The sequence below is a fragment of the Lysinibacillus sp. FJAT-14745 genome (genome assembly GCF_001275675.1).
GTDB lineage: Bacteria > Bacillota > Bacilli > Bacillales_A > Planococcaceae > Lysinibacillus.
In genome coordinates, this window is the sequence record NZ_LITM01000008.1 from 96393 (window position 1) to 154063 (window position 57671).

52 protein-coding genes (1 of these 52 only partly in view) are annotated in these 57671 nt (G+C 36.4%); 4 read left to right on the plus strand and 48 right to left on the minus strand.

Annotation, left to right across the window (positions count from 1 at the left end; translation table 11 throughout):
* Positions 1-191: 191 nt before the first annotated feature.
* The 21 genes from AMS59_RS14210 to AMS59_RS14315 all read right to left on the minus strand — a co-directional run bounded on the left by AMS59_RS14210 (position 192) and on the right by AMS59_RS14315 (position 29721).
* On the minus strand, positions 192-1889 hold the full coding sequence (locus AMS59_RS14210; protein WP_053484402.1) for a phospho-sugar mutase: 1698 nt from the start codon (positions 1887-1889) through the stop codon (positions 192-194).
* Positions 1889-3175, minus strand: a complete 1287-nt coding sequence (locus AMS59_RS14215; protein ID WP_053484403.1) for a glucose-6-phosphate isomerase — start codon at positions 3173-3175, stop codon at positions 1889-1891. The genes AMS59_RS14210 and AMS59_RS14215 overlap by 1 nt, the downstream gene beginning before the upstream one ends.
* Before the next feature lie 412 nt (positions 3176-3587).
* On the minus strand, positions 3588-4472 hold the full coding sequence (galU, locus tag AMS59_RS14220) for a UTP--glucose-1-phosphate uridylyltransferase GalU (protein ID WP_053484404.1): 885 nt from the start codon (positions 4470-4472) through the stop codon (positions 3588-3590).
* Between the two features lie 23 nt (positions 4473-4495).
* Positions 4496-5059 (minus strand): sugar transferase, encoded by a 564-nt coding sequence (locus AMS59_RS14225; RefSeq protein ID WP_053484405.1) that lies wholly within the window; start codon positions 5057-5059, stop codon positions 4496-4498.
* Complete coding sequence (locus tag AMS59_RS14230; protein WP_053484406.1) at positions 5059-5910, minus strand: NAD-dependent epimerase/dehydratase family protein; 852 nt, start codon at positions 5908-5910, stop codon at positions 5059-5061. Before AMS59_RS14230 ends, AMS59_RS14225 begins: the two co-directional genes overlap by 1 nt.
* A gap of 11 nt (positions 5911-5921) precedes the next feature.
* Entirely contained in the window at positions 5922-6674 is a 753-nt protein-coding gene (locus AMS59_RS14235; RefSeq protein WP_053484407.1) for a glycosyltransferase family 2 protein, read from the minus strand.
* Positions 6671-7819, minus strand: coding sequence for a hypothetical protein (locus AMS59_RS14240; RefSeq protein ID WP_053484408.1), 1149 nt, complete (start codon positions 7817-7819; stop codon positions 6671-6673). The genes AMS59_RS14235 and AMS59_RS14240 overlap by 4 nt, the downstream gene beginning before the upstream one ends.
* Before the next feature lie 324 nt (positions 7820-8143).
* The gene (locus AMS59_RS14245; protein WP_053484409.1) at positions 8144-9358 is read right to left on the minus strand and encodes a glycosyltransferase; all 1215 of its coding nucleotides are present in this window, start codon (positions 9356-9358) and stop codon (positions 8144-8146) included.
* 314 nt (positions 9359-9672) lie between these two features.
* A complete protein-coding gene (locus AMS59_RS14250) occupies positions 9673-14034 on the minus strand; it encodes a glycosyltransferase (protein ID WP_053484410.1) in 4362 nt (1453 codons plus the stop codon).
* Positions 14035-14083: 49 nt separating this feature from the next.
* Entirely contained in the window at positions 14084-15367 is a 1284-nt protein-coding gene (locus tag AMS59_RS14255) for an ABC transporter ATP-binding protein (protein WP_053484411.1), read from the minus strand.
* Entirely contained in the window at positions 15357-16151 is a 795-nt protein-coding gene (locus AMS59_RS14260; RefSeq protein ID WP_234007796.1) for an ABC transporter permease, read from the minus strand. Before AMS59_RS14260 ends, AMS59_RS14255 begins: the two co-directional genes overlap by 11 nt.
* Before the next feature lie 62 nt (positions 16152-16213).
* On the minus strand, positions 16214-18040 hold the full coding sequence (locus AMS59_RS14265; protein WP_082337519.1) for a nucleoside-diphosphate sugar epimerase/dehydratase: 1827 nt from the start codon (positions 18038-18040) through the stop codon (positions 16214-16216).
* 82 nt (positions 18041-18122) lie between these two features.
* Positions 18123-19676 (minus strand): O-antigen ligase, encoded by a 1554-nt coding sequence (locus tag AMS59_RS14270; RefSeq protein WP_053484414.1) that lies wholly within the window; start codon positions 19674-19676, stop codon positions 18123-18125.
* A 16-nt stretch (positions 19677-19692) separates the two neighbouring features.
* Complete coding sequence (locus tag AMS59_RS14275; protein ID WP_053484415.1) at positions 19693-20190, minus strand: M48 family metallopeptidase; 498 nt, start codon at positions 20188-20190, stop codon at positions 19693-19695.
* A 434-nt stretch (positions 20191-20624) separates the two neighbouring features.
* The gene (locus tag AMS59_RS14280; protein ID WP_053484416.1) at positions 20625-23948 is read right to left on the minus strand and encodes an S-layer homology domain-containing protein; all 3324 of its coding nucleotides are present in this window, start codon (positions 23946-23948) and stop codon (positions 20625-20627) included.
* A gap of 605 nt (positions 23949-24553) precedes the next feature.
* A complete protein-coding gene (locus AMS59_RS14285) occupies positions 24554-25270 on the minus strand; it encodes a WecB/TagA/CpsF family glycosyltransferase (RefSeq protein ID WP_053484417.1) in 717 nt (238 codons plus the stop codon).
* The gene (locus tag AMS59_RS14290; RefSeq protein ID WP_053484418.1) at positions 25267-26538 is read right to left on the minus strand and encodes a nucleotide sugar dehydrogenase; all 1272 of its coding nucleotides are present in this window, start codon (positions 26536-26538) and stop codon (positions 25267-25269) included. Before AMS59_RS14290 ends, AMS59_RS14285 begins: the two co-directional genes overlap by 4 nt.
* A 348-nt stretch (positions 26539-26886) precedes the next feature.
* Positions 26887-27855: a nuclease-related domain-containing protein gene (locus AMS59_RS14300; protein WP_053484420.1), complete on the minus strand. Its 969-nt coding sequence runs from the start codon at positions 27853-27855 to the stop codon at positions 26887-26889.
* Between the two features lie 115 nt (positions 27856-27970).
* A complete protein-coding gene (locus tag AMS59_RS14305; RefSeq protein WP_053484421.1) occupies positions 27971-28150 on the minus strand; it encodes a hypothetical protein in 180 nt (59 codons plus the stop codon).
* Between the two features lie 43 nt (positions 28151-28193).
* Positions 28194-29042, minus strand: coding sequence for a flagellin (locus AMS59_RS14310; protein WP_053484598.1), 849 nt, complete (start codon positions 29040-29042; stop codon positions 28194-28196).
* A 205-nt stretch (positions 29043-29247) separates the two neighbouring features.
* Positions 29248-29721 (minus strand): hypothetical protein, encoded by a 474-nt coding sequence (locus AMS59_RS14315; protein WP_053484422.1) that lies wholly within the window; start codon positions 29719-29721, stop codon positions 29248-29250.
* A 197-nt stretch (positions 29722-29918) separates the two neighbouring features.
* Here AMS59_RS14315 and AMS59_RS14320 point away from each other — a divergent pair, with 197 nt between their 5' ends.
* Together AMS59_RS14320 and AMS59_RS14325 are read left to right on the plus strand one after the other, a co-directional pair.
* Positions 29919-31493: a hypothetical protein gene (locus AMS59_RS14320; RefSeq protein WP_053484423.1), complete on the plus strand. Its 1575-nt coding sequence runs from the start codon at positions 29919-29921 to the stop codon at positions 31491-31493.
* Positions 31490-34252, plus strand: coding sequence for a DEAD/DEAH box helicase (locus tag AMS59_RS14325; protein WP_082337521.1), 2763 nt, complete (start codon positions 31490-31492; stop codon positions 34250-34252). Before AMS59_RS14320 ends, AMS59_RS14325 begins: the two co-directional genes overlap by 4 nt.
* Before the next feature lie 265 nt (positions 34253-34517).
* On the opposite strand, the gene AMS59_RS14330 is transcribed toward AMS59_RS14325, so the two are convergent.
* Positions 34518-34940: a single-stranded DNA-binding protein gene (locus AMS59_RS14330; RefSeq protein ID WP_053484424.1), complete on the minus strand. Its 423-nt coding sequence runs from the start codon at positions 34938-34940 to the stop codon at positions 34518-34520.
* Between the two features lie 461 nt (positions 34941-35401).
* Between AMS59_RS14330 and AMS59_RS14335 the strand changes: the two genes are divergently transcribed.
* Both AMS59_RS14335 and AMS59_RS24345 read left to right on the plus strand, forming a co-directional pair.
* Positions 35402-35827 carry a YwpF family protein gene (locus AMS59_RS14335; RefSeq protein WP_053484425.1) on the plus strand — a complete coding sequence of 142 codons (426 nt, stop codon included), beginning with the start codon at positions 35402-35404 and terminating at the stop codon, positions 35825-35827.
* A gap of 89 nt (positions 35828-35916) precedes the next feature.
* Complete coding sequence (locus AMS59_RS24345; protein ID WP_082337522.1) at positions 35917-36897, plus strand: nuclease-related domain-containing protein; 981 nt, start codon at positions 35917-35919, stop codon at positions 36895-36897.
* Here the strand turns inward: AMS59_RS24345 and AMS59_RS25280 are convergent.
* The 26 genes from AMS59_RS25280 to AMS59_RS14465 all read right to left on the minus strand — a co-directional run.
* Positions 36867-37124 (minus strand): hypothetical protein, encoded by a 258-nt coding sequence (locus tag AMS59_RS25280; RefSeq protein WP_199777762.1) that lies wholly within the window; start codon positions 37122-37124, stop codon positions 36867-36869. The two genes, AMS59_RS24345 and AMS59_RS25280, sit on opposite strands and share 31 nt — an antisense overlap.
* Positions 37081-37716: a hypothetical protein gene (locus AMS59_RS25285; RefSeq protein WP_156304670.1), complete on the minus strand. Its 636-nt coding sequence runs from the start codon at positions 37714-37716 to the stop codon at positions 37081-37083. The genes AMS59_RS25280 and AMS59_RS25285 overlap by 44 nt, the downstream gene beginning before the upstream one ends.
* Before the next feature lie 11 nt (positions 37717-37727).
* On the minus strand, positions 37728-38132 hold the full coding sequence (locus tag AMS59_RS25905; protein ID WP_053484427.1) for a hypothetical protein: 405 nt from the start codon (positions 38130-38132) through the stop codon (positions 37728-37730).
* A gap of 108 nt (positions 38133-38240) precedes the next feature.
* Complete coding sequence (locus AMS59_RS14355; protein WP_053484428.1) at positions 38241-38624, minus strand: hypothetical protein; 384 nt, start codon at positions 38622-38624, stop codon at positions 38241-38243.
* A gap of 226 nt (positions 38625-38850) precedes the next feature.
* Positions 38851-39294, minus strand: coding sequence for a 3-hydroxyacyl-ACP dehydratase FabZ (fabZ, locus tag AMS59_RS14360; RefSeq protein WP_053484429.1), 444 nt, complete (start codon positions 39292-39294; stop codon positions 38851-38853).
* Positions 39295-39507: 213 nt separating this feature from the next.
* Positions 39508-39792, minus strand: a complete 285-nt coding sequence (locus AMS59_RS14365; RefSeq protein ID WP_053484430.1) for a DNA-directed RNA polymerase subunit beta — start codon at positions 39790-39792, stop codon at positions 39508-39510.
* A gap of 47 nt (positions 39793-39839) precedes the next feature.
* Positions 39840-40679: a flagellar hook-basal body protein gene (locus AMS59_RS14370; protein WP_053484431.1), complete on the minus strand. Its 840-nt coding sequence runs from the start codon at positions 40677-40679 to the stop codon at positions 39840-39842.
* Positions 40680-40703: 24 nt separating this feature from the next.
* Positions 40704-41537 carry a flagellar hook-basal body protein gene (locus AMS59_RS14375; protein ID WP_053484432.1) on the minus strand — a complete coding sequence of 278 codons (834 nt, stop codon included), beginning with the start codon at positions 41535-41537 and terminating at the stop codon, positions 40704-40706.
* Between the two features lie 21 nt (positions 41538-41558).
* On the minus strand, positions 41559-42554 hold the full coding sequence (locus tag AMS59_RS14380) for a rod shape-determining protein (protein ID WP_053484433.1): 996 nt from the start codon (positions 42552-42554) through the stop codon (positions 41559-41561).
* Positions 42555-42797: 243 nt separating this feature from the next.
* A complete protein-coding gene (locus AMS59_RS14385) occupies positions 42798-43058 on the minus strand; it encodes a sporulation transcriptional regulator SpoIIID (protein WP_053484600.1) in 261 nt (86 codons plus the stop codon).
* A 299-nt stretch (positions 43059-43357) separates the two neighbouring features.
* A complete protein-coding gene (locus tag AMS59_RS14390; protein WP_053484434.1) occupies positions 43358-44026 on the minus strand; it encodes a M23 family metallopeptidase in 669 nt (222 codons plus the stop codon).
* A 37-nt stretch (positions 44027-44063) separates the two neighbouring features.
* Positions 44064-44945: a stage II sporulation protein D gene (gene spoIID / locus AMS59_RS14395; RefSeq protein ID WP_234007798.1), complete on the minus strand. Its 882-nt coding sequence runs from the start codon at positions 44943-44945 to the stop codon at positions 44064-44066.
* A gap of 358 nt (positions 44946-45303) precedes the next feature.
* Complete coding sequence (gene murA, locus AMS59_RS14400; RefSeq protein WP_053484436.1) at positions 45304-46617, minus strand: UDP-N-acetylglucosamine 1-carboxyvinyltransferase; 1314 nt, start codon at positions 46615-46617, stop codon at positions 45304-45306.
* 385 nt (positions 46618-47002) lie between these two features.
* Entirely contained in the window at positions 47003-47242 is a 240-nt protein-coding gene (locus AMS59_RS14405; RefSeq protein WP_053484437.1) for a DUF1146 family protein, read from the minus strand.
* A gap of 97 nt (positions 47243-47339) precedes the next feature.
* Entirely contained in the window at positions 47340-47747 is a 408-nt protein-coding gene (locus AMS59_RS14410; RefSeq protein WP_053484438.1) for a F0F1 ATP synthase subunit epsilon, read from the minus strand.
* Positions 47748-47771: 24 nt separating this feature from the next.
* Positions 47772-49187 (minus strand): F0F1 ATP synthase subunit beta, encoded by a 1416-nt coding sequence (gene atpD, locus AMS59_RS14415; protein ID WP_053484439.1) that lies wholly within the window; start codon positions 49185-49187, stop codon positions 47772-47774.
* 49 nt (positions 49188-49236) lie between these two features.
* A complete protein-coding gene (gene atpG / locus AMS59_RS14420; RefSeq protein ID WP_053484440.1) occupies positions 49237-50094 on the minus strand; it encodes an ATP synthase F1 subunit gamma in 858 nt (285 codons plus the stop codon).
* 47 nt (positions 50095-50141) lie between these two features.
* Positions 50142-51650, minus strand: a complete 1509-nt coding sequence (gene atpA / locus AMS59_RS14425) for a F0F1 ATP synthase subunit alpha (protein ID WP_053484441.1) — start codon at positions 51648-51650, stop codon at positions 50142-50144.
* A gap of 28 nt (positions 51651-51678) precedes the next feature.
* The gene (locus tag AMS59_RS14430; RefSeq protein ID WP_053484442.1) at positions 51679-52215 is read right to left on the minus strand and encodes a F0F1 ATP synthase subunit delta; all 537 of its coding nucleotides are present in this window, start codon (positions 52213-52215) and stop codon (positions 51679-51681) included.
* Positions 52212-52733 (minus strand): F0F1 ATP synthase subunit B, encoded by a 522-nt coding sequence (atpF, locus tag AMS59_RS14435; RefSeq protein ID WP_053484443.1) that lies wholly within the window; start codon positions 52731-52733, stop codon positions 52212-52214. Before atpF ends, AMS59_RS14430 begins: the two co-directional genes overlap by 4 nt.
* 173 nt (positions 52734-52906) lie before the next feature.
* Positions 52907-53119, minus strand: coding sequence for a F0F1 ATP synthase subunit C (gene atpE, locus AMS59_RS14440; protein WP_049668022.1), 213 nt, complete (start codon positions 53117-53119; stop codon positions 52907-52909).
* A gap of 65 nt (positions 53120-53184) precedes the next feature.
* Positions 53185-53907, minus strand: coding sequence for a F0F1 ATP synthase subunit A (gene atpB / locus AMS59_RS14445; protein ID WP_053484444.1), 723 nt, complete (start codon positions 53905-53907; stop codon positions 53185-53187).
* A 36-nt stretch (positions 53908-53943) separates the two neighbouring features.
* The gene (locus AMS59_RS14450) at positions 53944-54315 is read right to left on the minus strand and encodes an ATP synthase subunit I (RefSeq protein WP_053484445.1); all 372 of its coding nucleotides are present in this window, start codon (positions 54313-54315) and stop codon (positions 53944-53946) included.
* Between the two features lie 518 nt (positions 54316-54833).
* The gene (gene wecB / locus AMS59_RS14455; protein ID WP_053484601.1) at positions 54834-55955 is read right to left on the minus strand and encodes a non-hydrolyzing UDP-N-acetylglucosamine 2-epimerase; all 1122 of its coding nucleotides are present in this window, start codon (positions 55953-55955) and stop codon (positions 54834-54836) included.
* Between the two features lie 204 nt (positions 55956-56159).
* Positions 56160-56789: a uracil phosphoribosyltransferase gene (gene upp / locus AMS59_RS14460; protein ID WP_053484446.1), complete on the minus strand. Its 630-nt coding sequence runs from the start codon at positions 56787-56789 to the stop codon at positions 56160-56162.
* 126 nt (positions 56790-56915) lie between these two features.
* Positions 56916-57671, minus strand: the end of a protein-coding gene (locus AMS59_RS14465; RefSeq protein ID WP_053484447.1) for an EAL domain-containing protein. The gene runs 1395 nt beyond the window's last position; the window shows 756 of its 2151 coding nt (coding positions 1396-2151); its start codon lies beyond the right edge, outside the window; the stop codon is at positions 56916-56918.

The following is a 57671-nucleotide window of genomic DNA, read 5'->3' on the forward strand; positions in this document are numbered from 1 at the left end:
TCGCTTTTCTTCTATAGTAAAATGTAAAATTATTGAATTGATAGAAAATCAACCACAAGTTATGGTGATGAGCCAAATGAATTGTAATACTGGAATGTACATCTACTATAGAGAAATTAATATAACAAAACGCCCTTTTCCGATTTTATAAGGATAAGGGCGTTTATTAATTGAATTATTAAACTGCTAATCTATAAGAATACAGCTTGGAGTTGCTTTAATTTCTCTTTAGCTTCCTCCATTGTCTCTCCAACCACTCCAAAATAGAACTTACATTTTGGTTCTGTACCTGATGGGCGAATGGCTACCCAAGATGTATCCTCTAGAACGAATTTTAATACATTTTCCTTTGGCAATAAAATGGATTCTGTTGTACCATTATCTAAAATTGTAGATCCAGTTAAATAATCCTCAAAACGTTTTACTTTAAGACCAGCTATAGAGTCAGGTACATTCTGTCGAATTTTACCTAATATCGACTTCATTTCATCTTGACCATTCTTTCCTTCAAACACCTGTGATACTAAAGCCTCTTGGTAATAACCATACTGAAGATATAAATTTTGCAGTCCATCTAATAATGTCTGTCCATTCTTTGCATAGAAAGCAGCCATCTCCGCTACTTTTAACGCAACTTGTACAGCATCCTTATCACGGACAAAAGTTTCAATTAAGTAGCCATAGCTTTCTTCATAGCCAAATAAATAAGAAAAGGCACCCGTTTTTTCGTACTCAGCAATTTTTTCAGCGATATATTTGAAGCCTGTCAACGTATTCTCTGTTGTTACACCAAACTGTTTGGCAATCATTGCTCCTAGTTCAGACGTGACAATAGTTTTTAACATTACTCCATTGTCTGGTAATGTACCTTTTGATTTTCTTGTTGACAGTAAATAATGTAATAATAGTGCTCCCAGCTGATTTCCCGTTAATAGCTCATAGCCCTCACCATTCTTCACGGCCACACCTAAACGGTCAGCATCAGGATCTGTTGCCAATAATAAATCTGCGCCTACTTTCTTCCCTAGTTCCATTGCTAATGCAAAAGCAGCAGGCTCCTCTGGATTCGGATAGGAAACCGTTGGGAAATTTCCATCTTGTACAGCTTGTTCGTTCACAATATGTATGTGCTGAAAACCAAAAGCCTGTAGTCCATCACTAACTGGTACTAAGCCAGCACCATGTAATGGCGTATAAACAAGCTTCATATCTAGAGCAATATCATCATTGTCCTTTAATGTTAAAAGATGATCTAAATATGCAGCATCCATATCACTTCCAAGCCAAGCTAAAATCTCATTCTGCTCAAGTTGCTCAAGTTCAGATACCTTAATAGCAAATAGATCCTCGATATTTTCCATATGTTCTACGATGTCATTCGCAAATTGAGGTGTTAGTTGTGCACCGTCCTCACCATACACCTTAAAACCATTATACTGTTTAGGATTATGACTTGCCGTTATGACAACACCCGCATAGGCGTGTAACTCACGCACCGTAAACGATAACTGCGGTGTTGGTCTTGCTTCCTTATAAACATATGAACGAATACCATGAGTCCCTAATACACTTGCAGTCTCACAGGCAAATTCATAAGAGAAATGACGTGTATCATAAGCAATGACAACCCCTCGCTCTTTAGCGGCCTCGCCATTCGATTCAATATAGCGAGCAAGCCCTTCTACGACACGACGAATGGTATAAACGTTCATACGGTTAGTTCCAGCACCTAAAACACCACGCATTCCACCAGTACCAAAGGATACGTATTGATAAAAGCGATCTTCTATTAAACTATTATCCTTAGCAATAGATGCTAGTTCCTCTGCTAAATAATTTTGTAGATTCATCTCTATCCACTGATTATATAATTCACGAACATTAACCATTACTTTAACACCTTCTCTTCTTTCAACAACTCTAGCATTTTACGTTTATACGCTTCAACTCCAGGCTGATCAAATGGATTAACCTCTAGCAAACAGGCACTCATCGCACAAGCCTTCATAAAGAAATAAATTAAATAACCTAAGTGATACGCATCAAGCTTCGGTAATTCAAGCTGAATAACAGGTACCTTTCCCTCAGCATGCGCAAGTGCTGTTCCCTGTTTAGAAATAGCATTAATCTCATTAAAGGTGCGAGCCGATAAATAATTTAATCCATCCTCATTTCGAACATCAAACGGTACAGCTAAATCTCCCTCAATTTCATGGAAGTGTAACAATGTCTCAAACATTACACGACTTCCCTCTTGAATAAACTGCCCAATCGCATGTAAATCTGTTGAGAAATTCACCGTTGAAGGATAGAGTCCCTTATGCTCCTTCCCTTCACTTTCACCAAATAACTGCTTCCACCATTCATGGAATTTATTTAAACCTGGCTCAAAGGAAGCGAGCAATTCAATTGTAAAACCTTTCTCATAAAGCATATGGCGCATGACCGCATATTTATATGCATCGTTATGCTCTAAATCTGAATCTGCTAACTCCGTAGCTGCATGTCGCGCACCGTCCATTAAAGCACGAATATTAACTCCCGCTACAGCTACCGGTAGTAAACCTACAGGCGTTAACACGGAATAACGCCCACCAATATCATTTGGAATCACAAATTGGCGATAGCCAGCTTTATCAGCAATACCCTTCAATGTCCCTTTTTCAGCATCTGTAGTCACAATAATGCGCTCAATTGCCTTATCACCATAACGCTCTTCCATATATAAACGCATAACCCGAAATGCCAACGCAGGCTCCATCGTACCACCTGACTTTGAAATCACATTGACATACACTTGTTTTGTATCTAAATACTCGAGTAGTTCCTTAATATATGCACCGCTCATATTAAGACCAACGTAAACAACCTCAATACCACCATTTGCGAGACTAAAATAAGGCATTAAAGCCTCTTGAATCGCACGTGCTCCTAAAAATGATCCACCAACTCCGACAACGACAAGTACATCCGCACAAGCACGTACCTCACTCGCTACTCGTTCAATAGTATTAAGTAACGCCTCTTGATTTTGTAACGGAGAGTCCACCCACCCTGTTAATGGATAATATGGTAAAGCGTTATGAATCCTCTTTACGCGATCTTTATATCGTAATATATCACTATCGTCTAATGAACAATTCAGCAATGTCGTTTTAACAACTTCTGTCAGCACTATAGCATCCTCACTTCTTTAGGTAAAATTTGATATGTATATTATGACATATAGTATTTAGAATGAACAATTTCAATGTATGTTTCAATATTTAATGAATCTAAATAGATCCGTCTTGCACCTTAGAATATGTTTTTTTCGGTATTTGAATGACTTCTAAGGACTTCTACCGACATTAAATTAGAAGGTATGTCCCTATTTGAGACATACCTTCTAATTTAAATTTATGTAATACGCCAAGCACTTTGAAGTATCCTGCATATGAGTAACAACTGCATTGTATTAATCGCTTTGTACAAAAAAGTTTGTGCATCTACAGTCTAACGATACAAGGTGGTACAACAATTTCCTGAGTTATTTATTTCACCAATTCTTTGACAAACGATATCAATAAAGCCAACAACTAAAATAATTATTCAGTTTCTCCACTCAATTGTTTAGCTTTTTGTAAAATTAACGATTTAACACCTTCGCTTAAATCGTCACGCTCTAACGCAAAATCAATTGTGGTTTCGATGAAGCCTAATTGTTCCCCTACATCATATCGACGACCTTCAAATACATATGCAAAAACCTGTTGAATACCATTTAAAGATTCAATTGCATCAGTTAATTGAATTTCGCCACCCTTCCCTTTCTTCTTCTCTTCTAAGAAACGGAAAATTTCAGGTGTTAATACATAACGTCCAATAATCGCGTAATTCGAAGGTGCGTCCTCTAAAGTAGGTTTTTCAATAAATTGTGTAACTTGTAATAAACGACCGTCAGTATTGACAGGATCAATAATACCATAACGATGGACATCCTTATCTGGCACTTCTTGAACACCAATCACACTTGAAGAGGTTTTTTCATATTGATCCATTAATTGTTTTAAGCAAGGTTCTTTACTTTTAACAACATCATCGCCAAGTAACACTGCAAACGGCTCATCACCAATAAATTTACGAGCACACCAAATTGCATGTCCTAGTCCAAGTGGCTCCTTTTGACGGATGTAATGGATTTCCACCTCAGCAGATTCCTGAATCTTTTCAAGCATATCAAATTTACCTGTTTCTATTAAGTTCGTCTCCAGTTCAAATGAATTATCAAAATGATCCTCAATTGCACGTTTCCCTTTACCTGTAACAATAATAATATCTTCTATACCAGAGGCAATGGCTTCTTCTACTATATATTGAATTGTTGGCTTATCCACAATTGGTAGCATTTCTTTGGGCATTGCTTTTGTTGCAGGAAGGAAACGAGTGCCTAGCCCTGCTGCTGGAATAATAGCTTTTCGGATTTTTTTCATAATTTAAGTTTGACCTCTTATCTCTATTTCATCTTAATTCCTTCAGTTTTTAACACACTGAAGAATGTCATCCAGATTATTTTTATGTCTAGCATTACACTCTTATTATCAACATAGTATTGATCGTAATCAACTTTTTCCTTATCGGAAATAAAATCACGTCCCATCACCTGTGCATAGCCAGTTAAACCTGGCCTAACAGAGTTAACATTCACATTATTGCGCATTTCGATTAACTCGTATTGATTATATAAAGCAGGTCGTGGTCCAACTATAGACATATCGCCTTTAATAATATTTAAAAGTTGTGGAAGCTCATCTATGCTAGTTTTTCTAATAAATTTTCCGACAGGTGTAATATAACTAGTCGGGTCACCTAGATCTTCTGTTGAAACATCTGGAGTTTCTATGAACATTGATCGAAACTTATAAATTTCAAAATGTGTGCCATTTTTACCAACACGCTTTTGTGTAAATAATATTGGTCCTTTTGAAGTAATTTTAATGGCAATGCTAACAAAAACCATAGGAACAGCAAGAATAATTATTGCTATTAAGCTTAAAATAATATCTAATAATCGTTTCATTATTCCCTCTCAGTTATGGCAATTGCTTGCTCAAGATTAAACTTTTGATAAGAATTATCTTTATATAATGATAACTCTCTCTCATAATATAAATCTCCATATACTTTCTTATAGATCTTCTTATTCCCTATCAGCAACTTTAATATTTTTCCTACTAGTTTATTAAAATGAATAGACTTACCATACACTTTCGAAATTTCTCGTACCATTGAACTTGTATTTATATATTGTGGATCTTGTGGATGAAAAGTACCCGACTCTTTATTTTGAATTAACTGGAATATAAATTCATTTAAATTATTTATAAAAAGCATACTCCGTTTATTTTCTACTTTAGGGAAAATAAACGTTTTTCGACTTAATTTACTTAATAGTGAATAATTACCTGGACACTTAGGACCATATATCATTGGCGGTCGTACAATGCAAACTTTAAAATGTTCATCTTGTAATTCTAGTAATTTCTTTTCTGCAACTAACTTACTTTTTCCATAAAACGTTACAGGATTCGTCTTCGTTTGATAATTTATCTCTCCTTGTACATCACCATACACAGCCATTGTACTAAAAAAAATAAATTGCTTAACTCCTGTAGACTTTGCTTTCATTGCCAATTGATGAGTTAATTCAGTGTTTACTTGATAGTAAAGCTCCTCACTATTCGGTGTTTCTTTTTTATGGACAAGTGCGGCTAAGTGAATTAGAACATCAATCTCTTCTAAATTCAAATTATTTATCGCTCTATTTTGAACCGACTTTTGAAAAAGAGAACTGTCTATCAATTTTGAAGTTAAGTATGCTGACAAACTTTTAGCAATATAACCCGTTTCTCCTGTGACTAAAATATTCATCCTTTCACCTTCTAAAGATAGTGCTTCTTAACAGCATTCAACGCATAATTAACAAAATACCAAGAAGCTTTCAATCTATTAATATTTTCAGACTTTCTATATACAATCCACATCTTCTTCGCTACCTTGAGCTTATTACTTGAAGCAGAGTTTCCTACAATCCGATAGCTTGCCAAGACTTCTTGAAAGCAATACGCTTTATTATTATTTCTTAATATTTTTAACCATAAAGCAGTATCCTCAGGTTGCAAATTGGGCATTGTTGGCTTACCAAGTTGCTCAATATTTAGCATAACAGTTAAACAACCAATCGTTGTGTTTTTTAACAAACTTTTATAATCGATGACACTAGGACACGTTACAGTTTTATTAAGAGAATTACCCTTCTCATCAATCATTTTATAATTAGTGAAGGAAAAGACATAATTATTACTTTCCATAAACTTCACTTGTGCTTCAAGCTTATGTTGATCCCATAAATCATCACTATCTAGAAAGGCTAAGTACTTCCCATTTGAAGCTTGAATTCCAAAATTCCTAGCAGTAGCAGCTCCACTATTTTTCTCTAACTGATATATTTTGATTCGCTCATCTTTTTTACTAAAGGCAGTAATCATTTCCCAACTATTATCCTTTGAGCAATCGTCCACAATTATCAACTCAAAATGAGGATAGGTTTGATTTAAAACCGAATTAATCGTATCCTCAATAAAGCGTGAACTATTAAAAGAAGGCGTAATAATAGAAACTAAAGGATGATTCATATTGTGTCACCTTTTTTCGTAATAGATTTATAAATTTCTATTAATTTTCTTTTAGAGGTATCCCAGCTAAACGCTGGATAAATAGATTTTGCATTATTTCCTTTTAATATTAACTCTTCTTTACTAATAGATTTAATCACTTTGTTTAAGTTATACTCATCAAATCTCGTAATATATCCTATATCATACTTTTCAACGAATAAATCAATAGAAGTATTTTCAGCTACAATACAAGATTTTCCTAAGTATAATGCTTCATATAATTTATTAGGAGAAGCGATTTGATTATGCTGATAGCTTGGGTCATACACCATATAAATAACATCCATTTGGCTGGCTACAGATAAAATTTGTTCTAATTGTAGATAACCTAAGTAATGAATATTATCATAAGTATCTGCATACTCTACTATTTCTCCCTGTAATTCACCTTTACCAGCAAACCATAAAGAAACATTTTTTTGCTTTAATAATAATTCAATGCCTCTATCTTTACTAAGTGCACCATAATAAAAAATATTTAACTTGTCATCATTTACTTTCACTTCATAGTCCACTGTTTGTTGAGGTGGATCAATACTATTGTTAATAATTACTGTTTTATTTTGAAACTCTATTGGAATATTGAGAAGACGGTTTTCGTCAGGGATTATTACTACATTTGCATGCTTCATTATTCGTTCACTTAAATTTTTAATCATTGATCGAATAAACTTAGGAATAGGACTATGAAATGTCTCAACAAAATCAGCAATATCATAAATGACTTCAAACTTTAATTTTGGATTTAATACCTTAGCTATATAAACCGGCAACGCTAAATCGAAATCAATAGCATGCACAACCTTATATTGATGACCATTTTTAAAAAGAAATAGTATCACTTTTATAATAAATAGAATTTTGTTGAAAACTGTAATGATACCTTTTCCATACGGTGTATTTCCACAATAAATTGAGTGAACAGTAATTCCTTCTAAACGAAAGCTCTCCGTTGCATTTTGAATAATCTCAGCATTTTCTCCACGGTTCCAGTTTAATATATCTACATCATAGCCTGCTTCCTTTAAAGCCCTAGCAGCACGGGGCAAGCGATTTGCTATAAATGCACTGTTTTGTGCAAGTAGAATTTTGTTTTGTGTCATTGTTATATCTCCAACATTAGATTAAAACACATGAGATTTATACATGCTTAATCACAATTTATTTCTTTAATGCAAAAAATTTAACCATTAAAAATGTAACAGGCACTCCGAGTGCATCCGATATTGCGTAAACTTTATTTCTTTCAGATGGAAATAATGAATACTAGTATCCTTACAAACTGGATTAAAAATCAATATATTCCCTTTAATACTTTTATGTAATATAACCCATAAAAAAGCAAGTACTAAATTTTTTTCTGAAAAACTAACACTAAATTAAATTACCGACATTTCTTGTCCCATTCTCCAGTTATTTTCCTTCTTTCACCTTTTCAACGTATGAATAATCTCTTGTGCTTTTTCGTTCCACGTATTCATTATCGCTTCTTCCCTAAGTAATTTTAAGTACTTCTGATCATCTTCTAATAGTAACGCTTGATCAATTTGTCCAATAAATTCTTCATGTTCTTTAGCGATTAATACTGAACTATATTTCCTACATTCTTTCATATTTGTCGTAACAATTGGTTTTCCCATGGCCATATATTCAAATAATTTTACAGGTGACGTAGATTCTGTTACCTCATTGATTTTGAATGGTATTGTTGATACATCAAACCACTTAGAATAATCAGGTAAAATAGAGTAATCTATAGGACCTATAACAGTAATATTAGGTACTTTATCCAAATTATATTTAACTATACTTTTGTCATAATCCCAACCGATTAATAAGATTTCGTAATCTGGACGCTCAACTGCTAATTTTAATACTAGCTCATAATCAAACCACGATGCAAAAGCACCGAAATATCCAATAATCGGCCTCTTTTTCTCTACTAATTTTCTGATTTCTTTAGGAATATCATTATTTTTATTTTTATTAAAATGATTAAAATCTACACCATTTGTTACTAGTTTATAATTTTTGCTTCTATTAGATTCAACATCTGATAATAATTTATCTGCTGAAGCTATTACTACACAATTAGTGTCATCTTTTAATAATTTTTGATGATTTTTAAAAACATATTCAGGTATTTCTCCAGTAATGTCTTTATGTAGTTCATCTATATATTCATATAAAATCACATCATTATTTTTTATTGCTTTCTCATATATTTCACCAATATCTCTCATATCAGTTGAGTATAAATGAATAATTTTTTTATTCGGCAAACCCAATAAAATATCCTGTTGGTTTGTCAAATAGCAAGAATTTGCTATTTTTCTAAAACCATTCAAGTTGTCTTTAACAGGATTATTTGTACAGTAGAAATAAAGATAATTCGAATTAGCTAAATTTAAGGCTACATGATGCGGTCTTTGATATAGGGGTAAATTCCATGGAACTGGAGCTAAATACACTATAATTTCTTTATCTGAGTGTTCATTCAAAATAGTTTCTAATTGTTTTTGATTTTCTTTTTTACTTAATTGTCTTTTTACTTTATAAATCGCTGTTCCAATAACCTTATTTATTAATCCTTTAAATCCATGGTACTTAATATACCTAGCAATTTTATGAGTTAATTTCATAAGCTAGTTACCTCCAAATATTCCATGATGATACTTATATAAATTAAATATCCTCCTAATTTCTATAGAACTATTAGAAATCAGGAGGAGTTCTTTTGCTGGTTTGTTCTTAAGTAACATGAAAGCAATTATCAATTATGCTTCGGCGTAATTGCATCCAGATTTTCGAGCTGCTCGAAAACTCCTCTTTAAATCTTTGACATCCGCCAAAGGCTTTATCTTGATTCAGCGGAATTTTACACACCCGCTGAATAAAATGCAAAACAAACATTTATCTCTCTAGAGGAGTGAGCTTTCTGCTATACAAGATAAAATCAAATGAATTCATCCATTTGGTATTTATAATTTTTCATGCTATCGGATATTTTATTAGAAGCTATTAAATAGTCCCCAGCATCAAAAATATCTTCACTAAAATGTAAAAATTGCAGTCGACCGAAACTATTTTTCTCTCTGTTATTAATCATTTTCTTCATAAACACCATAATATTATGACCTTCAAGTAAGTATGCTTTAATTCGATCAAGAACACGTTCTAAATCTTTCTCATCATAAATATACAAATGGATAGTTTTATTTGATTTTAATTCAATCTCTGGGCTTGCTTCCTCGATAAAGTCCTTAACAATAGCAGACCATTTCTCACTCCATTGTTTTTTTGAGAATGTTTTAGAAACCTGAATAGCGTTTTCTTTAATAAATTGCAGCTTTTCTGGATTACTTAATAACTCTTCTATTGCCTTTTTCAGCGCACTACTATTAGGCTCAATTAAAATACCATTAAAATCATTGATTACCAAGTCTGTTAATCCGCCAATTCTCGTTAATATTACGGCATTTCCAGAAGACATTGCCTCTAGACATGATAAACTAGTTCCCTCACTATGCAAAGTAGGTACTAATGATATGTCAGCAATTTCGTATGCTTTATGCATCTCAGAAGGATCTAGAGAATACCATTTAATTCTATCTTTCCATTTTTCTATCTTTTGTTCAACATGCTTTGTATCTTCTTCAAACCCTTTTCCAACAAAATGGAAGTCTACATAAGGGAATTTTGTAAGAACCTCATCAATAATATCTAATACCATATATAATCCACGAGCTCCGTATAATCTTCTTGGATAGGAGATTACTATTCTATCACTCTCTTTTTTCACTGGTTTAAATATATTGGTATCAACATAGTTAGGTACATACTCCATAGTATTTCCTAGGTTAAAATCAATAGTTTGGAACCAGTTAGCGGTATTAGTATCTACAGATACCATTTTGTCAACTAAGGATGCCGATTCAATGATTCTTCTATCTTGTTCCCAGAAAGTCAAAGCTGATAGCCCGCTATTTTGCGGAGAATCCCATGCGATACCATGACTAATTCCTATACTAGGACTTGCTACATTTGGCCATGATTCAAAGAAAGCAGAATATACGTTTAATAACGATACAGCATTTTCTTCATCATAAAATACCTTATTATAATTTCTTACATTTTCAACTGATAGCTCTGTTATTTTTTCTGTTCCACGCGCCAAGGATCTAACTTCTATATTTTTGAATTTTCGTGTCCATGGGAATGTTCCATATTGATAAATAATTAATCTTCTATTTAATGAATTTACTACTTCGTTTAAATCAATTAAATATCTCTCTGCTCCACCTGAATAGAAGTTTTCTCCATCTAATCCTAAGAAAGTACCTGTCATAACTGATACATGATCTTCTATATTAAAGTTGGCATAAGCTTTTAAATTGCTTATATTCTCTAATACTTTTTGCTCTACAAGTTCAATACGGTTTTTCCATTGATGCTGAATAGCAAACTCTTCTGATGTCTGTTTTAATTTCTCCTTGTCAAGTAATAAAGCATCCTTAATGCTGTTTTCAAATTCCTCTAAATTATTTGCAATATATACACCATAATCGCTGGAGAATTTCTTCATTTCATGTATACCTGTAGTAACTACTGGTAAACTTAATGCCCTATATTCAAAGTATTTTACTGGAGATACACAATCCGTTAAGTCATTAATTTTAAAAGGAACAATACCAACATCAAAAGCAGACGCATAGTTCACTAATTTATTGTAATCAACTTTGCCTATTAATCGAATATTATCAAGTTTTTTAAAATCAATATTCGCGCCAATATGTCCAATTATTACAAATAGCCAATCTTTATTTCTTTCTGCTAATTGATTAATTAAATCTACTTCAAACCACTCTTCTATTGCCCCAAAATAACCGATTATTTTTCTATTTTTTATTCCTTGCAAAGTCGTACCTTTTTTACCTATTTCTTTTCCTTGAATAAAGTCCGCCAAATTACTAGCATTCGGTAAAATCACTGCATCTGCTCTTCGATTAACATATTTATATAATTTGTCAGCTGAATAAGTCACAATATCTGCCTGGTCAAGTGTCTGATAGTGTGCCTCTATTGTTTTTTCATCAGTATCCGCGAAGAATTCTAATTGATCTAATAAATCATACCAAAGCAATTTTTGTGGTAAAAAATCAATGAATGCTTTTTGGCCTTGCCAAGTACATAAAACAATACAGTACTTATTTCTAACAACAGATAATAATGCAGCATCATTATTTACAATAAATAAATTTTTCTCATATTCCTTTATAGTCAATTCACCATCGAATGGTGCACAGAAAAAACAAAGGTATCCTTTTTTCGCAAATTCTCTTAAAAATTGCTGAGGTCGTTGCATCGGTTCCCAATGAACTGCCTTTGGATATATAACTATCCCTTTAAATTTTCTGTTTTTTAATATTCCTTTAATTTGTTTCGCGTACTCATCATTCTGTTGATTTAAATAGTCTTTATAGTATGTATACTGCTGATTATACATAGACACAAAGCCGGAAACTCCTTCCTCAGTAGGGGTTGCCGGTGATACTATTAGATTATTATTCTTTTGTTCAATCATCGTTATTAATTGATCTAAGGGATGCTCGATTTTGTTTGTTGTAACATAATTTGCTCTAGATAGTTTCTTATAAAACCATTTTATAAACTCTTTTTTCTCTTTGGTACTACCTTTTACAAAATGGAAATTTGTACGCTTTAGTAAATTTACTAATTTAAAATATTTTGATCCATGTAACTCATATATTTTCTGTGATAAATTATTAAATAGTTGTTCATTTAACTGTAGCTGTTCATTCAGTTGCGATACTTGATGATCTTTTAAATTTAAATTTTCATAAATTCGTTGAAGTTCTTCTTCACTCGGATAATTGAATAATTTCTTTATTTCCTCAATATAACCATTTTCTACCTTTTCTAATAATTTATTATTTGTATCCATTAATAAATTTAATTTATTTTCTAATTCATTCTTGTTCGAAGCAGATTCATGTAGACTTTGTCTAGTCATTGCTAATTCAATAGACTGCGTTTGTTTTTCTTCTCTAACTCTGCTTAACTCAGCAAGTAAAGACATTACTACTTTATCTTCTTTATTTACATCAAATAAATCTAAGAAGTATACAATATTTTGCGGTAATAAAATATTTTGATCTAATAAATTGTTACATATGTTTATGAAGTAATTAGACCATTTATTTTCTGATACTTCATCTTTAATATTTACCTTATCTAAATAAGCATATTCCCTTTTTAATAATTGTGTACTTCTATTTTCTAAGGCCCACTGCTGTAAAAAATACTTGTCTGCACTTTTATCTAAAGCAAAGATCTCTTGTAGAATGTTTTCATATGTAGCTGTATTACTGTTTCTGCCAGAGAAATTTGAATTAGCAAGATGCTCTACATTATCTTGAGAAACGAAGCCTTTAATGCCATCATATCCTAGTAACAGAATAGGTCTATTTTGTGCCATTGTTTCTATTACAACACGCCCCATACCACAAACAAAGTATGAGTTTTCAATATAATCATTTACTTTCTCGCTATATCCAGCCATGCTTATATTAGTATCATTTTTGATAAACTCTTGTATATCTTCGTAAGATTCTCCATCCCCAACAATAATTAAAGATTTATTCATACCTTTTCCACTATTTTCACATTCTCTATAAAACTTTATAAATTCATAAATCCCTTGAACTTTATCTCTATCCAATCTAGAAATCAAACATATATTATTACTTTCATTATGGTGAACATTTAGTGTGTCACTTACTTCGATTACATTAGGTAATATAGTTATCTTTAAGTCTTTATTAGAATGTTTTATTAATTGCTTAGTCTCTTCTGAAACAGAATAAATCTTGTTTGCAAATGGTAGTACAACATCAAACATTAAATTTCTATAAACTTCTCCGTACCCCAAACTAAAATTTAATGGTCCATGTGCAGTATAGGAATAAGGTATATTTAAATCATTAGCAATTGCTGCTGTTACAATAGCTGTTACATACGGATGTATTTGAATATAGTTAATCTCATTTTTAATTATAAAATCTTTCAAGATATCATAATGATTTAATAAATCATTACCAATCGTACTAGAGAAGTTTTCTATAAGGAGACTTTTAGTTATATATTCATCAATTAAATTTGTATTTGAACTACTTGAAGTTGCTAAAAATATTTCACTCCCAATTTCCTTTAAAACTTTACAATGTGATAATATATGAGTTTCAAGCCCCCCCAAGGAAAAATTCTCTGTCACAATTAATATATTTTTCTTGGTCATTTTGCATACACACTTTCTATAATTTGTTTAATGTTAAACTTAATTACAGCTATACTTCGTTTATTGTTATGCTACTATTTAAATTCGCAATACCCGTCCCATTGATCGGTATTTCTTCCACTTTAAACAATAGATAATCAGATAATTTATCGAAGTAGATCATATCATTTTTTCCATCCTCTTTAGCTATTGCTACAGATATATGATATGTTCCAGATGTTAAACGTACCTTTTGATCAAATGAAATTGTATATTGTTTGTTTTTCTTAAAATCTATTTTCAAATTATGATATGACGTACTAGTACCATAAACCTCTATACCTTGTGTTGTTTTAATTCTGAGACCAATTAATACATCTTGCACATCTATGGAAGTATGAACAGTTAAAACAATTTTACTTGGTTCACCTGTATTAAACACATATACCTCTTCATCAACTTCATTTAACATCTTTACATCTTCAATAAATACATCTCTTTCAGGTTTTCTATAAGATTTCTGTAATGTATCTCCACCATCACTAATTACATTTTTTTCTGCACTTTCTTTTTCAGTATTTAAAGCCTGATAATGTGCATTTTCTTGAGAATATAAAAGCATATGGTATTGATCGATAATTTCCTTAGGCTCTCCCTCAGCTATCAAATTAGAGTTATCTAATAGATATGCATAATCACATAATTGTTCAACAACCCTCATGGAATGAGAAACAAAGAGAATAGTACAACCTTTTTCCTTTAAATCTTCTAAATAGTTATAGCATTTTCTTTGGAACTTCTCATCTCCAACGGACAATGCCTCATCAATTATCATGATATCTGGATCAACAAAGGCAGCTACTGAAAATGCTAGCCTTACAAACATACCACTTGAATATGTTTTTACAGGGCGATCTATAAATTCCCCGATTTCTGAAAACTCAAGTATAGAATCAAATTTCTCATCAATCTCTTTTCTGCCTAATCCTAAAATAGCACCATTTAAATATACATTCTCACGCCCTGTAAATTCTGGGTTAAATCCCGCTCCAAGCTCTAAAAGTGCAGAAATTCTTCCATTTATATTTACGTTTCCTAATGTCGGGTTTAGAGTACCAGTGATTATTTGTAATAGTGTACTTTTTCCAGATCCATTTCTTCCTACTATACCAACTGTCGCACCTTTTGGAATTTCTAAACTAACATTGTTTAGTGCTCTAAATTTACTTACTTTATTTTCATAAGACTTCGGTGCTAAGTTAAATAAAATTTTATGAATAGGCTTTTGATATATCTTGTATTCCTTGGTAACATTTTCAACTTTTATTACGATATCTTTATTGTTAAATGACATCTGCAAACCCTCGCTTTAGCTTACGGAATAACCAAATACTTAATAGCATAAAAATGTATCCGGATAATGTGAATATTAAAAATGAACCCCAGTTAGGAAATTCGCCAGCAAATATAGCTTTCCTATACCCTTCTACCACATAAGTTAGTGGGTTTAAATTCATTATCGGATGCATAAACTCAGGTACAAGCGAAATAGGGTAAAAAATAGGTGTCACATAAAACAGAATATTTAATAGTACTCCCACTGTATAAGCCAAATCACGAATATATACACCAATAGATGCAACAATATAAGCAAAACCTAAAGAGAATAAGCTTATTGGAAGTAAATAAATTAACGATATAAATACCCACATGAAATTCCAGTCTGAAACAAATATCGCAATCCCTACTACTAATACCACTATATTAAAGAATGCATTAATTAACGAAGATAATAATGTAGTTAGTGGAAGAATATCTAATGGGAAAATCACTTTTTTTACATAATTCACATTGGAAAGAATAATTGTAGTTGATCTACTAACTGTTTCATTGAAAATATTATAAATTATTAGCCCTGAGAAAATAATCATCGCAAATTCAAATTTGTTATCACTTTGCTCAATTCCCCACCTAGCCTTAAAGACTACAGAAAATATAAAAGTATATACCGCTAACATTACTAGCGGCGTAATAAAAGACCAAATTCCCCCAAGGAAGGATCCCTTATATTTAAGTTCAAATTCTCTCTTTGTTAACTGCTTAATTAAGTTTCGATGTTCTCTAATTAAGTTCAACAATATATACTCTCCCTTTCATTACAATCAAAAATAATAGCATTCGAATGTTTGTAGGGAGATTCCTAATTACTTACCATTCTAGCTGTATTTTTAGATTCTACATTATTTAAAATTGTTTGAAGAAGCCGTTCAAGTTCTTCTTCACAATATATCAAGTTATTCTGTAATTTATTTCTAATCTCACTAATATACTGTTCATTAGTAAAAGCATTAATTTTTGGATGTACTTTACTATACTTTTCTTCAAATTCATAAAATAATTCTTCGTGTAGTTTTTCCCCCTCACGAATGCCTGTATAAGTTATTTCAATTTCATCCTCGGAAAACCCTGATAAATTTATTAGTTGCTTTGCTAAATCAACAATTTTTACGGGTTCCCCCATATCTAGTACGAAAGTTTCTCCACCTTTTGAAGAACTTGCAGCTTGAATTACCAATTGGGCAGCTTCAGGGATTGTCATAAAGTAGCGCGACATTTCAGGGTGTGTTACCGTAACAGGACCACCATTTCTGATTTGCTCTTTAAACAATGGAACAACGCTACCACTACTACCAAGTACATTTCCAAAACGTACAGATGAATAATTCGTAAAGCTATTATTGTTTTTTTCATTCACAATTAACTCAGCAATTCTTTTCGACATCCCCATAATATTTGAAGGACTAACAGCTTTATCAGTTGAAATTAATACAAAACTGCTTACACTTACTTTATCTGCAGCATCTATTACATTTTTTGTACCAAGAATATTTGTTGATACAGCTGAATGAATATTTTCTTCCATTAAAGGTACGTGTTTATATGCTGCAGCATGGAAAATAATATTTGGCTGATGTTTTTCCATCATCAACTGCACTCGTTCGCGATTTTCCACACTAAAAATTTCTGCTTTAAGTTGAGTACATCCTTTTATTTTTTCCATTTCACGCAAAATTTGATAAATATTATACTCGCTATGATCTAACAGGATGAGTATACTTGGTTCGTATTTTATAATTTGTCTACAAAGTTCAGAACCTATTGATCCACCAGCACCTGTAACTAGGATTTTTTTCCCTTTTATTTTTTTAGAAATAGAGTCATTATCTAATACAACTGAATCTCTTCCAAGTAAGTCTTCAATAGATACATTTCTAAACTTACTATAACTTAATTTTCCAGTTGCGAACTCACTATATTTCGGTATAATTTGGACATCTTCACACACTCTTTTAGATTTTTGAATGATTTTCTGTAGTTGCTCTCCCTTAAGGCTGGGTATTGCGATGATAATATGTTTAATATTATAATGCTCAACAACTGATTCTAACTCCCTTAAATCCCCAACTACCGGTATACCATTTATCTCTAAATTTTTTAATTTAGGATTATCGTCTAAAAAAACAACTGGATTTAAGATGCTGTCTATTTTCTGTAATTCTATTGAAATACTTCTACCTGAAACTCCGGCTCCTAATATAAGAGTAGCCTTCCTCTTTAAAGGACTTTTAAGAATTGCATCATCTTTCCTTAATTGCAGATATCTCCAAAGCATTCTAATTCCACACAAGAATACAAGATGTAAAATTAACGTTAAAAAAAGTCCTCTTTCATATAAATCTCTAAAGATAATGAGCTGTGATGCAGCAGTTATTAATATTGATAATATTATCACTTTACATAGACTAATTAATTCATCTATATTTGCATACTTCCAAATTCTTTGATATAAGTGGAAATAGAAGCATAGCGCATGGTGGCTTATTAATAATATAATAGAACTCAATCCTAGCATCCAATCGATAACAGGATTAAATGGATTTAAGAAAAAATGAGCTAAAAAAATAGAAACTAAAACAATAAAAGAGTCAATGGTTAATAATGAAACCATCCTAAACCTGTAATTCAATTATGTTCACCTCATTAGATGACAAAATATAGTTAAAATAATTACAGCTCTAGTTTTAAAGAGCTGCAACCAAATTGTTTAATCAATTGTCCACCTTTTTTTCATTGTTAAAGGTCATAGCAATCAATATACCTCCTAAAGTCCACATGACTGAGGAAACTCCAGGTAAACTGTCATTAAATAATGCTTGGAATAAATATGCGGCCCATGCTACCCCTATTACCCAAATAGTAGAATTATTATTTTGGAGTGCAACCTTTAAAGAACTAGATAAGGACATGATTAATAAAATTACAAAAATTAACAATCCGATAATTCCCGTTCCATATCCCCATCCCACATACATGCTATGAGTTTTATCAGTAAGGGTCTTTTCATCCCATATACCAGCACGTGCGTCAATGTTAAAATGTGGAAAGTTATACATAAAGGTATCTAAGCCATAGCCAATGAAAGGTCTTTCTTTAACTAACTCAAATGCTTTTCCCCAAATATACACACGTCCAGTACCTGCGCTTACACCTCTCTCAGGTAATACAGGGAGCTCAAACTTATCTTTAGCATAAGCTTTCGTCATAAGATTAAATTCAACATTGCTCTTTATACCTGTAGTTGGTATTGATTCTTCATCTTCGTAAGGATTTGATTTAACAACAAAACCAATTGACTCTGTCCAAACTCGAGCATCTTTACTTGCTAACACATGAAAAACAGGTGCAGACAATACTAAAAATGCTGCTATCATTGCAAAGCTTTGCTTTTTCTTTTCAGCTCTAAACGCGATAAACAGTATAACAAGTGACATTACACAAACTGTTAAAAAACCACTTGTTGAAATAGACATCAGCATTACAGCTATAGACATCACAGCAACAACTAAATGTCCAATAGCACGTCCAATATGTTTCTCTAAAATGGCAGCTGTTAAGAACATCACTGTCATTATTGCAAACATTCCACTCATATAGTTCCATTGGTTCAATGTACCTACCAAAGTCGAGCCTTCACCAATGTTTGCGCCTTCAGGTAAAAACGACATTACTATTTTCTTTACCGCTGCCTTTTGCAATAGATCATTTCCATAAAAGTTCATTGCAATAATTATTAAGTTAATAATTACAAAAGGGTATAAAGAATATAAAATGTAGTTTAATACTTTCTTAGGATAATCAATATTCATTGCAATAAAAAATAATGCTAAATAACAAATCCAGCTAATTGCACCATCCGCAAGATTATACAGACCATGTAATGCAATAGAAATGTTCGGAGAAAAGATAGTTGATAGAACAATCGCTACTGCGCATGCACCTACAGCATAGTTCAATTTAGTTTTGCGAATTTCACCATTCATAAATAATATTTTCGCCAAAAACAATAGACTAGCTAGGAAAGTAATTACTAATAAAACTAACGCCTTATACTGTGTAAATAAATCACCTTTTACACCACTTGATAAGTTTTCTATATTAGAAATAAGAGGAGATTGTACCTCTGTTACGCTTGCCATAACGATTAATGGTATAAAGCCAATAGCAATAAGAAGTAACCTGAAAATCCATTTGTCTGCGGATTTTTGTGATTTTAAATCTTCTTCTAAATCACGATAAGTTACTTTTTCGTAGAACTTACTCATTTCTTTAGTCCTTCCTTTATTGTGAATTTTCAATTTGTGTTAGTAGTGTGGCAACATGCTCTTGATAATTTGGTATCTCCTCTGGTGCCCAGCCTGATTCCTGGCAGCGTTGAAGTACAATTTTTGCATCTTCATATCTTTCAGAAACTACAAATATCTCACCTAACTGAATCATAAATACTGGATCCTCTACCTTATAAGGATTTAAATCCAATGTTTTTTGCATATAGTTTGCTCCCTGTTTTACATCACCTTTATTAACAGCAATAATACCGGCTAAATAATTTGCAATTTCAGAGTTAGGCTCTGCCTTTAACACTTTAGAAATGGCTTCCCTTGCATCTTCATAATTACCATCCTTTTGTAATTGAAGTGCCTGGTTATATAGATTCTCATTCGTTTCAAAAGTTTTGTCCTGTTTACTAGCCATAACATTTGCCACGATTAGACCAATAACGACAAACGCTACAACTCCAGACAAAATATATTTCCTAACTGGTTCAGTAAATGTCATACCATTCTACCTTTCTAAGCTTTCGTCATTTTTTCACATATGGTTATTATACTATAAATTAGCATCTTCATGTTATATTTCCAAGGGAAACATGACCAAACTTAGATTTCTATTTTTCTTAGAGTGACTTGGAGCTAGCTAAAAAACTATGTCGGTAATATTAAGTCTGTAAATTGTTAAATAATATGTGTATAAACCTCTAAAGTTATGTACATTTTTACTAAAATATAAAGATACTATTCTTAATATGTAAAAAACTTTGTAATTATATAATTCATTATTTATTCTTTTATGTCCCTAAAAATAAAAATCCTATAACTCCACTATGATTCAAGAAATTCTAATCATGACCATAGTAGCTTTTAATCTTTTAGTAAAAAAAGAGCTTTGTGGTTTCCCACAAAGCTCTTTTTATTTTAACTAAAAATTAGTTATTATTTTTTAGCTTCAACTTTAATGCTAGAAGTAGGATTTACTTCTTTGTCAGAAAGTTTAGATTTTATAGAAGAACCATTATTTAACTTGATACCAGTAATTGTAGTACCTGCAGCAATTGCATTTTCAAGTTCTACTACAACTGTTGTATTAGATACGCTTACTACTTTAACTGTAGCAGTCGAACCTGTAGTCACTTGTAAAAGATCACCAGCTTTTACGCTAACTGCCGCTGAGAATGTAAACGTAATTTGTTGATTTACTGCAGCAGCATCTTTTTTACCATAAACAGTTCTTTCAGGTGCGTTACCTACTTTATAAGTAAAGCTATCAGTATCTTTACCTGTTAATTTAATATCTTTTGTATTAATAGCAGTAGCTTTTACACCTTTAACAGCAGCATCTTTATTGATTTTAGTTACTAAATCATCTACATCTTTATATAAATCTGTATCTGTTTCGTAAGCATTAGCACTAAAGTTGTAAGTTTTGCCATTGATTGTAACAGCTTCGCGTTCAACGACAATTGTAGCTGTTGCAGCTGTTGTAGCAACTGTACCTTCTGCATTTTTAGTAATTTGAGCATCCGTTAATCTTAAAGCATCTAAAGTGTTTACTTGTTTAGAATCACTTGATTCTTTATAGATTCGGATAGATTTCTTACCATCTTTATCTTCAGTGTATGTTACTTGTACACCTTTATCATAAGCTTTAATAATATTTACAAATGTTTCAACACCATGAATTTCAGTACCGTATAAATTGAAGAATTTAACATCCTTTAATTCAATTGGATCTTTACCTTTAACTACGATATATTTATCGTTAATTTCAACTACATCACCTGTACTTTGATTACCAACATCTGATAATGAAGTGAATGTTGCAGTTGCTTCTTTTGAAGTGAATGCATAGTCTTTGTTATCAGTGTTAAGTGCAATACCATTTGCAGTAACTTTTACTGATGTAGATTTCCCATCAACTGCTACTACTTTTAATTCAGGATTTGAACCTTCATAAGTTACAGTAAGGTTACGGTTTGGTGAAACAATTTCGTTTCCAACTTTTACATCATTAGCACCTGTGTTGAAGATTGTGTAAGTAACTTTTTTGATGCTAGTATTAGGCATTTTCTTGTTACTTTGGTTCACTAATTCAGCACGGAATGTAGCGATTTCGTTACCTTTGAACTCTTTTACAGCTTTATTACTAGCATTGTATGCTTTAATTGATGCACCATCAAGGAATTCATTTTGGAAGTAAGAGATTGGAGCAGTAGCTTTTGGCTCACCTTCATCTAGTCTACCTTGTTTAGCATTTGAAGTATTAATATCAATCCAAGCTACTGGAGTTGCATAATCGTTTTCTTTGTCAGAACCAATAACAAATGTTGCTTCACCTTTATCATTTGTTTTAACAGAGATTTGCTTCGCATTATTTTTACCATCAGCAGCATTGTTTGGATAGTAAGATTGTTTATCATCTTCATCAACTTCGATGAATTTAGCATCAGTGTTTGTGCTAATTACACGGTCTAAATCTTCGTTGAACGCTACGTTCACGATTTCATTTTTAGCTATTTTACCGTCTTTATCTTTAACAATGACTTTGTATTCACGGCCATTTTCTTTATAACGAGCTGCTACTTCGCCACCTTCACGAGTCATTTCGATCGTGTATTTAGCTTGTAGTGCACCGAACGTTACTTTAGAAGCTGTTGTTTGTAAAGCAGATGCTTTATAAACTTCAGCTTTTTCACCAGTTGTAGTATTAGGAGCAAATACTACTGGAGTTACAGCTGTGTTTGCACCTGAAACCGTGAATGTAGCTTCACCTTTAGAGTCAGTTGTGATTTTAGCAGCAGCTAAACCTGTATTGTTGCTTAATTGTAGTGCAGCAACACCGTTAACAGTTGCGTTCTTTACTTTATCAGAAGTAACGTTCATGTTTTCCATGAAGCCTACTTGGAATGTTTTGTTTGATTCTGGTAGCCCAGTTTTAGGATTCTTGTAAGTAACTTTGTAAGTTTTATCAGCGCCATTGTTCACTGTATCACCAGTAGTTACTTCTTGAACTGATAGGATTGTGTCTACTCCCCAGAACACATAACCAAGAGAGAATTTAGAACGATCACCAGTTGCATAAGCAGTTACTTCATCAGTACCGTCTTTGTAACGAGTGTAAGAATAAGAAGCTACACCGTTTTCATCAGTTACTGCTTCACCAGTTAATGTTGGTGTTACACCATCATTGCTGTTACCTGGTACGTAGAAAGTTACAGGGATACCAGCTTTAGATTGACCTTCAGCTACAGTAACTTGTGCTTTTACAGTTACTTGTTGACCAAGTTTACCTTGGAATGCAGGAGCTACTAACTCAACTTTAGTTGGATTTACAGCTGATACACCTTTGAATTTACCGATTTCTTCAGCGTTAAGAGATACAGTGTACTCTTTGTCAGCTGTTTGAGCAGCAGTAGTTAAAACAACAACTTTTTTGTTTGTTTGTTTTACAGCCGCGTTTTTAACTTCTAGACCTTTGATTTCGAAGTTAAGAGCTTGTACGTTTTCAACTTCTTTGTCAAATGTTACTTCAACAGTTGTGTTGTTGATAGCTTTTACAGAAGCTTTTGCAGGTGTTGTTACTTCCATGTTGATTGTACGGTCTAAGAATGAAGCGAATTGACCACGAGTAATAGTGTTAGTTGGGTTGAATGCTTTACCTGGTAGGTTAGCTGCATTTGTTAACTCAGCATACTCTAAAGCAGTGATTGCTTCGCGTTCTTGAGCACTGAAAGCTTTGTCTAAGTCAGAGATTTCGCTCTTGAATTTAGCTGCTTTGTACTCTTTTACTAAATCTACTTCATAGATTTCGTTGATAGCACGAACTAAAACAGATGCCATTTGTTGACGTTGCATATTTTGTGTGAAGTTTAAGTTGCCGTTTGAACCATTGAATACGCCTGCATCTTTAACAAGTGCTGCATATTGTACTAATTCTTTTTCAGCTGTTAATGGAAGATCGCTGAAACGTTGTTTTGTATTCCAGTCAGTTGGAATATCAAATCCTTCAGTTTCTAACCAGCGACCTAATAATTTAACTACTTGACCACGGTTAACGTCTTGGTTTGGTTTGAATGTGCCGTCAGCGTATCCATTGATGATACCTTTATCAGCTAAAGAGTTAATCGCTGCCTCATGTGTGTTGCCTTTTACGTCTGTGAATCCTGCTGCAGAAGCCACTGGTACGATAGCAGATGCTACTAATGTAGCTGTAGCAGCTGTTGCTACGAATTTTTTGTATTTCTTTGGTTGGTTAGCCATAGAAAAATTTCCTCCTCTAAGTTCATAAAATATGTCTCTACTACAAATACATAGAAATGCAGTAAATAAACAACTACACATAAAAGTATAGTTGTATCCCTAAAAGTTGTCAATCATATTTTGGGAAAGTTTCTAATTCATTTCCGGAAAAACATGGGCATACAACTCTCTTTTACCATTGTCATCTATTTTAGATGATTTTTCAAGTGATATTACACATCTTTTCCAACAATAATTTGGAACTCAAACCTTAAATGTTCAATGTTCTTACAAAAAATAAACAATTATATATTTCTATCCCATTTTAGTTAGTGTGAAAATTGGTAATTCTTTTTGGTTCTATGGAAATTGGAAGAGGTGTAATATTTGAAGATATTCCGGTGAATATACTGTGGGATCTTTGGATAATGCATCTCTGTTTTAAGGTGGCAGAATTATATTTTTATATACGAAAAAAGCTCAAGCATATAAATGCTTGAGCTTTTTTCGCTTGGGCTACCAACCGTTGTTTCCTTGCAGGGAATTCTATTTATTTCATAGAGGAAATTCCTATACATGTACAGTCTAACACTTTCAATATAAAACGACAATACCAATTTTTAAAATTATTGACGTTTCTGCCTTGCCACTTCCAATAAAAATAATGGAAGTGCGATTTGACGCTTGATACGCTTAGGTTCTTTCATTAATCGATAAAACCATTCAAGACCAAATTTTTGGAAAATTTCTGGTGCACGTTTAACTGTACCTGCAAGCACATCGAATGATCCGCCTACTCCTTGATAAATGGTTGGATGCAATTGATCGCGATTTGCATTAATCCAGTTTTCTTGTTTTGGACTGCCCATCGCTACAAAAAGTAGATCGGGCCGGGCTTCATTAATGCGGTCAAATACCTTCTGTTCATCCTTTTCATAGCCGTCCTGTGTGCCGACTATTTTAATAGAAGGAAATAATGATTCTAGCTTTGCTTTTGCTGCATCTGCAACACCTGGTTTCCCTCCGTAAAGGAAAATAGGCTTGCCACGTTTTGCAGCTTCCTCGCAAAGCTTCATCATCATATCGACGCCTGTAACACGTTCACGAATTTGCCCTTTTTGAATTTTGGAAGCAAGAATAACACCAATGCCATCTGGAATTTGAAATTCCGCTTCGTTAAGCAGCTTCTTTAGAGCAGGGTCTTCTTTTGCCTTGATAATCTTTTCTGGATTGATGGCAACAACGAGCGCTTTTTGTTTTTTCTCAATACGCTCGAATGCCATCTCCATTAATTCATCGTAGCCTTCCGTATTGACATTGATGCCAAGTACTGTTTCTTTCATCGGTTTTTCGCATCTCCTAAAAGGTGGAACTGGAAGCCTGCTTCTTCCCATTTATCACGATTTAAGCAGTTTTTCGTATCGAAGACGATTTTTGATTTCGCTGTAATTTCTGCAGCTTCTAATGCCTTGAATTCATTATGATCTGTTAGAACTAAAATGATATCTGCATCTTTTGTAGCTTCTTCTAAGCTTTGTGTTTGTGTAGCGTGTTTGTTCTCTTTAATGTGTGGATCGTATGAAATAACTTCTAATCCAAGATTTTGTAACTCATCAATAACGATTGTAGATGGACTTTCGCGCATGTCATCTACATTTCCTTTGAAGGCTAGTCCAAGAACAGCTACTTTGCCACCAGCAATTTTGTTTTGATTTAAGATGGCTTGTGTTTTTTGTGCTGTGAAGCTCGGCATACTATCATTTGTATTACGAGATAAATGAATAAGTTGTGCTGTCTCGCCACCTAGCTCAACTAGGAACCAAGGGTCAACCGCGATACAGTGACCACCTACACCAGGACCTGGGAAGTGAACATTTACACGTGGGTGATAGTTCGCAAATTTAATCGCTTCCCAAATGTTTACTTCTAGTTTCTCTGCTAATTTTGCAAGCTCATTGGCAAACGCAATGTTTACATCACGGTAAGTGTTTTCCATTACTTTTACTAACTCAGCTGTAGTTGCATCAGTAAGGTGAATTGTACCATTCACAAATGTTTGATAAAGCTCTTTTGTCATTTGTGCAGACTTGTCATCGATCCCACCAACGATACGGTCGTTGTTCACTAATTCTTCAAAAATACGACCAGGAATAACACGCTCTGGTGAATGTGCTACAAATAAATCTACACCAAATTCAAGATTTGCTTTGATTAACTCTGGTAGCATAATGTGCTCTACAGTTTTCGGTGGTACTGTCGATTCAAGAATGACAAGGTCACCTTTTTTTACGTATGGCACGATAGAAGCCGTAGCTTGACGTACATATTCTAAATTCGCTGTATTATCAGGATTGATTGGCGATGGTACAGCAACGATGAACACGTCCGCTTCCACTGGTGTCGTTGACGCCGTTAAGAAACCTTCATCTACTGCTTTGTTCAGGCGCTCTTGCAATCCATTTTCTTCAATATGAAGCTTTTTCTCTTGAATACTTTTTACTGCCGCTGGGTTTACGTCCACCCCATGTACTTTTATGCCGTGGTTGGCAAACATTACAGCCGTTGGTAAACCGATATAGCCAAGTCCAACGACACAAATTGATTTTGTCATTCTCTATTCTTCCTTTCGTTTCAAAAACGAGTAGTTATGTTATATGTTCTATAAATGCATGATGCATTTTTGTTCTGCATTATAGTATACATCTTTCAAGTGAAAGTGTGAATCAATTTGTTATTTTGAAGCTGTTTTCTGTGTCCGATTAGCAAAAGTTTTGTTGGTTAGCGGCGGTATTTCGGGTTTTAGCGGCGTTCTTTGCTTGGTTAGCGGCGCAATTCACACTTTTTGCGGCGTTCTTCCTTTGGTTAGCGGCGCAATTCGCACTTTTTGCGGCGTTCTTCCTTTCGTTGGCGGCGCAATTCACACTTTTTGCGGCGTTCTTCCTTTCGTTAGCGGCGCAATTCACACTTTTTGCTGCGAACTCCAATATAAGCTGGACAAATGGTACTTCCTAATTCGATCAGGCCCGGTACTTGATAAATTTAATTTTTGTAAAAGCCGTTTTGCTACATACTGACTCTCTATATTCAAAAATTCACGACAATCACTGTTCGATATTGTATCTCCTACTAGCATGTGATAATCCAGTAGTGCCCGTATATGTGCGTTTTTACTTTGAAATTTACAACTTTGACAATACCAAGTCATGCGCAATTTCTCCATCCCAAACTGACCACAGTTCTCACAATGAACACCTCGCCGCAAAGCAGAGGCATCAATTTGATAGTACTGGCAAAGCGGAAATGGCGTTCTGTGCCGCAATTGTGACAAAATAATGTTTTTGATTTCTGTCATTGTTGCCATCTCTTTACTTTTCTCTAAATGTTGATGCAGAAATATCGGCAGCTCTTTTGCCATTAAAATCGGCAATCTCCCGTCCTCTCGATGAATATTTACATTATTGAAAGGAAAAACAACCGCTCCATAAATGGGTATAGAAAGATGTTGGGTGCCTAAGAAATGTTTCATACCTTGAATATATTGTTCAAGCTGAATTTCAGGATGCGTAAAAACGTGAACCTCTCCAGATTCCGATGTACGAATGAGCTGGCGTGGGTCACTTTTAAAATGTACAGTTCCTCGAATATTTTTAATTTCTAATAGTATGATAGCGTTGGGGACAATGAGTAAAATATCAATTTGCATGGGAAGAACAGAGGGAAGTATTACATTATGGAAAATGTAGCAATCATTGAGCAGTGCTAATTGCTGTAGTTCCTTCATAACATATTGCTCACCAAAATCGCCCGCTTCGTTATTTTTGAGTTCTTGCTGAAGATTTTGATATTGTGGGTGCGTGGGCTGTAACCGAGTCACAAGCGCTTGAAGTCCGTTTGTCAATGGAGATGATACGAAGGGTTTTATGATCAATCAATTCTCTCCTTTTCTATTTAAATTTCAATAGGTTTATTTGTTGGATCCTTTCAGCGATTATAGCACGTTTAACAGTAGTTTTTAGTTTTTTATCAGTGATTGTCCACTTTTATCAGCGGCTCTCTTTTTTATCAGCGATTGTTTCACTTTTATCAGCGATGTTCTCTTCTTTATCAGCGATTTCTCCACTTTTATCAGCGATGTTCTCTTCTTTATCAGCGATCGCTGTACTTTTATCAGCGATGTTCTCTTCTTTATCAGCGATCGCTGTACTTTTATTAGCGGTTTTCATTTTCCTCTCAGTGATTTAAACCCAACTAAAAAAGGAATCACCTTTAGTATCGGGGATTCCTCGTTGTTCCGCTTTCGAGTAATTTTAGAATTGATTGTGCTTGCTGCATGTGCATTGCCAGTACGTATTGGCTAGCTTGCATTAGGATTTGGGCTTTTACCATATTCATCATTTCTTTTGCGATATCTGCATCGCGAATGCGAGATTCGGCATCTTGTAGGTTTTCTGCTGTGTTTACGTTCGCATTGTAAGCGTGCTCTAGGCGATTTTGGTAGGCACCTAGTCTTGAGCGCTCGTTTGATACGCGCTTTAAAGCCTCGTCCATTGTGGAAATCGCTTTATTGGCGCCTTCACGAGTTGCAATGGATGTCGTGTCGTCTAAGCCAAGTGCTCCAGCACCCATATCGTTAATAAATAGCTCGATGCTTTGACCTGAGTTGGCACCTGCCTGAATTTTAATACCGTTTGTAGCATAGTCCCCATTTAGTAATGTCTTTGTATTAAATTCAGTGTCTTTCGAGATGCGTTGAATTTCTTTTTTTAATTCCTGATATTCCAAATCGAGTTTCTCACGATCACTATCGGTTAATGTATCGTTGGCCGCCTCGATTGCGAGCTCGCGCATGCGCTGAATCATATCATGCGTTTCATTCAGTGCACCCTCTGCTGTTTGAACAAGTGAAATACCGTCTTGGATATTTTTTGCTGCCATGTTCAAACCACGAATTTGCGCACGCATTTTTTCGGAAATTGCAAGTCCCGCTGGATCATCCGCAGCACTATTGATGCGATAGCCTGAAGAAATTCGAAGCATTGCCTTGCTCATAGCATCGTAATGTCTATTCATATTATTTAAAATTGACAACCCCGTTGCTGACCATTTTCCAAGCATCATTTCACCACCCCTATTGTTGCTTATATCGGTCTATGTTAAATTCTTTTAAGTTTATTTTGGTAATGTATTCTAATTTAGTAGGTTCTATATAGTAATGATTTCTAATCCATTTCCACATTTCAGACTTTAGACCTAGATGGATATATAAAAGCACCCTCTTCTCACAAATGAAAAGTAGGTGCTTAATTGCAATACCGTGTATTCAATTTTCGAAACCTCCGAGTTGATGGTTCTTTTGTTGTAGTAGTTCGAAAAAGAGAGCTTTATTTTTATCTAGTAATGCCTGGTCGATTAAATAATCAATGTTTTTCTGCTCCAGTTCTGTAATGAGCTGATCTACTTCGCCAACAGTCACTGAAGAAATAAGTGGTAACTGCGGTTTTGGAGTAGCACTTTCAAGAATCGGAGTTAGATGCTCATGAACATTGGTAATTAATAATAATTGATATAATGGCAGTCGGATAAAACGATTCCCTTTCTGGAAAACAAATACCTCGGATATATTTTCAATTTGCTGTGTATTCAAGTTGATAATCATCTCTTTACCTTCGATGGGAATGAAATGGAAAATCTCATTCTCTTTTAAAATAGAGAAATATTGATAAGCAAACACGAGACGTAGTTTGTCTCCAGTTATTTTTGTGTAAAATGGCTTCATATATTGAACTTGCATCATCCTTCATCCCTCCTTATTTATCTGATTATTCAGATTTTAACACATATCAATTATCTTGTTAACTATCTTCTCCTTGATTTTTTTCTTTTAAATCATTCAGCTTATCATGTACGCATTTTAATCGTATAATGGAAGGACAGTCTTTTTTCCTTCATGCTTAAATGCCACTAACTATACATTATGAAAGGAGTGAGGTTATGGCATTGTCTATTGCCCAATTAGCTAAGGAACATCAAGAATTTATCCTTGCCAAAGTAAATGAAGCTGAACAGGCGTTACATCCTTCCTCTATTGAAGACGAAGAGCTAGTGCGTCGTGCTGTTTTTTCAGTGCGGAACAAATCAGTTGTCTTTGAACGTTTTAATGGAGCGAGTTCTACATTATATGCAAGCGTACAGGATGTCAGACCTGCTTCTGTAGAAATTGATTTTGCCAAAGAGGAGTTGAGCTGTAATTGTCCTCAGTTGAAATGGTGTAGACATCAGGTTGGCGCATTGCTTGCCCTCTATCAGTATTTTGATTCGGTGCAAAATTGGTCAAGTGCTTGGCGTGCGCAAAAAACAGTGCAGTTAAAATCATTAGCAGCTGAACGAAGTCCAGAAAGTTGGAAGTTGATGGTCGATGAAGTAATGAAACGATTATTGCCTCCTGGGCGTATTCTTGAAGGGTATGGCCTTTCTGCTATACGGACAGATGCATTGGAGCGACTTCAACGACATATGCCTTTCGAGCGTGAGTGGCAGCCACTTTATAAGCTTTTCATGGAGCTATCCATCTTTAATACAATATGGCGTCATTTAAATGAAACAAAAGGACATTCATTGGATTCTCCTTATATGAAATATTTTATCGATCAAAGTGTTCAATCATTCGAGAGTATATTAACGGAACTAACGGGTCGATCACGTCTTTTTGCTACTGACCCATTTTATGATGCGATTCAAGAATTAGTCAGAAAGTTTTTATTGGAACGACAAGGATTGTTTGCTGATCGACTTCAAATTTATATGCTGCTTTGGGCAGTGCTTTTTTATGAAAAGCCTCGTCGTGAACAGGAATTGGCACTGATAAATAAGCTTGAGAATCCTTCACCTGAGATTTCCTTGCAGTCATTAAAACTGCTATTTTATGTGCTGCTACAAAAAGAAAGTTTATTACAGGAAAGCATTGCACATATTGATATACAACATATGCAGGACTTATTTGAACTGGCTACTTTTGCAAAACGTGCTGGTGAATCACATGCACAGTCAATTATTTTACGTGCGATGTTACCATTTACCGAAGTCTTTTTACAGCAAATTGTGCCAGTTGTAAAACGTGCTCAATACGTAAGGCAATTTCAGCTTTTATACGAAGACATACAGCTTACTGAGGAACAGGAAGCTACATTATATAGTGCATTTGGTGTTTATGGGCTTCAACCGTTTTCGTTCTTTCTTATTAAAAAAGGACGTTATCGTGAATGGGCAGCCCTCCATCAGTTAAATCTCTCCTCCCTTTCTTATTTAGAAATGTGTGGATTAAAGGATGTACTTCAGGTTGCTCCTGCAACAGTATTGCCCTTATATCATCTATATGCCATGGCTGAAATTACGCAAAAATCACGTATGAACTATAAGCAGGCTGTACGAATTTGGAAAAGTATGCGCAGTGCGGCAAAGCGTGCTGGTAAAACTGCTTATTTTGAAACATACATGCAAACAATTCGAGCAGAGTATAAACGACTTCGTGCATTACAGGAAGAAATTGAGAAAGGAAACTTAGTATGATGACTATAAATGCTCCTTCCCCGTTTTCAAAAAAACTACAGCTTCGTATTCAAGCAGGACAGGAAGGATATTTTACGTTACAAGGATTTACTGCTGATGGTGCAGCAATGGATGCAGACTCACTCACTTCTTCATTATTTTTTAACTATGAAGCGAATGTCTATGGTTTATTAAACAATCGTTCAGAACGTACGATTGAAGTTTCAACCTCTGAGCTCCTTGATATTTTTTCACAGCGCTATTTGCATCCTTTTATTAAATGGCAAGGTGCGAACGAAGAAAGTCAGGTATGGCTAGAAAAAGCGTCTACTTTACAAACGTATTGGCAGGAGTCCTCGCTCTGGTCATACGCAAATATTGCAGATGATTTTTCCTCGCTAGCATTCCCTATAGACGGTGTAGATGCAGTTTTATTAGAAACGGCAGTGCAGCAAAAACTGGCACAAGCTGGTCTTGTACTGTCTGATTTACCAAAGCTAATGCCATTTTTCTTGCGTGGTGGCTGGCCATTAGAGCAGGACCGACAGGCAGGTGCAGTTACTGTCTCCCTACGTTTAAGTGAGCCTGAGGAAGATTCAGATGTTTGGCTTTTAGAAACAGTACTTAGCACGGCTACAACCAAAAATTACTGGACGCCTGCCATGCGAAAGCAGTCACTACCAATTGCTGAAGCTCTGCCGGCAAAGTGGCAAATGTATGCTGATGCTATTGAACAACAACAAGGACAAATTGTAGATCTTCTTGCTGTTGAAGATTTACGTAGCGATATTTTCATCCGTATTATGCTTGAGGATTTACAAGTTCGAACATTTTTACGTGAGGATTTAGCAAGATTACAGGCACTCGGCTTTGACGTTGTATTACCAGCTTGGCTAAAGGATTTAAAACAATCAAAAATGCGGGTTCGCGTAAGTACTGGCAATGTAGCGACAAAGAAGGTTGCTGGACTAGACGATATTTTAACGTTCAAATGGCAGTTTTCTATGAATGGACAGTCCATTTCACCTGAGCAATTTAAAAAGCTTGTGGATGAGAAACGCGAATTCATTCGTATTGGTACTGAATGGTTTCGAGTCGATGCAAACTGGATGCAAGAAATGCGTGCATTGATGCAGCAAGCAGATGATGAAAGCTGGACAGTTCGTGAATTGCTATTTCGTGAGCTACCAGAGGATTTATCCTTACCTCTTGAAGAAGAGGATGCCGATGATGCAATGCGAGATGACCCAATTTTTGCATTTGAATTGCAAAAATCGCTTAAATCCTATATGGAGCAGCTTCAAGAGAAAAAAGGACTTCCTACAGTATCGGTTCCTACCTCTTTGCAAGCAGAATTACGTCCTTATCAGCATGAGGGCTTTGAATGGCTTGTCTTCATGCGGGAACAAGGCTTTGGTGCGTGTCTAGCCGATGATATGGGTCTTGGTAAAACGGTTCAGCTTATTTCATATTTGCTACATCTTAATGAAACAACTAAGGATACAAAGCCATCTATCATCATTTGCCCTACGTCCGTGCTCGGCAACTGGCAAAAGGAACTAGCTCGTTTTGCTCCTTCCTTAACTGTGCATACGCACTATCAGGCGAATCGAGCAAAGGAGGATGCTTTTAAACAGCTAGTAGAAAGAGAAAAACCACATGTAATTTTATCTACCTATGGCACGGTATCACAGGATACTGAGTTTTTACAGGAAGTAGAATGGGCAGCAGTTGTACTTGATGAAGCCCAAAATATTAAAAATATGCAAACGTTACAATCAAGGGCTATTCGTAAATTACTTGGTGCTCATCATATTGCTTTGACAGGTACACCTGTGGAAAACCGTTTATCGGAGCTATGGGCAATTTTTGATTTTATCCATAAAGGCTATTTAGGTAGCTTCGGTCGCTTTAATGAAGAATTTATTTTACCGATAGAACGAGATGAGTCTGAGTCACATAAACAGAAGCTACGTGCAAAAATACAACCGTTTTTACTGCGCCGTACAAAACGTGACCCACACTTACAGCTGAACTTACCAGATAAACAAGAGTCTCATGAATATTGCCCATTAACAACTGAGCAAGCATCTCTATATGAAGGATATATATTAGAGACGCTCGACCAGCTGGAGCAATTAACAGGCTTTCAAAAAAAGGGACGCGTCTTAAAGATGCTCAGTAAGTTAAAGCAATTATGTAATCATCCTGCCTTGTATTTAAAAGAACCTTTCGAGGATGCCGAATCAATGCTAACTCGTTCTACGAAATTAGAAAGTATCGTGCAAATGGCTACAGAAATCGTGGACAACGGCGAGCAGTGCCTCATTTTCACACAATATATTGGAATGGGACAATTACTACAGCATTGTTTTAGTGAACTATATAATATTGATGCACCGTTCTTAACAGGTGCAATGCCTAAGCAGCAGCGTGACCGCTTAGTAGAGGCTTTTCAGGCAGGAGATTTCCCAATATTTATCCTTTCCTTAAAAGCAGGTGGAACAGGGCTCAATTTAACAGCTGCAAATCATGTATTACACGCAGATCGTTGGTGGAATCCTGCCGTTGAAAATCAAGCGACAGACCGTGCATATCGAATTGGCCAAACACAATTTGTACAAGTGCATAAGTTTGTTACCATTGGTACTATCGAAGAGAAAATCGATAAAATGCTAGCCCAGAAATCTGCATTATCAGAAGAACTAATCCAATCAAGCCAGTGGTTAACTGAGTTAGCAGATGACGAACTTCGTGATTTAATGAAGCTCGATTTTTAAAAAGTAGATGCGCCAAGAGCACAGCGTTCTTGGCGCTCTTTTATTTCAGTGGATCTTGCAGTTACTTCTTCCCTACTTACTTCATATTTATATTTAGTTGTGTGTAAAATGCTCATTGCTGTGCGGTCTTCAGCAATGAACTACGTTATGAAAGGTATACATCATTCCTTTCTAAATTGATTACGGTGCAAGTAGTAGAAGGAGAATGGCGGATCAGACAACTTAGCACTTGGCACTTGCCCCGTATGTACCATTTAGAAAACTGCTAAACTACTGGTAATTGTACTTCTGGCTCAGGTAGCACAAAATCCTTTAAGCCGTCTTGCTCATCAGGTGGCTTTGGCAGCACAATTGCCCCGTCGCTATCCCTTGGCTTAAGCTGATAAAATCGGACATCTTCTACGACTACTTCTGTTATAAAAACCTTTGTGCTTTCTTCATTTAAAAATGATCTTGATTGAATACGACCATTTGCCCCAATTAACGAGCCTTTTCCGCAATATTTGACGATATGCTCTGCAAGCCTTCCCCAAACTGTACAAAGAATAAAGTCAACATCCACTTCCCCACGACTGTTTTTGAAATTGCGATTAATGGCTAGAGAAAAATGAGTTTGCACGCGATTTTCAGATAAGTGTCGTAACACTGGATCCTTTGTTAATCTTCCGACCAGTCCGACTTGATTCATTGATTCACCTCCTTTGCTTGTGATTGCTCTCATCTTACAAAAAATAATCCAGCATTGGCAAAAGTCGATTTTTATCATTTCCCTTAGTTTTTAATCATAAATTAGGTATATTGAGGCTTTTACTTTTCAATTATTGAATGATTTTTCGGGCCGAATGCTTTTCGCTGTAATAGCAAATGCTAATTGTTGAAATATGCAATTTCGCTGTTTTTGTAGATTGTGCGAAAACACAGTATTGGCCCTATCATCAATTATGCCTTGTCATAATTGCGTCCGGAATCGGCTTTGTGCAAGCACAAAGCACTTCTTTCAGCGGATGTTCGAACACCCGCTGAAAAGTGACTTAAACCGCTTCATCTTACAACTTATAGAGGTGGGAGACTTCCGCTGAATGAAGTTAAACAGCGCTAGTTGAATATGTTATACTAAAATAGATGACCGACTTAGGAGGATATTACATAATGAAAACATTTAAGATGCTTTCCTTTGACCTTGTCACAAAAGACGGCATGCAACCTTTCCCTTTAGTCGATGGTATTATTATTAACCAGGAAAACAGCCATCAATCTTGGATTCTTGAACTATTTATGGACCGGCAATATCGTTCAACTTTCGAAGAACTTTTTGCGAATGCTACTGTCTTTAATGTACGTGCAGTTATTTCATTTCCAGATAATGAGCCTGCTCCTTTCCAGGTTGTCGTACATACAGTTCAAGAAATTGGCGAGCACATCTCTGTTCTTTTAAAAGGGACGCTAAAGACAAAACGCTCGAAATATGCCGAACAATTACTTGCCGAGTTACTAGCTGAAGGAGTTACTTTAGATAAGTTATTGGACCGCTTCACACATGATATGAAAGAACGACCAAAACTCAAAAATGATTGAACGATGCAAAAATTTGCATCGTTTTTTTATTGGACAGATAGAGATTTTAAGGTAGAATACGATATAAAAATTATAGGAGGTAACTACACTTGAATATTGCTATTAGGGAAAAGCCATTTAAATTATTGTGGCTGGAGGCTTTAAAGAGGCGGTTGTTCGAAGAGGACCCTGATTTTAGCTATTATCATGAGCAATTTCGAAGATTCGATGCTGGCTTTGCTGGTGAAAAGAAAGTTGACCGTGAATGGCTTGAATTAGTATGTCCCTATACCTTTTTAGTGTTACATAATTTAATTCTGATGAATTCTGCACAGCATTCTCATCAACTCGATACACTATTCATTTGCAGTAACTTTATGCTAGTTGTTGAAATAAAAAATATTAACGGACGTCTTGATTTTGACGATATTACTCATCAATGTATTCGAACAAAGCCAGATGGAACTGTTGAAGGATTTCCAAATGCAATTACTCAGACCCAAAGACATATGCAATTTCTTAAAGTTATTGCCCAAAACTATTCTCTCCCCATTGAGGGTGCGGTTATCATCGCTAACCCCTCTGCTATCATTGCAAGTCATCCAAATACAATTCCGATTTTCCATGCTTCAGGACTTCAAAAACATCTTCATTCCCTTTTTAAAAAATATACACAAACAATTTTAAGCGATGAACAGCTAACTCAAATTGCTCAGCAACTCCTATGTAGACATCAGCCATCGAAAATTACGTCTCCTATTGATTCATCAAGATATCGCCAAGGCGTGCTTTGTCCGAAATGCAAATACAAGTCTCAAATGCATTATGCTCGCGGGATTTGGAGATGTTCGCACTGTCAATTTGCAAGCGAAGAAATTTTTTCTGAAGCTTTACAAGATTATCGATACTTAGTCGGATCAACAATTACCAATAAACAGTTACGTGAATTCTTCAATATTCATTCTAGTGATGCTGCAAACCGCTTGCTTAGAAAATATCAATTTCCCTATACAGGTTCTTATAAAAATCGCGTTTACCAATTACCCGAAAATTTAGTGGACTATATGAAGCCATTTTTCCGCTCTTCCTGATGATTTTTAGCGGGTATTTCCCCTTCGCGCGTGGGATTCTTTTCTTTTTCGCGGGTATTCACTCCTCTTCCGCGGGTATTCATCCTCTCCCGCGGGTATTCACCTCTCTTCCGCGGGTATTCACTCCTCTTCCGCGGGTATTCACTCCTCTTCCGCGGGTATTCACTCCTCTTCCGCGGGTATTCACCTCGCTTCCGCGGGTATCCTTCGCTTCCGCGGGTATTCACCTCTCTTCCGCGGGTATTCACTCCTCTTCCGCGGGTATTTCCCTCTCTTCCGCGGGTATTTCCCTTTCTTCCGCGGGTATCCTTCGCTTCCGCGGGTATTCACTCCTCTTCCGCGGGTATTCACCTCTCTTCCGCGGGTATTTCCTTCGCTTCCGCGGGTATCCTTCGCTTCCGCGGGTATTTCCCTTTCTTCCGCGGGTATCCTTCGCTTCCGCGGGTATTCACTCCTCTTCCGCGGGTATTCACCTCTCTTCCGCGGGTATTTCCCTTTCTTCCGCGGGTATTCACTCCTCTCCCGCGGGTATTTCCCTCTCTTCCGCGGGTATTCACCTCGCTTCCGCGGGTATTCACTCCTCTTCCGCGGGTATTCACCTCTCTTCCGCGGGTATTCACCTCTCTTCCGCGGGTATTCACCTCTCTTCCGCGGATATTCACTCCTCTTCCGCGGGTATTCACTTCTCTTCCGCGGGTATTCACTCCTCTTCCGCGGGTATTCACTTCTCTCCCGCGGGTATTCGCTCCTCCTCCCGGGTATTTCCCCTTTCGCGTATTCATAAATGAAAAAAAGAGTGTTCCATTTAATTGGAAGCACTCTTTTTTATATTATCGCGTTACTTTCTCTTCGACGATCTTTTCTTTAACAACGCCGTTTGCATTTGGAACGTTGTTATAGCCATTTGTACCATTTAAATCAGTATTTGTTCCTGGTGTTGTTGTTCCTGGAACTGTTGTCGTACCTGGTGTTGTTGTTCTTGGTGTAGTAATTCCTGGAGTTGTAGTAGTTCCTGGAGTTGTTGCTTCAGGAAGAACAGTGTTACGGTTAACACCATTTACGTCACGATTGTAAACGTCATTTCTTCGAGCTGGTTCTACAACGTTTTCTACACCTCGGCGAACGTCGTGTTTAACATTCTCCACTGGTCTTGTTTCAACAGCTTTGTTTCCCCAGTTACAACCTCCAAGGAATACAGTAGCAAGGATGATGGCCAAAAATGACATTCTCCACATAGAAAAAACCTCCTTTCCTCGGTGCTATGTCATCAAATACAACGTGTGCATTTGTGATCCTACATAGATTGCCCGGGAAAGGAGGGAACTATCCGATTTTTGTACAAACTATTTTTGTTTTTCTTTTAACAATTGTTCAATGTAGGCTGCTTCTGCTTTACAATTGTAGCCATAGTTCGTATCTAGCTCTTTTTGCAATGCCTCGATTGTTTCAATTTGCTTAGCTGTTGGTTCTTCATTTAAAATTTTTGCAATTACTTCATCGATTTTTTGTGCCATCTCTTCATGGAATTCAGTACTCATCAAAACATCTGCTGGGATTTTTTCGATCCATGCGGCATTTTCTTTAAAATAAGTTTGCCAGCTAGCAATGAAGTCTTCCATAGAAAAACGCTCTTCTTTCCAATCAATACTTGCTAAGTATGATTCAAAAGATGTTGAAATCGAACGCGTAATGCTAATTTTAACACCTGAAGACAATTCCTTATACATCTATATAATCCTCCTACGTTTTAAAAACAAAACTAAAATTACATGTATTTCAATTCACAATCACATATACGCCATTGCATTTTTATAAAACATCTAAATCCATGCTATCTCTAACTGCACTACCTATAGAGGCGAAAGTGCAGAATAAAGATAAACTATTAAAAGATTAACAGTAAAGACATCATTCGACATCATTATTTTATATCTTTTAGCCTATAATTGCAAATTAAGCCTGCTTTGGTTGCTCAGGCCCAATAGCAAATAAAATATCCGCTTCACATACTAGTTCTCCATCGACTGTCGCCACACCGTGACCTTTGCCCATTACTCCACGTAGTTTCACGAACTCTACCTCTAATCGAAGTTGATCTCCCGGTACTACTTGGCGCTTGAAACGACAATTATCAATACCCGTCAAGAAAGCTAGACGACCTTTGAATTCATCTGCGTTTAATAATGCTACACCACCAACTTGTGCTAGCGCCTCTACAATTAAAACCCCAGGCATTACTGGATAGCCAGGGAAATGCCCATTAAAAAAGTCCTCGTTCATAGAAACATTTTTTAAACCGACTGCACGCTTACCTTCTTCTAATTCAACGATGCGATCAACGAATAAAAAAGGATAACGATGTGGTAAAATTGCTTGAATTTGCTCTGCTGTTAACATTTCTTTTCCCCCTTAAATCAATTTCGCCTTGGCGTAATTGTAGCTGACGCTTTGCTTTCGCTACAGATAAACAATGCGTCCGGATTTTGATTTATGCACGCACATTTCAAAATCCGTGACATCCGCCAGAGGCAATATCTTCATTCAGTCGGTGTTGGACACCTATTGAATGAAGATATTTTATGTAAACACAAAGTATGGTAAAGAATAATATTATTCTTTACCATTCATAATATCAAATATATGCTGCCATGTTTCTGGTTTGAAAACGTCCATGGCTTTACCTTGTCCAATTACACTATAGCCAAACATTGCACCTAAAACTGCTGCAACTACAACTAAGATGATAATAAGTACAACGCGTAGCCAAATCGGAATCAGCCGTATTTGCACCCATCGAACCTCTCGTTGCTCTCCATTTGAGCCGTGTTCCTTCTCTTCTGGTGGCGTATCGGTTTCTTTTGTTTGCATAGAACCTCGACTTGAATCGTTTGTCATAGATTGTACTCCTCTTCATTACTTACTAAACAGTAATAACGGATCTACTATCGAATACCATTAATGAGCCCAAGCATTTGGTCTGCTAAAGTTACAGCTCTTGCATTGAATTGATAAGAACGCTGCGTCTGAATTAAATCCGTCATTTCCTTTGAAAGATTTACATTCGACATTTCTAGCGAACCGCTCTGCATGCCAATTTGCTGACGATTAGCTCCTTGTAATTCAGTGACAACTTCAGCTTGTGTATATCCAAGCTGCGCTAGGTTATTCGGCAATCCAACATAGGCGCCAGAAACTTTCTCCATTAGCTGTGGCTTTTGGAACTCTGTCACTGCTACATCAGTACGAATAACATCTCCATTTGGATAGGATGCCTCTAATACGCCTCCATTACGGATTGCGAAATTTTTTACATTAGCCGGCAATGTAATAGCTTGTCCTGTTGCGTTTGCCAATGGATATCCATCTGCAGTTACAACCATTACTGTTCCATTATTTAATGGTGATAAATAAAAGTCACCTTGACGAGTATACACTGTTTTTGTGCCATTTTCACCATCTGGCATCAAAATATTGAAATATTGCTTTGGTTTTGTAAAAGCTAAATCAAGGTCACGATTTGTTGTTTGTAGAGAGCCTTGCTTTTGATTCGATTGGATTTGTCCAAGCTTTGCACCTGAACCATAACGGATACCAATAGGTGATTGTCGGTCAGCACGGTCTAGCTTATCATTATTAAATTGCTGATAAAGCAATTCATTAAATGTAGCTTCTTGTGCTTTATAGCCGAGTGTGTTGCTATTGGCAATGTTATTACTAATTGTATCTAGTTTATTTTGTAATTGCCCCATTGTGTTTGTTGCAGTAATCATTGTACGTAGCATGTTCAAACGCCTCCAGTTCGCCTATTATACTTTTCCGATTTCATTGACAGCCTTTTCCATACTGCGATCATAAGCCTGTAACACTTTTTGGTTAGCTTCGAAAGCGCGATATGCTGTCATTAAACCAGCCATTGTACTACTAGAATCTACGTTTGAGCCCTCAAGATAATTTTGACGCAGTGTAAAGGATACGCCATTGGCACCGTAAGCTGTCGGTAAGTTCTGACCATTTTCTGTTCGCATTAAGCCATTATCCTGTTTACTTAGCTTGTTCGGATCCGCTGCAAATGATACTCCAACACGAGCTACTTGCCGATTATTAACATAGATTGCTCCGTTCTCATCTAGGCGGAAATCATCATTCGGTAGCTGGATGCGTTGACCTCTGTCTGATAGCACATACAGTCCCTGTGGATTTACTAAATAGCCATGACCATCTAATGTAAAATTCCCGTTGCGTGTATATGCTTCGCCACCATCTGGATGTGCTAAACGGAAGAAAATTGATCCCTTAGTGCCATCTTCGTTTTGTGGTAAGTTTCCATCGATCAAAGCCATATCTGTCGGGAAATCAGTGCTATAGATTTGGCCTTGTATGTAATTTGGTAATGTTTCTTGCATATAAATCCCTGTATTTAATGCGCCAATTTGGCTCATATATTGAGAGCCTGCTTGCTGCTTGGCAGGTGCATTTGTTGTTCCTACACTTGACATAAGCATGTCGGGGAATGAGCGAATAGTTGATTGGTCTGCTTTAAATCCTGGTGTATTCGCATTTGATAAATTATTGGTAAGTAATTCTGTTCTTCTTTGTTGTGCAATCATACCAGTTGCAACTGTATAAAACCCTTTAAACAAAGGAATCACCTCATTGTATTTTTATAAGGATGCGGGCACTCGATCAATATTTTCAAGCATAATGCCTGTACCAATTGCTACACAATCCATAGGTTGCTCTGCAATGAACACAGGTACCTTTAGCTCTTCGATTAATAGCTGGTCCATACCGTGTAGTAATGCACCACCGCCAGTAATAATGACCCCACGATCAATTATATCAGCTGATAACTCTGGTGGTGTTTTTTCTAAAACATTTTTTGCAGATTGGACGATCATAGCAACCGATTCATGTAATGCACGTTCAATCTCCTCTGAGTGAATCGTTATTGTACGTGGTAGACCTGTCACCATGTCTCGGCCACGAATGTCCATTGAATCGTTTCGGCTACCTTTAAAAACTGTACCGATAGTAATTTTTATGGCTTCTGCAGTACGTTCACCAATTAGCAATTTATATTCTTTTTTAATATATTGTAAAATATCATTATCAAAAATGTCTCCTGCCACTTTAATGGACTCACTCGTTACAATATCACCCATTGATAGGACTGCAATATCTGTTGTTCCGCCGCCAATATCGACTACCATATTGCCGCTAGGTTGGAAGATATCCATGCCTGCTCCAATAGCTGCAACTTTTGGTTCTTCTTCTAAGTATACTTTTTTTCCACCGGATTTTTCTGCAGCTTCACGGATCGCTTTTTGCTCAACACTAGTAATGTTTGTTGGACAGCAAATTAAAATACGTGGCTTAGCTAAAAATCCTTTGACATTTAATTTGTTAATGAAATGTTTTAGCATGGCTTCTGTAACGTCAAAATCTGCAATGACACCATCTCGTAGTGGACGAATTGCAGTAATATTACCCGGTGTACGCCCTACCATTTGGCGAGCTTCTTCCCCCACCGCTAATACTTTATTTGTTTTTTTATCAATCGCCACAACAGATGGTTCATTTAAGACGATTCCTTTACCTTTAACGTGTATTAATACGTTCGCAGTTCCTAAGTCAATGCCAATATCTTTCGAAAACATTTTATAATTTCTCCTTCCCGCCATTTCCAACTACATAACGTTCATTTTTATCTGTTTATCTAGAATATTTTATCATATCCTATTGGTAATTACACCTAATTTTAGTGAATGGAACTGTATTCTTTGAATTATATGAACACTTATTGAAAAGAAGAAATCGTTTCAGTATTTTTTTTGATTCATCACCTAACGTGGGCTGATTTAATGTCAGTAAGCTTGTCCTTGCATCAAAAAAAGAACGAATCATTCATGACTCGCTCTTTCTTTCCACTTGTTTTTCGTTGCCTCTCCTCCACGAATATGACGTACGGCCTTATGGTAGGCGAGTATTTCCTTTACTTGCTCAGCTAATGCTTCATGAATTGTTGGCAGTCGCTCCGTTAAATCTTTGTGCACCGTACTTTTTGAATAACCTGTCATTTTCGCGAGGACACGCACAGTTTCACGCGTCTCAATCAATAATTCACCGAGGCGTATGCAGCGCTTCCGAATGTGCTCGTGCAGGTTCTTCGTCCTTTCCACACAATTTCACAAATGGCATCAGATGCACGTTTGCGCATTTCTTCACCTTATGTGAGGACAAAGCTATTCAGAACACGTTTTACATTTTCACGATAAAATACCGATTTTTTATGCATTTTTTAGTATTCGTTTCTCTCGATGTAAAATTATCATTTACTATATTTAAAATATACGAATTTTCCTATCATCAATTATGCCACGGTTTTGATATCTGCTGAAAAGTGGCTTAAAGCAGCAGAAGTCCCCCACCTATAGAGGTGAGAGACTTCTACTGAAATAAGTTAAAAGGCTAGTAATTTTTTCGGATTAATATATTTTCCGTTTTCTAGTACTTCAAAATGCAAGTTAACGCCAGCTGATTGGTTCCACTCATTGTCAGTCGCTTTTCCAAGTACTTGACCTTGTGTTACCTCATCGCCTTCCTTGACAGCAATGTCTTTTACAGAGCTATAATGTGTTTCCTTACCATTTGCATGCTCAATAACAATTTTATTGCCTGTAAATGCATCAAGTTTTACTTGTTTTACTTTACCACTTAGAGCAGCAAGTACTTCAAATTCTTCACCATTCATAGAAAGAGTAATACCAGAAGATGTCGTAAATGTTTGATTAAATACCATTAGTGCTTTTTCACGCGACTCTGCATTAGCCTCTACTTCATAAAACTCTTGTGAAACTTGAACCTTACTAAGATTCGCTTCCTTGAATGGATACTTCATTGTTTCTGTTTTTGCATTTGTTTCAACTACAGGACCTGAATCTACTTCTGCTACATTTGTTGACGGAGCCTCTTCTACTTTCGATACGAGACTATTGTAACCAAGCAACAAACCTGCTAGCATTAGAGCCCCACCAGCGTAAACAACTGGCCAAAACCACGGTTTCTTCTGTAATTGAACTTTTTCATCTTGTTGATTTTGAGAAGTTTTACTATTTTTATCCTCTCTCATTTTCATCACCTCTAGTTGCAGTGTGAACAACTAGAAGTTATTTTAAACATGCATCTATCTTTTTTATTTCAATATCTTGATAATAATAGTGTAAAATTTCGGCAGCAGTTTTCCCATCACTTGCCAAAGCCTCTGCTCCATATTGACTCATTCCTACCCCATGCCCGTATCCTTTCGTGCTCACTTGCACTTTTCCAGCGGTGGAATTATATGAAATTTTAAAATCCGTTGACGGTATTTGCAAAAGTGTTCGAACTTCTCGCCCTGACCACACATTCTTACCTAACTGCATGCGCTCAACACGTCCTGTATCATTAAAAAAGAACTGTACACGGTTGAAATCACTTGCCTGCCATTTAATAGGCCACAGTGCATTCCATTCAGCTAATGTCCATTCTTTCATCGCTGAAAACTTTGGAGATGATAGATCTGACATACTCGCAACGCTTTGTAAATAAGGTACATCATTGCCACTAAAATCGTAGGCACTTTCTGTTTTCCCATTGCTAGTAGAATGAAACATTGCCGTAATTAATTCATTTTTATATAGAAGAACTTGTCCTTTCGTTTCGTTAATAGCCTCGACAATTTTCTTTTCATTCCCCGGGAAATTGCTAGTCCAATTCTCTTTTCTTTGCTCCTTATTGTAAAAAACTTGTCTAGCAACAGTAGGAGCGATAGCTATTTTACCGTAATTTGTCGATTTCAACGCGTATGTCCTTGCTGCAATAGCTTGCGCCTTTAAAGCTTCTTTTTTAAATGAAACAGGCATTTCTGCAGCTACCACACCAGTTACATACGTTTCTAAAGGGATTTTCTCTTGTTGTCCCTCCACTTCTATGAATATTTCACAAGCTTGCTCTGCTGTTGAAGGCGAATCTTCAACCGTACGTCTCTCACTAAATGCCACAGGAAGCATATATAATGCTCCAATCAAACAAATTATGCCTATACTCATTATCCATTTTTTCATAAGGAATAATATGCTGAAACTCTTCAAAATATGTAGCCGTCCGCTTGAGGCAACAGATGGTTTTTGTGCGAAAGTGTAGCGACAGCAACAGATGGTTTTTGTCATGACTAAAAATTGTTCCGATAAAAACAAAAATCATTCCGATAAATCTTAGAATCTTTCCGATAAAATAGAAAATCGTTCCGATAAATCTCGAAATCTTTCCGATAAAACAGAACAAATGTGGCAAAGCACTAATTTAATCTACAGTTTCCTTAACAAAGAAAAAACCCTCCGCATCTAAGCAAAGGGTTTATACATCTATTTAGTTTGTTGGTAATTCAACAGTTGATTTCTCTTCAATGATAACTTCCTCAAGTGGTACACGTTCAATCTGTGCGCCAAGTGCAGCCAGTTTGCCATGGAAATCGACATAACCGCGATCTAAGTGATGAAGCTTTGTCACTCTAGTCACGCCTTCAGATACAAGACCTGCTAAAATTAGTGCAGCCGCAGCTCGTAAATCAGTCGCCATTACTTCAGCACCCTGAAGGTTTACAGGCCCTTCGATAAACACAGAACGTCCTTCTATTTTAGCACCGGCATTCATACGACGGAACTCCTCAACATGCATAAAACGATTTTCAAAAACTGTTTCCGTAATAATACTCGTACCTTCAGCCGTTAACATCAAGGCCATCATTTGAGATTGCATATCTGTCGGGAAGCCTGGATGTGGCATAGTTTTAATATCAACAGCTTTTAATGTTTTAGGAGCACGTACACGGATTCCTTCATCTAGCTCAGTTATTTCTACACCCATTTCACGCATCTTTGCAATTAATGCTGTCATATGCTCAGGGACAGCATTTTCAATCGTTACATCCCCTTTTGTAATTGCTGCTGCAACCATAAATGTGCCAGCTTCAATACGGTCAGGAATAATATGATGTTCTGTTCCATATAATGTATCGACTCCTTCGATACGAATTGTATTCGTACCTGCACCGATAACACGACCACCCATACTATTAATGAAGTTTGCAAGGTCTACAATTTCAGGCTCTTTCGCTGCATTTTCAATTACAGTTGTTCCTTGCGCTAAGGCTGCAGCTGTCATAATATTTTCTGTTGCCCCAACACTAGGGAAGTCCAAATACACATTTGCGCCTTTTAAACGTCCTTCTGCCTTCGCCTCTACATATCCATGACCAAAAGAGATTTTTGCTCCCATAGCTTCAAAGCCCTTTAAATGTAACTCAATAGGACGGGAACCAATTGCACAGCCCCCAGGTAGAGCAACACGAGCATAGCCATTTCGAGCAAGTAAAGAACCCATTACTAAAATCGATGCACGCATTTTACTGACAAATTCAAATTGAGCTTCACTAGAAAGTTCTTTTGTTGTATCTATATATACTGTATTGTCCTCAGGTATATATGTAACTGCCGCATTTAGACTTTTTAGTACTTCATTTATAGTAAAGACATCTGCTAAGTTAGGGACTTCTTTAATTACATTTTCTCCTTTAGAGGCAAGTAAAGCCGCTGCTAGGATTGGTAACACCGCATTTTTTGCGCCCTCTACGCGCACTTTTCCCTGTAGCTTTTGGCCGCCAGTCACTATTATTTTTTCCACCCTATGTCCCTCCGAATTCAATCTATTAATCTATCAAAATTTTATTTTAAAAAGAAGTATAATGTCATAATCAGTAAACAAACAACTTTATAGTACAACTTTTCTTACGCTCGTTCAAGCATCCAAATCACTATTTTACGTCATTTATTGATATTTTGCTATTTATTTATTGTACGCATGATTTTTTTTTTTGTGAATGACCAATAACACGGAAGAAAAGCGTAAATTTCTAATATATACCCAAAGATATGTGAACAAAAAACAAAATCTATGGATTTTTTTAAACTGATTTTTACATATTTCAAAGGACCACATAAATTATGTTATAAAGCCCTGTGAAACATGTAGATTCATTTACTAACATAAAGATAGTAATAAGGGGCTATTAAAATAAATATGGAAGCTTCCCTGACCAGTTTGAAATTTGCAGAAAGAAATTTGAAACGGCTGATCCGATCGCAATACTTAGTAAAATATAAATTAATTGGATTTGAAATACTTTGTTCTTCTTGAAGAGCTTTTCTAGCATAAACGCTTGTAGTGCATAAAAAGTAATAGCGATAAAAAATATATGCGATAAAATCCCTATTAACGCTTCCTGCCCTATTGCCTCATATATTTCCATATTGGTTCCTCCATATTAATTCCTCTAGCGATACTCTCAAACGGTAGCATAATGTTAAAAAACGGACAGATGTTGAATCTGCCCGTTAAAATTTGAATTAGATATTACCCTCATGAACGTTGATACGATTCAACGCACGTTTTAATGCTAGGTCAGCACGTTTGAAATCAATGTTATCTTGTTTACTTTGAAGACGACCTTCAGCACGTTTAACGGCTTCTTTAGCACGTTTAACATCGATGCTTTCAGCAATTTCAGCAGACGGAGCTAAAATTGAGATTTTTTCAGGGCGAACTTCAATGAAACCACCGCTTAAGGCAACAAGTTCAGTTGAACCGTTTTCTTTCTTAAGCTTCACTGCACCAATTGCAAGTGGAGCAACCATAGGAATATGGCCTGCAAGAACACCGATTTCACCTGAAGTTGTCTTAGCGATTACCATTGATACTTCAGAATCGTATACTGGGCCGTCGGGAGTGACAATATTGACTAGAACTGTCTTCATATTTTTTCCTCCTCGTCCCTAGTATTAAACCTCTACGCCCATGCTTTTCGCTTTTTCAACTACTTCATCAATAGAACCAACTAGACGGAAAGCATCTTCTGGTAGGTGATCCCATTTGCCATCAAGGATTTCCTTGAATGAGCGAACAGTTTCTTTAACAGGTACATAAGAACCTTTTTGACCAGTAAATTGTTCCGCAACGTGGAAGTTTTGAGATAAGAAGAATTGAATACGACGAGCACGTTCTACTGTTTGTTTATCTTCATCAGATAATTCATCCATACCTAAGATAGCAATGATATCTTGTAATTCACGGTAACGTTGGATTGTACGTTGTACACCAGTAGCGATTGCGTAGTGCTCAGCGCCTACGATTTCTGGTGATAAAGCACGAGAAGTCGAAGCTAATGGGTCAACCGCAGGGTAGATACCCATTTCTGATAATTTACGTTCAAGGTTAGTAGTTGCATCTAAATGGGCGAAAGTTGTAGCTGGAGCCGGGTCAGTATAGTCATCGGCTGGTACATAGATCGCTTGAATAGAAGTTACAGAACCTTTGTTAGTAGATGTGATACGTTCTTGTAATTTACCCATTTCAGTTGCAAGTGTTGGTTGGTAACCTACCGCAGAAGGCATACGACCTAATAGGGCAGAAACCTCAGAACCTGCTTGTGTGAAACGGAAGATATTGTCGATGAATAAAAGTACGTCAGCACCTTGCTCATCACGGAAGTATTCTGCCATTGTAAGACCAGTTAAAGCTACACGCATACGTGCACCTGGTGGTTCATTCATTTGACCGAATACCATCGCTGTTTGCTTGATAACGCCTGAATCGCTCATCTCGAAGAATAAGTCGTTCCCTTCACGAGTACGCTCACCTACACCAGCGAATACAGAGATACCTGAGTGCTCTTGTGCGATGTTATTGATTAATTCTTGGATTAATACTGTTTTACCTACACCGGCACCACCGAAGAGACCGATTTTACCACCTTTAATATATGGTGCTAATAAGTCTACTACTTTGATACCTGTTTCAAGAATTTCAACTGTAGTTGAAAGTTCATCGAAAGCTGGTGCTTCGCGGTGAATTGAGTCACGACGAACGTCAGCTGGAATCTCTTCACCTAAGTCGATTACTTCTCCAAGTACGTTGAATACACGACCTAAAGTAACTTCACCAACTGGTACTGAGATAGCTTTTCCTGAGTCTGTTACTTCTGCTCCACGTTGTAAGCCATCAGTAGATGACATTGCAATTGTACGAACAGAATCATCACCTAAATGAAGAGCAACTTCTAATGCAAGAATTGTTGGTTCTTCATTAGGACGTTCAATCTTAACTGTTAGTGAGTTATAGATTGCTGGTAATTGGCCATTGTCAAATTTTACGTCAACAACTGGACCCATTACTTGAATAACATGTCCTTTATTCATTACTGTGTATCCTCCTATCGTATTCTTATACGACATTGGGAAGCTGGGCCTATTCTAAGGCTGCAGCTCCACCAACGATTTCTGTAATTTCTTGTGTAATCGCCGCTTGACGCGCACGGTTATATTGCAATGAAAGGTCTGAAATAAGATCAGATGCGTTATCAGTTGCATTTTTCATAGCCGTCATACGAGAAGCATGTTCACTTGCTTTTCCATCTAATAATGCGCCGTAAACTAAGCTTTCCGCGTATTGTGGAAGTAACACTTCAAGAATTGCTTCACCAGATGGCTCAAATTCGTAAGAAGCATTACTGCTAGCAGGTGCAAGATCCGTTAATGGAAGAAGTTTTTTCTCTGTCACTTCGCTAGCAATAGCGCTGACAAAGTGATTGTAGTACATATAAAGTTCATCATACGTACCATCAGTGAACATACCAACAGCTTTACGAGCGATTTCTTTAATATCAGCAAATGATGGTTGGTCCGGAAGACCGACAACATCGCTGATGACATTATGATCACGTTTCACAAAGTAATCACGAACAACACGACCTACCGCTAAAATAACGTATTCGTCTTTTGATTTATGACGTTCGTCAATTGTACGTTGTACTTGACGTAAGATACTTGAGTTGTAAGCACCTGCAAGACCACGGTCAGAACCAATGACTAAGTAAGCTGTTTTCTTAACAGGACGAGCAGTTAACATTGGATGTCCACTGTCTTTTGTCCCTGAAGCGATTGCGCCTACTACGTCCTGGATTTTTTCCATGTAAGGAACGTACGCTTTAGCGTTTTGCTCTGCACGACGTAACTTAGAAGAAGAAACCATCTGCATCGCTTTCGTAATTTGTTTCGTACTCTTTGTAGAATTAATACGACCTTTTATTTCGCGTAAGTTTACCACTGGTATTTCACCACCTTTTGTTTTTTAATCAAGTGACTAGCTCGAACTTATTCTGATTTAGCGAAAGTTTTTTTGAACTCAGTTAAAGCTGCTACATAATCAGCATCAGGAGCAAGTTCTTTTGTAGTACGAACGTGATCTAAAACGTTTGTGTGGTTTGTATCTAACCAGCTTAAGAATTCACCTTCAAAGCGAACGATATCTTGTACTGGAATATCATCTAAGTGACCTTTAGTTAATGCATAAAGGATAGCAACTTGCTTTTCAACTTTAAGTGGTTTGTTTAGGTCTTGTTTAAGAACTTCAACCGTACGTTTACCACGCTCAAGTTTAGCTAGTGTGATTTTATCTAAATCAGAACCGAATTGAGCAAATGATTCAAGTTCACGGAATGCAGCTAAGTCAAGACGTAGTGTACCCGCAACTTTTTTCATCGCTTTAATTTGAGCAGATCCACCTACACGTGATACAGAAAGACCGGCGTTAATCGCTGGACGTACACCAGAGTTGAATAAGTCAGATTGTAAGAAAATTTGTCCATCAGTGATTGAGATTACGTTAGTTGGGATGTATGCAGAGATATCCCCAGCTTGTGTCTCAACGAATGGAAGAGCTGTAATAGAACCATTTTGGTATGTTTCGTTTAACTTCGCAGCGCGTTCAAGTAAGCGGCTGTGTAAGTAGAAAACGTCACCAGGGTAAGCTTCACGACCTGGAGGACGGCGAAGAAGAAGTGAAAGTTCACGGTAAGCTGATGCTTGTTTAGAAAGATCATCATACACGATTAATACGTGCTTACCTTGTAACATGAATTCTTCTGCCATAGAAACACCAGCAAATGGTGCTAAGTATAGTAATGGAGCTGGTTGAGATGCAGCAGCAGTTACAACGATTGTATAATCTAATGCACCGTGCTTACGTAATGTTTCAACTACACCACGTACAGTTGATTCTTTTTGACCGATAGCAACATAGATACAAATCATGTTTTCACCATTTTGGTTTAAGATTGTATCGATTGCTACAGATGTTTTACCTACTTGACGGTCACCGATGATTAACTCACGTTGACCACGACCAATTGGTACTAATGCGTCAATCGCTTTGATACCAGTTTGTAGTGGTTCGTGTACTGATTTACGAGCCATTACACCGAAAGCTGGACTTTCGATTGGACGAGATTTTGTTGTGTTGATTGGACCTTGTCCATCCACTGGTTGACCAAGTGGGTTTACAACACGACCAATTAGTTCTTCACCAACTGGTACTTCCATGATACGACCTGTACGACGAACTTCATCGCCTTCTTTGATGTCAGCGTATGGACCTAAGATTACGATACCAACGTTACCTTCTTCTAGGTTTTGAGCCATACCCATAACACCGTTAGAGAACTCTAGAAGTTCTCCAGCCATGGCGTTGTCGAGGCCATGAGCAAGAGCGATACCGTCACCAATACGGATAACTGTACCAACTTCGCTTACTTTAAGTTCAGATTCATAATTCTCAATCTGTTGTTTAATCAGACTGCTGATTTCTTCAGCCTTGATGCCCATGTATGTCACCTCTCACATTTCTAAATTATTAACCGATTAATTCACGTTTTAGGCGCTCAAGCTTGTTCGCTACTGAGCTATCATAAATATGATTACCGATTTGAACACGAATACCACCAAGAAGTGATGGATCAATTTCGTTTGTAATGTTTAATGATTGTTTCCCTACAAGTTTCGCAAATGTTGCCGAAATATTAGCGCTTTCTTCAGCAGAAAGTGCACGAGTAGAGAATACTGTTGCATCTGCAGTACCTTGTGCATGTGCAGCAAGCTCAGCATATGCGTTAGCAATAAGCTTCAGTTCGTTTACACGTTTTTTCTCAACAAGTAGTTGAACTGTGTGTAAAACCTCTGGAGTTGCACTTACAAAGATTTCTGCTACCATTTGTTTCTTACGTTCGATAGAGAACTTAGGAGCATTTAAAAGTGTTAAAAAATCAGGAGATTCTTTAACTACCTTTGTTAGCTCATTTAAGTCTGCTCCAACTTCAGCAAGAATGTTTTTTTGTTGCGCTAATTGAAAAAGCGCTTGTGCGTAACGTTTTGCTACAGTTGAATTACTCATCGAGCTTCCCCTGCCTTCGCAATCGTCTCTTCAATTAGAGCACGGTTGTCTGCCTCAGAAATCTCTTTGCTAAGGACTTTAGATGCTGCAAGTACAGATAATGAAACGACTTCATCACGTACAGCTGCAATAGCTTTTTCTTTTTCAGACTCAATTTCACGTAAAGCCGATTCTTTTAAGCGGTTTGCTTCATTGCGAGCTGCAGTAAGAATTTCTTCTTTTTGCATTTCGCCTTGCTTCTTAGCGCCTTCAACAATCGATTGTGCTTCCGTACGAGCTTCTTTAAGAAGGCTCTTTTGTTCTTCTAAATATTGATGCGAATCTTTGCGAGCTTTTTCAGCTGCTTCGATTTCACTAGCTACTAATTCTTCACGTTGTTGCATGATGCCCATAAGTGGACCCCAAGCGAACTTTTTAAGTAATAGCATTAGCACTAAGAAGATAACTAATGTTGCGGCGATATCACCACCATTGAAACCAGCACCAGCGTTGCCTAGTACAAGATTATCTAAAAACACGATTGTTTCACTCCCTTCAAGAGCTTTAACTTCAACATAATAATTTAATTACTTGAAAAACTACCTATTTTAAAAAGCTATATTTACACATAGCTTTTATCAGTTCCAAAATGAATGGCGAAGTTTCATCTGGAGATTCCTGCTTCGCCACTAGAATTCAGTGTACAACTGAATTATTTGTTCATTACGATGAATGCGATTACTACTGCGATGATTGGTAGGGCTTCAACTAATGCTACCCCGATGAACATTGTAGTTTGAAGAACGCCACGAGCTTCTGGTTGGCGAGCGATACCTTCTACTGTTTTTGAAACGATAAGACCGTTACCGATACCTGCACCAAGTGCACCTAGACCGATTGCGATTGCTGCTGCTAATAAACCCATTTGAAAATTTCCTCCTTGGAATTGTTTGTTTTTTTTTGGTTCAAGCATAAGATATATGCTTTATATTAATGGTCATCGCTCACTTTATGAGCCATGTATACCATTGTTAACATTGTGAAGATAAAGGCTTGGATAAAGCCGATGAAAATAGAGAAACCTTGCCATGCCATCATTGGAACAATTGCTCCGATGAATCCAACAGCACCTGATGATGCTAAACCTGCGATTAAGCCTAGTAAAATCTCACCTGCATAAATGTTACCGTAAAGACGAAGACCTAATGTTAAAGTGTTCGCAAATTCTTCAACGATTTTTAGCGGGAACATGAATGACATTGGCTTGAAGAATGTACCAACATAATGACCTGTACCCTTCATTTTAATACCATAGAAATGTGTTAAGGCTAAAATCATTGCTGCAAGCGTCATTGTAACAGTTGGGTCAGCTGTAGGAGATTTCCACCAAAGTTCGCCGTTATAGACGATAGAGAATGGAAGACCTAATAAGTTAGATACAGCGATAAACATAATAAGTGTGATACCTAATATGTGGAATCGTCCACCAGTTTTCCAGTCCATGTTGCTTTTTATGATGTTCTTTACGAAATCCATAATCCATTCCATAAAGTTTTGCATGCCAGTAGGTTTTAACTTTAGGCTTCTAGTTGAGATAAATGCGATTAAGAAAACGATTACGGCCGCAACTAGTAACATCATAACAGTTGAAAGGTTGAACGTTAGCGTAAACAAACCAAAATCAACTACTTGTAATGGAGCTTCATGATTCATTGTTATTTTTCACCTCTCTTTCTAATTTAAAGCACATTAGCGGTTCCTTACATGTGACACAATTCTCTCGACAAAGAGAAAAACGTACGGAATCATTAGCCCTATGACCGTGCTAATTAAGTGAAAATAGTTTGGCAACGAAATGGCTAAAGCGACTGCCGCTACACCTGATGCAAAGCGAAGCGCTGTACCAAGTGAGCCTACTTTCTTCCCTTCACTAATGGATCGATCAAACTTGTCCATACGGCGAACTAAAATCCAAAAATTATACGTACCAAAGAATGCACCGATTGCGATGCCCGCAAAAACCGTCTGATAGGGTGTAAATCCCCAGCCTAATGCACAGAGTGCGAGCAAAAAAAATAACGCTCTCTTCTGCACAGCAATAATGTGATGCAAATCTAGCATTGGTTTATAATCTCCTGAATCAATTTTTCGAGTAAAGAAACGTTTGCTGACCACTATGTGAAATCAGAAAAGAGCAGTGAAAAACACTACTCACAGCGGAATAGTAACGGGAGAGCGTCATTTTGAAATTACAGGTGTAAATCCCAAAAAATACCTTACACCCCGAAACGCACAAAACGTTGCAAATCGACAGTTTCTAGTTTGAACTGTCAATTTAGTAGAAACTTGATATAACAAGTGTTTCAACCTCTATTTACGATTAGAAACCCTTATCATTATTACCCTTTGTAAGCATACAATAGGAGATATTTGAAGTCAATTAGTAAAGGAGAAAAACTTCACAGCCTCTATACTCTTGTCAAATTGTTGACAAATTTGTGTATGGAAATTCATAGTCTCAAAATAAAAGCTCACGTTTGTGCAAAAAAAAGCTAATTTACGACACATTTTTGCTCGTAAATTAGCTTACCCATCACATTTAGTAAATTAGACTCATTTTTTGATTCAAGAAAGGGATATCACTTGCTTTTTTGTAAAAATCCTAGAAGAGCCTTCACAATACGCTCAGAAGCGTGTCCATCACCATAAGGATTTGATGCTTTTGCCATTGCTTCATAGGCATTTGTATCTTCTAGTAATTGCTTAGCTAGAGAGTAGATTGTTTCTTCTTCCGTTCCAGCTAGTTTAAGAGTACCTGCTGCAATACCTTCTGGGCGCTCTGTTGTATCTCTAAGTACTAAAACCGGTTTACCTAATGAAGGGGCTTCTTCTTGGACGCCACCCGAATCAGTTAAAATCATATAAGAATTAGCCGCAAAGTTATGGAAATCGAAGACCTCAAGAGGTTCAATTAAATGTACACGTTTATGATCTCCTAAAATTTCATTCGCTATTTCTCGTACAGCTGGGTTCATATGGACTGGGTAAACAACTTGTACATCCTCATGCTCTGCTAAAATTCGAGTAATCGCTTTAAACATATGACGCATAGGTTCACCTAGATTTTCACGACGATGTGCTGTTAATAAAATCATACGATCTGAACCTATTTTTTCTAAAACAGGATGTGTGTACTGTTCACTTACTGTTGTCGCTAATGCGTCGATAGCTGTGTTACCAGTAACAAAAATAGTTTCAGGGTTTTTATTTTCATCTAAAAGGTTTTTCTTCGATACTTCTGTCGGCGCGAAATGTAGGTCAGCCATGACACCTGTTAATTGGCGATTCATTTCCTCTGGGTATGGTGAATACTTATTCCAAGTTCGAAGACCTGCTTCCACATGTCCGATAGCAATTTGGTTATAAAATGCAGCTAAGCTTGCAATGAAAGTTGTAGCTGTATCACCATGTACTAAAACAATATCCGGTTTTGCTTCTTTCATGACGTTGTCTAAGCCTTGTAATGCATTAGTCGTCACGTCAATTAATGTTTGACGATCCTTCATAATATTTAAATCGTAGTCTGGTGTAATTTTAAATGTGTCTAAAACTTGATCGAGCATTTGGCGATGTTGGGCTGTTACCGTCACAATCGATTCTATTTGCTCAGGATGCTTTTGTAATTCCAATACAAGTGGAGCCATTTTAATAGCCTCTGGTCTCGTACCGAAAATCGTCATTACTTTCCATTTTTTCATCAAAACGAATTGCACCGTCCTTTGTTATATTTGTATGTAAAGTGCTTTACTCCCATTGATCTGCATCAGATGAAGCAAGTGTCGGACTTCAAGAAGTAATTCGCCTTACATACTATGAAACGTCCTTCTATATTGAAGGACGCTCTCAATAGTTATAAGTTTCCCAAAAATTACATACTAAATGAAATCAATTGAAACTGTTTAGTATTACTTCGTACCGAATAAGCGGTCGCCTGCATCACCTAAACCAGGGACAATGTAGCCATGGTCATTTAATTTTTCATCAAGTGCAGCAATATAAATATCTACATCTGGATGTTGTTCTTGAATTTCTTTTACACCCTCTGGCGCTGCGATTAAGCACATGAATTTAATGCTTTTCGCACCACGTTTTTTCAGTGAGTTGATCGCTTCCACTGCTGATCCACCAGTCGCAAGCATTGGGTCTACAATGATGAAATCACGTTCTTCAACATCTGCAGGAAGTTTTGCATAGTATTCTACAGGTTTTAAAGTTTCTGGGTCACGATAAAGACCGATATGACCAACTTTTGCAGCTGGAATTAGCTTTAATACACCATCTACCATGCCAATACCTGCACGTAAAATCGGGACAATCGCAATTTTCTTACCAGAAAGTACTTTTGTCTTAGCGACTGTAACAGGTGTCTCAATTTCAATTTCCTCTACTGGCATATCACGTGTAATTTCGAATGCCATTAATGTTGCAACTTCGTCTACTAGCTCACGAAACTCTTTTGTTCCTGTATTCTTATCGCGAATATAAGTTAACTTATGTTGGATTAGTGGATGATCAAATACGTATACTTTGCTCAAAGGGATTCTCTCCTAACCGTTCGGATTTCATTTTTATCTCACCTAGTATAACAGAAAAAAGGAGTCGTCTCAAAAATAAAATTGGGACAATTCCTTTTCAAGAATGTTTACTACATATAATAGCGATTATTCATCAAGTATTGCATCTAACTGTTCTATTGTCATCGGCTTATAATAGAAGTAACCTTGTCCAACTGTACAGCCGAGTGCGCGTAAAATCTCAACCTGCTCTTTCCTTTCAATACCTTCTGCGACTGAGGTCATTCCTAAGTTTAATGCTAATTGAATAATGGATCGGACAATAGCGAGTGTCGCAGCATCATTAATAGCATTAATAAAGCTTCGATCTATTTTCAATTCAGTAAACGGCAGTCTTTGTAAATAACTTAGTGATGAGAAGCCTGTTCCAAAATCATCCACCGAAGTTTCAAAGCCGTACCCCTTTAATTCCTGAATAATAGAAAAAGCGGTCTGAAAATCAACCAGTCCAATAGTTTCCGTTACTTCTAAAATGATATATCTCGGATCTATATCGTATTTCTGAACAAGCTCCAATGTATCCTGTACAAAATTAACATAGTAAAAATGATCGGGCGAAATATTTACTGCTACCTTCACTAATTTTTTCCCTAATCTTTTACGCGCTGCTAACCACGAAAGAACTATCTCTAATATTTGAATATCGATTTCTCGTACCTTTCCCGCACTTTCTGCCACTGGAATAAAGATTGCCGGAGACACGAAACCGAGTTTTGGAGAATTCCAACGAGCGAGCGCTTCAATACTTTGAATTTCACCTGTCTGTAAATCCACCTTTGGCTGTAAATTCACCGAGATTTCTTTGTTTTTTAATGCTTGTGCCAAATGGTTTAACACTGTCAT

Bases quoted from the DNA above. Each gene is read 5' to 3' on its own strand.
- AMS59_RS14210 (WP_053484402.1), bottom strand. From the start codon at position 1,889: ATGGTTAATGTTCGTGAATTATATAATCAGTGGATAGAGATGAATCTA.
- galU (WP_053484404.1), bottom strand. From the start codon at position 4,472: ATGAAAAAAATCCGAAAAGCTATTATTCCAGCAGCAGGGCTAGGCACT.
- AMS59_RS14225 (WP_053484405.1), bottom strand. From the start codon at position 5,059: ATGAAACGATTATTAGATATTATTTTAAGCTTAATAGCAATAATTATT.
- AMS59_RS14230 (WP_053484406.1), bottom strand. From the start codon at position 5,910: ATGAATATTTTAGTCACAGGAGAAACGGGTTATATTGCTAAAAGTTTG.
- AMS59_RS14235 (WP_053484407.1), bottom strand. From the start codon at position 6,674: ATGAATCATCCTTTAGTTTCTATTATTACGCCTTCTTTTAATAGTTCA.
- AMS59_RS14240 (WP_053484408.1), bottom strand. From the start codon at position 7,819: ATGACACAAAACAAAATTCTACTTGCACAAAACAGTGCATTTATAGCA.
- AMS59_RS14245 (WP_053484409.1), bottom strand. From the start codon at position 9,358: ATGAAATTAACTCATAAAATTGCTAGGTATATTAAGTACCATGGATTT.
- AMS59_RS14250 (WP_053484410.1), bottom strand. From the start codon at position 14,034: ATGACCAAGAAAAATATATTAATTGTGACAGAGAATTTTTCCTTGGGG.
- AMS59_RS14255 (WP_053484411.1), bottom strand. From the start codon at position 15,367: ATGTCATTTAACAATAAAGATATCGTAATAAAAGTTGAAAATGTTACC.
- AMS59_RS14270 (WP_053484414.1), bottom strand. From the start codon at position 19,676: ATGAGTAAGTTCTACGAAAAAGTAACTTATCGTGATTTAGAAGAAGAT.
- AMS59_RS14275 (WP_053484415.1), bottom strand. From the start codon at position 20,190: ATGACATTTACTGAACCAGTTAGGAAATATATTTTGTCTGGAGTTGTA.
- AMS59_RS14280 (WP_053484416.1), bottom strand. From the start codon at position 23,948: ATGGCTAACCAACCAAAGAAATACAAAAAATTCGTAGCAACAGCTGCT.
- AMS59_RS14285 (WP_053484417.1), bottom strand. From the start codon at position 25,270: ATGAAAGAAACAGTACTTGGCATCAATGTCAATACGGAAGGCTACGAT.
- AMS59_RS14290 (WP_053484418.1), bottom strand. From the start codon at position 26,538: ATGACAAAATCAATTTGTGTCGTTGGACTTGGCTATATCGGTTTACCA.
- AMS59_RS14305 (WP_053484421.1), bottom strand. From the start codon at position 28,150: ATGAAAACCGCTAATAAAAGTACAGCGATCGCTGATAAAGAAGAGAAC.
- AMS59_RS14310 (WP_053484598.1), bottom strand. From the start codon at position 29,042: ATGCTTGGAAAATGGTCAGCAACGGGGTTGTCAATTTTAAATAATATG.
- AMS59_RS14315 (WP_053484422.1), bottom strand. From the start codon at position 29,721: ATGATGCAAGTTCAATATATGAAGCCATTTTACACAAAAATAACTGGA.
- AMS59_RS14320 (WP_053484423.1), top strand. From the start codon at position 29,919: ATGGCATTGTCTATTGCCCAATTAGCTAAGGAACATCAAGAATTTATC.
- AMS59_RS14325 (WP_082337521.1), top strand. From the start codon at position 31,490: ATGATGACTATAAATGCTCCTTCCCCGTTTTCAAAAAAACTACAGCTT.
- AMS59_RS14330 (WP_053484424.1), bottom strand. From the start codon at position 34,940: ATGAATCAAGTCGGACTGGTCGGAAGATTAACAAAGGATCCAGTGTTA.
- AMS59_RS14335 (WP_053484425.1), top strand. From the start codon at position 35,402: ATGAAAACATTTAAGATGCTTTCCTTTGACCTTGTCACAAAAGACGGC.
- AMS59_RS25905 (WP_053484427.1), bottom strand. From the start codon at position 38,132: ATGTGGAGAATGTCATTTTTGGCCATCATCCTTGCTACTGTATTCCTT.
- AMS59_RS14355 (WP_053484428.1), bottom strand. From the start codon at position 38,624: ATGTATAAGGAATTGTCTTCAGGTGTTAAAATTAGCATTACGCGTTCG.
- fabZ (WP_053484429.1), bottom strand. From the start codon at position 39,294: ATGTTAACAGCAGAGCAAATTCAAGCAATTTTACCACATCGTTATCCT.
- AMS59_RS14365 (WP_053484430.1), bottom strand. From the start codon at position 39,792: ATGACAAACGATTCAAGTCGAGGTTCTATGCAAACAAAAGAAACCGAT.
- AMS59_RS14370 (WP_053484431.1), bottom strand. From the start codon at position 40,679: ATGCTACGTACAATGATTACTGCAACAAACACAATGGGGCAATTACAA.
- AMS59_RS14380 (WP_053484433.1), bottom strand. From the start codon at position 42,554: ATGTTTTCGAAAGATATTGGCATTGACTTAGGAACTGCGAACGTATTA.
- AMS59_RS14390 (WP_053484434.1), bottom strand. From the start codon at position 44,026: ATGAGAGAGGATAAAAATAGTAAAACTTCTCAAAATCAACAAGATGAA.
- spoIID (WP_234007798.1), bottom strand. From the start codon at position 44,945: ATGCTTCCTGTGGCATTTAGTGAGAGACGTACGGTTGAAGATTCGCCT.
- AMS59_RS14405 (WP_053484437.1), bottom strand. From the start codon at position 47,242: ATGGAAATATATGAGGCAATAGGGCAGGAAGCGTTAATAGGGATTTTA.
- AMS59_RS14410 (WP_053484438.1), bottom strand. From the start codon at position 47,747: ATGAAGACAGTTCTAGTCAATATTGTCACTCCCGACGGCCCAGTATAC.
- atpD (WP_053484439.1), bottom strand. From the start codon at position 49,187: ATGAATAAAGGACATGTTATTCAAGTAATGGGTCCAGTTGTTGACGTA.
- atpA (WP_053484441.1), bottom strand. From the start codon at position 51,650: ATGGGCATCAAGGCTGAAGAAATCAGCAGTCTGATTAAACAACAGATT.
- AMS59_RS14430 (WP_053484442.1), bottom strand. From the start codon at position 52,215: ATGAGTAATTCAACTGTAGCAAAACGTTACGCACAAGCGCTTTTTCAA.
- atpE (WP_049668022.1), bottom strand. From the start codon at position 53,119: ATGGGTTTATTAGCAGCAGCAATCGCAATCGGTCTAGGTGCACTTGGT.
- atpB (WP_053484444.1), bottom strand. From the start codon at position 53,907: ATGAATCATGAAGCTCCATTACAAGTAGTTGATTTTGGTTTGTTTACG.
- AMS59_RS14450 (WP_053484445.1), bottom strand. From the start codon at position 54,315: ATGCTAGATTTGCATCACATTATTGCTGTGCAGAAGAGAGCGTTATTT.